Origin of the sequence: Pantoea sp. EKM20T (assembly GCF_011800485.1) — a bacterium.
Classification (GTDB): domain Bacteria; phylum Pseudomonadota; class Gammaproteobacteria; order Enterobacterales; family Enterobacteriaceae; genus Pantoea; species Pantoea agglomerans.
Genome location: NZ_JAALFW010000003.1, coordinates 1 through 56355, shown reverse-complemented (window position 1 = coordinate 56355; position 56355 = coordinate 1). Strand labels below are relative to the sequence as shown.

62 protein-coding genes and 2 pseudogenes (1 of these 64 only partly in view) are annotated in these 56355 nt (G+C 52.2%); 17 read left to right on the top strand and 47 right to left on the bottom strand.

The features are described from left to right. Positions 1 to 301 carry the 3' portion of a ribose-phosphate diphosphokinase gene (prs, locus tag HFD94_RS06210; RefSeq protein ID WP_010245874.1) on the top strand. Its footprint begins 647 nt before the window's first position, so 301 of the gene's 948 nt are visible here — the last part of the coding sequence; the start codon falls outside the window, past its left edge; it ends in the stop codon at positions 299 to 301. 214 nt (positions 302 to 515) lie between these two features. Next, a complete protein-coding gene (locus HFD94_RS06205) occupies positions 516 to 1667 on the top strand; it encodes a GGDEF domain-containing protein (protein WP_122888950.1) in 1152 nt (383 codons plus the stop codon). Here HFD94_RS06205 and ychH read toward each other — a convergent pair. Further along, on the bottom strand, positions 1664 to 1939 hold the full coding sequence (ychH, locus tag HFD94_RS06200; RefSeq protein WP_010245880.1) for a stress-induced protein YchH: 276 nt from the start codon (positions 1937 to 1939) through the stop codon (positions 1664 to 1666). The two genes, HFD94_RS06205 and ychH, sit on opposite strands and share 4 nt — an antisense overlap. Positions 1940 to 2194: 255 nt before the next feature. Between ychH and pth the strand changes: the two genes are divergently transcribed. Both pth and ychF read left to right on the top strand, forming a co-directional pair. Next, positions 2195 to 2782, top strand: a complete 588-nt coding sequence (gene pth, locus HFD94_RS06195; protein WP_010245882.1) for an aminoacyl-tRNA hydrolase — start codon at positions 2195 to 2197, stop codon at positions 2780 to 2782. A gap of 108 nt (positions 2783 to 2890) precedes the next feature. Next, the gene (gene ychF, locus HFD94_RS06190; RefSeq protein WP_010245885.1) at positions 2891 to 3982 is read left to right on the top strand and encodes a redox-regulated ATPase YchF; all 1092 of its coding nucleotides are present in this window, start codon (positions 2891 to 2893) and stop codon (positions 3980 to 3982) included. A gap of 195 nt (positions 3983 to 4177) precedes the next feature. Here ychF and HFD94_RS06185 read toward each other — a convergent pair whose 3' ends face one another. The 3 genes from HFD94_RS06185 to HFD94_RS06175 all read right to left on the bottom strand — a co-directional run bounded on the left by HFD94_RS06185 (position 4178) and on the right by HFD94_RS06175 (position 6963). Next, positions 4178 to 4819, bottom strand: a complete 642-nt coding sequence (locus tag HFD94_RS06185) for a response regulator transcription factor (RefSeq protein ID WP_010245888.1) — start codon at positions 4817 to 4819, stop codon at positions 4178 to 4180. Continuing rightward, the gene (locus HFD94_RS06180; protein ID WP_167432922.1) at positions 4816 to 6291 is read right to left on the bottom strand and encodes a PAS domain S-box protein; all 1476 of its coding nucleotides are present in this window, start codon (positions 6289 to 6291) and stop codon (positions 4816 to 4818) included. Before HFD94_RS06180 ends, HFD94_RS06185 begins: the two co-directional genes overlap by 4 nt. A 126-nt stretch (positions 6292 to 6417) precedes the next feature. Further along, the gene (locus HFD94_RS06175; protein WP_010245893.1) at positions 6418 to 6963 is read right to left on the bottom strand and encodes an RNA polymerase sigma factor; all 546 of its coding nucleotides are present in this window, start codon (positions 6961 to 6963) and stop codon (positions 6418 to 6420) included. A 275-nt stretch (positions 6964 to 7238) separates the two neighbouring features. On the opposite strand from HFD94_RS06175, the gene sctW reads away from it, so the two are divergent. The 11 genes from sctW to sctU are packed head-to-tail and all read left to right on the top strand — an operon-like array spanning position 7239 to position 17584. After that, complete coding sequence (gene sctW, locus HFD94_RS06170) at positions 7239 to 8381, top strand: type III secretion system gatekeeper subunit SctW (RefSeq protein ID WP_010245896.1); 1143 nt, start codon at positions 7239 to 7241, stop codon at positions 8379 to 8381. A gap of 10 nt (positions 8382 to 8391) precedes the next feature. After that, complete coding sequence (gene sctV / locus HFD94_RS06165) at positions 8392 to 10515, top strand: type III secretion system export apparatus subunit SctV (RefSeq protein WP_033771569.1); 2124 nt, start codon at positions 8392 to 8394, stop codon at positions 10513 to 10515. Positions 10516 to 10517: 2 nt separating this feature from the next. Beyond that, the gene (locus tag HFD94_RS06160; protein ID WP_122888952.1) at positions 10518 to 11384 is read left to right on the top strand and encodes an FHA domain-containing protein; all 867 of its coding nucleotides are present in this window, start codon (positions 10518 to 10520) and stop codon (positions 11382 to 11384) included. Beyond that, positions 11384 to 12742 carry a type III secretion system ATPase SctN gene (gene sctN, locus HFD94_RS06155; RefSeq protein WP_122888953.1) on the top strand — a complete coding sequence of 453 codons (1359 nt, stop codon included), beginning with the start codon at positions 11384 to 11386 and terminating at the stop codon, positions 12740 to 12742. The genes HFD94_RS06160 and sctN overlap by 1 nt, the downstream gene beginning before the upstream one ends. Continuing rightward, complete coding sequence (locus tag HFD94_RS06150; RefSeq protein WP_029519026.1) at positions 12720 to 13184, top strand: hypothetical protein; 465 nt, start codon at positions 12720 to 12722, stop codon at positions 13182 to 13184. The genes sctN and HFD94_RS06150 overlap by 23 nt, the downstream gene beginning before the upstream one ends. Further along, positions 13181 to 13720, top strand: coding sequence for a type III secretion system HrpP C-terminal domain-containing protein (locus tag HFD94_RS06145; RefSeq protein ID WP_122888954.1), 540 nt, complete (start codon positions 13181 to 13183; stop codon positions 13718 to 13720). The genes HFD94_RS06150 and HFD94_RS06145 overlap by 4 nt, the downstream gene beginning before the upstream one ends. Continuing rightward, positions 13717 to 14760: a FliM/FliN family flagellar motor switch protein gene (locus HFD94_RS06140; RefSeq protein ID WP_167432921.1), complete on the top strand. Its 1044-nt coding sequence runs from the start codon at positions 13717 to 13719 to the stop codon at positions 14758 to 14760. Before HFD94_RS06145 ends, HFD94_RS06140 begins: the two co-directional genes overlap by 4 nt. 5 nt (positions 14761 to 14765) lie before the next feature. Beyond that, entirely contained in the window at positions 14766 to 15419 is a 654-nt protein-coding gene (sctR, locus tag HFD94_RS06135; protein ID WP_010245912.1) for a type III secretion system export apparatus subunit SctR, read from the top strand. Positions 15420 to 15426: 7 nt separating this feature from the next. After that, the gene (gene sctS, locus HFD94_RS06130) at positions 15427 to 15687 is read left to right on the top strand and encodes a type III secretion system export apparatus subunit SctS (protein ID WP_010245915.1); all 261 of its coding nucleotides are present in this window, start codon (positions 15427 to 15429) and stop codon (positions 15685 to 15687) included. Then, positions 15687 to 16502 (top strand): type III secretion system export apparatus subunit SctT, encoded by an 816-nt coding sequence (sctT, locus tag HFD94_RS06125; protein ID WP_010245919.1) that lies wholly within the window; start codon positions 15687 to 15689, stop codon positions 16500 to 16502. The genes sctS and sctT overlap by 1 nt, the downstream gene beginning before the upstream one ends. Then, a complete protein-coding gene (sctU, locus tag HFD94_RS06120; protein ID WP_033771566.1) occupies positions 16499 to 17584 on the top strand; it encodes a type III secretion system export apparatus subunit SctU in 1086 nt (361 codons plus the stop codon). Before sctT ends, sctU begins: the two co-directional genes overlap by 4 nt. 310 nt (positions 17585 to 17894) lie before the next feature. Here the strand turns inward: sctU and hrpT are convergent, their stop codons facing one another. The 10 genes from hrpT to HFD94_RS06070 form a co-directional block, all read right to left on the bottom strand. Next, positions 17895 to 18080: an HrpT family type III secretion system protein gene (gene hrpT, locus HFD94_RS06115; protein WP_010669971.1), complete on the bottom strand. Its 186-nt coding sequence runs from the start codon at positions 18078 to 18080 to the stop codon at positions 17895 to 17897. Positions 18081 to 18097: 17 nt separating this feature from the next. Next, positions 18098 to 20146: a type III secretion system outer membrane ring subunit SctC gene (sctC, locus tag HFD94_RS06110; protein ID WP_167432920.1), complete on the bottom strand. Its 2049-nt coding sequence runs from the start codon at positions 20144 to 20146 to the stop codon at positions 18098 to 18100. A gap of 24 nt (positions 20147 to 20170) precedes the next feature. Further along, positions 20171 to 20398, bottom strand: a complete 228-nt coding sequence (locus HFD94_RS06105) for a hypothetical protein (protein WP_010245930.1) — start codon at positions 20396 to 20398, stop codon at positions 20171 to 20173. 75 nt (positions 20399 to 20473) lie between these two features. Beyond that, the gene (gene sctL, locus HFD94_RS06100) at positions 20474 to 21070 is read right to left on the bottom strand and encodes a type III secretion system stator protein SctL (protein WP_124889901.1); all 597 of its coding nucleotides are present in this window, start codon (positions 21068 to 21070) and stop codon (positions 20474 to 20476) included. Further along, positions 21057 to 21638: a serine kinase gene (locus tag HFD94_RS06095; RefSeq protein ID WP_243234777.1), complete on the bottom strand. Its 582-nt coding sequence runs from the start codon at positions 21636 to 21638 to the stop codon at positions 21057 to 21059. The genes sctL and HFD94_RS06095 overlap by 14 nt, the downstream gene beginning before the upstream one ends. A gap of 6 nt (positions 21639 to 21644) precedes the next feature. After that, on the bottom strand, positions 21645 to 22409 hold the full coding sequence (gene sctJ / locus HFD94_RS06090; RefSeq protein ID WP_167422961.1) for a type III secretion system inner membrane ring lipoprotein SctJ: 765 nt from the start codon (positions 22407 to 22409) through the stop codon (positions 21645 to 21647). 5 nt (positions 22410 to 22414) lie between these two features. Next, positions 22415 to 22783 carry an EscI/YscI/HrpB family type III secretion system inner rod protein gene (locus tag HFD94_RS06085; protein ID WP_010669966.1) on the bottom strand — a complete coding sequence of 123 codons (369 nt, stop codon included), beginning with the start codon at positions 22781 to 22783 and terminating at the stop codon, positions 22415 to 22417. A 63-nt stretch (positions 22784 to 22846) separates the two neighbouring features. Beyond that, positions 22847 to 23086, bottom strand: coding sequence for a hypothetical protein (locus HFD94_RS06080; protein WP_010245940.1), 240 nt, complete (start codon positions 23084 to 23086; stop codon positions 22847 to 22849). A gap of 141 nt (positions 23087 to 23227) precedes the next feature. After that, positions 23228 to 24220, bottom strand: a complete 993-nt coding sequence (locus tag HFD94_RS06075; protein WP_167432918.1) for a sigma 54-interacting transcriptional regulator — start codon at positions 24218 to 24220, stop codon at positions 23228 to 23230. A gap of 196 nt (positions 24221 to 24416) precedes the next feature. After that, the gene (locus HFD94_RS06070; RefSeq protein ID WP_148037976.1) at positions 24417 to 24683 is read right to left on the bottom strand and encodes a hypothetical protein; all 267 of its coding nucleotides are present in this window, start codon (positions 24681 to 24683) and stop codon (positions 24417 to 24419) included. On the opposite strand from HFD94_RS06070, the gene HFD94_RS06065 reads away from it, so the two are divergent. Together HFD94_RS06065 and HFD94_RS06060 are read left to right on the top strand one after the other, a co-directional pair. Continuing rightward, on the top strand, positions 24682 to 25353 hold the full coding sequence (locus HFD94_RS06065; protein ID WP_167432917.1) for a hypothetical protein: 672 nt from the start codon (positions 24682 to 24684) through the stop codon (positions 25351 to 25353). The two genes, HFD94_RS06070 and HFD94_RS06065, sit on opposite strands and share 2 nt — an antisense overlap. 14 nt (positions 25354 to 25367) lie before the next feature. After that, positions 25368 to 26432, top strand: a complete 1065-nt coding sequence (locus tag HFD94_RS06060) for a hypothetical protein (protein ID WP_167432916.1) — start codon at positions 25368 to 25370, stop codon at positions 26430 to 26432. A 55-nt stretch (positions 26433 to 26487) separates the two neighbouring features. Here the strand turns inward: HFD94_RS06060 and HFD94_RS06055 are convergent, their stop codons facing one another. From HFD94_RS06055 to HFD94_RS05900, 33 genes and pseudogenes are all read right to left on the bottom strand, one after another. Next, a complete protein-coding gene (locus HFD94_RS06055; RefSeq protein WP_167432915.1) occupies positions 26488 to 27528 on the bottom strand; it encodes a transglycosylase SLT domain-containing protein in 1041 nt (346 codons plus the stop codon). 178 nt (positions 27529 to 27706) lie between these two features. Continuing rightward, positions 27707 to 29440 carry a hypothetical protein gene (locus HFD94_RS06050; RefSeq protein WP_167429791.1) on the bottom strand — a complete coding sequence of 578 codons (1734 nt, stop codon included), beginning with the start codon at positions 29438 to 29440 and terminating at the stop codon, positions 27707 to 27709. 374 nt (positions 29441 to 29814) lie between these two features. After that, positions 29815 to 30723 carry a LysR family transcriptional regulator gene (locus HFD94_RS06045; protein ID WP_010669961.1) on the bottom strand — a complete coding sequence of 303 codons (909 nt, stop codon included), beginning with the start codon at positions 30721 to 30723 and terminating at the stop codon, positions 29815 to 29817. A 400-nt stretch (positions 30724 to 31123) separates the two neighbouring features. Further along, positions 31124 to 31945, bottom strand: a complete 822-nt coding sequence (locus tag HFD94_RS06040; protein ID WP_010669960.1) for a M55 family metallopeptidase — start codon at positions 31943 to 31945, stop codon at positions 31124 to 31126. Next, a complete protein-coding gene (locus tag HFD94_RS06035) occupies positions 31942 to 32985 on the bottom strand; it encodes a P1 family peptidase (protein WP_167432914.1) in 1044 nt (347 codons plus the stop codon). Before HFD94_RS06035 ends, HFD94_RS06040 begins: the two co-directional genes overlap by 4 nt. Positions 32986 to 32987: 2 nt before the next feature. Then, positions 32988 to 33872 (bottom strand): ABC transporter permease subunit, encoded by an 885-nt coding sequence (locus HFD94_RS06030; RefSeq protein ID WP_167432913.1) that lies wholly within the window; start codon positions 33870 to 33872, stop codon positions 32988 to 32990. Further along, positions 33869 to 34801 (bottom strand): ABC transporter permease, encoded by a 933-nt coding sequence (locus HFD94_RS06025; RefSeq protein WP_022625789.1) that lies wholly within the window; start codon positions 34799 to 34801, stop codon positions 33869 to 33871. The genes HFD94_RS06030 and HFD94_RS06025 overlap by 4 nt, the downstream gene beginning before the upstream one ends. 82 nt (positions 34802 to 34883) lie before the next feature. Next, positions 34884 to 36425 carry a glutathione ABC transporter substrate-binding protein gene (locus tag HFD94_RS06020; protein ID WP_167432912.1) on the bottom strand — a complete coding sequence of 514 codons (1542 nt, stop codon included), beginning with the start codon at positions 36423 to 36425 and terminating at the stop codon, positions 34884 to 34886. 22 nt (positions 36426 to 36447) lie between these two features. After that, entirely contained in the window at positions 36448 to 38313 is a 1866-nt protein-coding gene (locus tag HFD94_RS06015) for an ABC transporter ATP-binding protein (protein ID WP_167432911.1), read from the bottom strand. Positions 38314 to 38328: 15 nt separating this feature from the next. Further along, positions 38329 to 39294: an N-acetyl-D-Glu racemase DgcA gene (gene dgcA, locus HFD94_RS06010; protein ID WP_167432910.1), complete on the bottom strand. Its 966-nt coding sequence runs from the start codon at positions 39292 to 39294 to the stop codon at positions 38329 to 38331. A gap of 1 nt (position 39295) precedes the next feature. Then, positions 39296 to 40303, bottom strand: coding sequence for an N-acetyltransferase DgcN (gene dgcN / locus HFD94_RS06005; RefSeq protein WP_167432909.1), 1008 nt, complete (start codon positions 40301 to 40303; stop codon positions 39296 to 39298). Between the two features lie 358 nt (positions 40304 to 40661). Continuing rightward, positions 40662 to 41747 (bottom strand): ADP-ribosylarginine hydrolase Tri1, encoded by a 1086-nt coding sequence (tri1, locus tag HFD94_RS06000; protein ID WP_167432908.1) that lies wholly within the window; start codon positions 41745 to 41747, stop codon positions 40662 to 40664. A gap of 76 nt (positions 41748 to 41823) precedes the next feature. After that, on the bottom strand, positions 41824 to 42066 hold the full coding sequence (locus tag HFD94_RS05995; RefSeq protein WP_241773189.1) for a hypothetical protein: 243 nt from the start codon (positions 42064 to 42066) through the stop codon (positions 41824 to 41826). A gap of 232 nt (positions 42067 to 42298) precedes the next feature. Then, positions 42299 to 42685 (bottom strand): hypothetical protein, encoded by a 387-nt coding sequence (locus HFD94_RS05990; protein WP_010669950.1) that lies wholly within the window; start codon positions 42683 to 42685, stop codon positions 42299 to 42301. A 117-nt stretch (positions 42686 to 42802) separates the two neighbouring features. After that, positions 42803 to 43048: a hypothetical protein gene (locus HFD94_RS05985; RefSeq protein ID WP_167432907.1), complete on the bottom strand. Its 246-nt coding sequence runs from the start codon at positions 43046 to 43048 to the stop codon at positions 42803 to 42805. An 84-nt stretch (positions 43049 to 43132) separates the two neighbouring features. Beyond that, positions 43133 to 43579: a hypothetical protein gene (locus tag HFD94_RS05980; protein WP_167432906.1), complete on the bottom strand. Its 447-nt coding sequence runs from the start codon at positions 43577 to 43579 to the stop codon at positions 43133 to 43135. Positions 43580 to 43735: 156 nt separating this feature from the next. Next, entirely contained in the window at positions 43736 to 44449 is a 714-nt protein-coding gene (locus tag HFD94_RS05975; protein WP_243234774.1) for a hypothetical protein, read from the bottom strand. A 274-nt stretch (positions 44450 to 44723) separates the two neighbouring features. Further along, complete coding sequence (locus tag HFD94_RS05970; RefSeq protein WP_167432905.1) at positions 44724 to 45257, bottom strand: hypothetical protein; 534 nt, start codon at positions 45255 to 45257, stop codon at positions 44724 to 44726. A gap of 754 nt (positions 45258 to 46011) precedes the next feature. Further along, positions 46012 to 47103 carry an ADP-ribosylarginine hydrolase Tri1 gene (gene tri1 / locus HFD94_RS05965; RefSeq protein ID WP_167432904.1) on the bottom strand — a complete coding sequence of 364 codons (1092 nt, stop codon included), beginning with the start codon at positions 47101 to 47103 and terminating at the stop codon, positions 46012 to 46014. A 167-nt stretch (positions 47104 to 47270) separates the two neighbouring features. Continuing rightward, positions 47271 to 47477 (bottom strand): hypothetical protein, encoded by a 207-nt coding sequence (locus tag HFD94_RS05960; protein WP_122459626.1) that lies wholly within the window; start codon positions 47475 to 47477, stop codon positions 47271 to 47273. A 206-nt stretch (positions 47478 to 47683) separates the two neighbouring features. Next, positions 47684 to 47899: a hypothetical protein gene (locus HFD94_RS05955; protein ID WP_060680025.1), complete on the bottom strand. Its 216-nt coding sequence runs from the start codon at positions 47897 to 47899 to the stop codon at positions 47684 to 47686. A 224-nt stretch (positions 47900 to 48123) separates the two neighbouring features. Further along, the gene (locus tag HFD94_RS05950) at positions 48124 to 48561 is read right to left on the bottom strand and encodes a hypothetical protein (protein ID WP_233600669.1); all 438 of its coding nucleotides are present in this window, start codon (positions 48559 to 48561) and stop codon (positions 48124 to 48126) included. Positions 48562 to 49124: 563 nt separating this feature from the next. Then, complete coding sequence (locus HFD94_RS22985; RefSeq protein WP_233600670.1) at positions 49125 to 49340, bottom strand: hypothetical protein; 216 nt, start codon at positions 49338 to 49340, stop codon at positions 49125 to 49127. A gap of 221 nt (positions 49341 to 49561) precedes the next feature. Next, positions 49562 to 49771, bottom strand: coding sequence for a hypothetical protein (locus tag HFD94_RS05940; RefSeq protein WP_010669941.1), 210 nt, complete (start codon positions 49769 to 49771; stop codon positions 49562 to 49564). A 136-nt stretch (positions 49772 to 49907) separates the two neighbouring features. Beyond that, positions 49908 to 50123, bottom strand: a complete 216-nt coding sequence (locus HFD94_RS05935; protein ID WP_167432903.1) for a hypothetical protein — start codon at positions 50121 to 50123, stop codon at positions 49908 to 49910. Positions 50124 to 50445: 322 nt separating this feature from the next. Beyond that, positions 50446 to 50730, bottom strand: coding sequence for a hypothetical protein (locus HFD94_RS05930; RefSeq protein ID WP_167432902.1), 285 nt, complete (start codon positions 50728 to 50730; stop codon positions 50446 to 50448). Positions 50731 to 50934: 204 nt separating this feature from the next. Next, entirely contained in the window at positions 50935 to 51306 is a 372-nt protein-coding gene (locus HFD94_RS05925) for a hypothetical protein (RefSeq protein WP_167432901.1), read from the bottom strand. A 276-nt stretch (positions 51307 to 51582) separates the two neighbouring features. Beyond that, entirely contained in the window at positions 51583 to 51846 is a 264-nt protein-coding gene (locus tag HFD94_RS05920) for a hypothetical protein (protein WP_064691219.1), read from the bottom strand. Between the two features lie 115 nt (positions 51847 to 51961). Then, a pseudogene (locus HFD94_RS22980) lies at positions 51962 to 52338 on the bottom strand (hypothetical protein); the annotation flags it as partial. Between the two features lie 157 nt (positions 52339 to 52495). Continuing rightward, the gene (locus tag HFD94_RS05915) at positions 52496 to 53077 is read right to left on the bottom strand and encodes a hypothetical protein (RefSeq protein WP_167432900.1); all 582 of its coding nucleotides are present in this window, start codon (positions 53075 to 53077) and stop codon (positions 52496 to 52498) included. Beyond that, positions 53077 to 54039 (bottom strand): hypothetical protein, encoded by a 963-nt coding sequence (locus HFD94_RS05910; protein WP_167432899.1) that lies wholly within the window; start codon positions 54037 to 54039, stop codon positions 53077 to 53079. Before HFD94_RS05910 ends, HFD94_RS05915 begins: the two co-directional genes overlap by 1 nt. 455 nt (positions 54040 to 54494) lie before the next feature. Beyond that, entirely contained in the window at positions 54495 to 54968 is a 474-nt protein-coding gene (locus HFD94_RS05905; RefSeq protein ID WP_163798316.1) for a hypothetical protein, read from the bottom strand. Next, positions 54965 to 56089, bottom strand: a pseudogene (locus tag HFD94_RS05900) (RHS repeat domain-containing protein); the annotation flags it as partial. The gene HFD94_RS05905 and the pseudogene HFD94_RS05900, both read right to left, overlap by 4 nt. Positions 56090 to 56355 lie beyond the last annotated feature (266 nt).

Genomic DNA, 56355 nt, shown 5'->3' with positions numbered 1-56355 from the left:
CGTGCTGGTCGACGACATGATCGACACCGGCGGCACGCTGTGCAAAGCGGCTGAAGCGCTGAAAGAGCGTGGTGCTAAACGCGTCTTTGCTTACGCGACCCACCCGATCTTCTCCGGCAATGCGGTTGAAAACCTGCGTAAATCTGTGCTCGACCAGGTAATCGTCTGCGATACCATCCCACTCTCTCAGGAAATTAAGTCACTGCCGAATGTGCGCACGCTGACCTTATCTGGCATGCTGGCCGAAGCCATTCGCCGCATCAGTAACGAAGAGTCAATCTCGGCAATGTTCGAGCATTAATCTTTGCGGAACCGGGCCCTGTGCCCGGTTTTTTTATGCCTGCCGGGCGCCCGATTAACGCGCTTCTTTTTCTGATATTTTCGCGATAAATTTCCCCAAAATCGCCTATTTTCAACGCCACCCACTCTTTTGATAAAACGCCGCGTTCCCCGCTTCTGCCCTGTGCCGTTAAGTGGTAATTTGCAGCGCACTTTTCATAAGAACCCTGACCGCCATGAGCCTCGATATCTATACGTTATTTGTTTGCGAGCTTTATGTGCTGGGGTTTCTTAGCATCATCATGTTTTTTGCCTGGATCGGATCGCAGTATGATCGCGTTCTCGGCTTCACCTGCCTGTCGCTGGTTTTTACCCTGATTGCCGTATTCTTAAGTAGCCTGCGCAGCAGTGGCCTGCATTTCCTGCCCGTTGCAGTGGGTAACGTTTTAGTGATGCTGGCTTACGGCGGATTGTTAAATGCGTTCCGGCGCTTCTGCGGTAAGCCCATCGGCACTCACTGGCTGCTGGGCGCCCTGCTCTGGGCACTCCTCTGCTGTTTCCCGGCGTTCTATTACAGCTTACCCAAACGGGTGCTGGTGCTCTGCATCGCCTGCATTGCCTATACCGCCGCACTGATCCAGCTGGTCTGGCTGGCGCGTGCCACGCTAAAGGTGACCTTCTGGCCTGCACAGCTGCTGCTGTGGATCCATTTGCTGTTTCACCTCGCTCGCCTGTTTCTGGATAGCGCGATTCCCAGCACGCTGCCTGGCGCCATTGGCGGATCAAACTTCTCAATTTACGTCATCCTGGAATCGATTCTGTTTGTCATCGGTCTGACATTTACTATCCTGGCCATGGTGAATGAACAGATGCAGTCAGTCTTAAAGCATGCCTCAATGCACGATCCTCTGACCAGCGTCTGGAATCGTCGGGCTTTATTTAATGAAGCAGAGAAGATTGTGGCGCGATGCCGCCGTCAGAACCGACCTTTTAGCGCGATACTGTTCGATCTGGATCATTTTAAGAGCATTAACGATCGATATGGCCATCAACAGGGCGACCAGATATTGATTCACTTTTGCGACATTGTCAGAGGATTGATACCGGCTGAGGGGCGTTTTGCGCGACTGGGCGGAGAGGAGTTTGCGGCGATAATTCCCGTGGCGGCAAAAGATGCAGAAGTCTGGTGTGAGACGATTCGGCAGGCTGTCTGTGCGTCACAACCCAATTCAATCACCTACTCAGTGAGCATTGGATTTGCTTCTGTCACGCATCAGCAGCAGGGTTTTGACGATTTACTCGCACTGGCGGATAAAGCGCTCTATCACGCCAAGGCCAGCGGCCGGAACCGCATCGCGCAGCATCCGGTCACTGCTGGCATCAGTTAATGGTGAGAATTGTGTGACCGGCGACAACGTTTGTCATAGTGACGATGCCAGTAATAACGATCTTCAACCTTTTCACGACCACTCAGACCCGCCCCGACCAGCCACATCATTGCACCAACAAAGATGCCGAGGATTGCGCCCTGCGCCAGCGCATCTGGCAGATCAAGCGAGGGAAGCTGGTTCATAATTGAGAAACCCACGCCCAGCACCATTGTGACTAATCCCAGTACCATCAAGCTGTTACCCGCTACACGGCAGTGTTGATGTTTCATGCTGCACCTCCATCCATATGAGTCAATAACCGCACACAATGTTAAGTGCCATAAGCTTAGGCAATGGGTGAAGATAACGTTGCGGAGTGGATCACACATCAGCCATAAATAATTAACTGGCCCTGATTGCAGCCTGTTGATTTCGATGGAAAATGATTAATCACCGTCATGAACCATTTCGCTGCTTGTACTTTGTCATCTCGCCCGTGGCGAAGTAAACTAACGCCCTTTCGCGATAACAGCAGGATAATCATTGTGAGCAGCATTAAACTGATTGTGGGCCTTGCCAATCCAGGCGCTGAATATGCCGCCACGCGCCACAATGCGGGTGCCTGGTATCTGGATTTACTGGCTGAGCGCCACAATCAGTCACTGAAAGAGGAAGGCAAATTCTATGGCTATACCGCGCGCCTGGCGATAGCCGGAGAGGATGTGCGCCTGCTGGTGCCGACCACCTTTATGAACCTGAGCGGGAAAGCCGTGGCGGCGATGGCGACCTTTTATCGCATCGCGCCAGAAGAGATCCTGGTGGCGCATGATGAACTCGATCTGCCACCCGGCGTGGCGAAGTTCAAGCAGGGCGGCGGGCATGGCGGCCATAACGGGCTGAAAGATATCATCAGTAAACTGGGCAACAACAACAATTTCCATCGGCTGCGCATCGGTATCGGGCATCCCGGCGATCGCAACAAGGTGACCGGATTTGTGCTGGGCAAGCCGCCCGCCAGTGAGCAGAAGCTGATTGATGATGCCATTGATGAGGCGGCGCGCTGCACCGAACTGTGGCTGAAAGAGGATCGTATCAAGGCGATGAACCGGCTGCACGCCTTCAAGCCTGCTTAAACGCCCGAATCGTCGTGATTCCGTGTATAATGCGCGAAATTTTTCAATTCGTCTCCGACAGTCCGCCTTCTAACGCACTGTCCATCCAGTTATAAAGGGTATCAAACCATGGGATTCAAATGCGGTATCGTGGGCCTGCCGAACGTCGGTAAATCCACTCTGTTTAACGCGCTGACTAAAGCGGGCATCGAAGCGGCTAACTTCCCCTTCTGCACCATTGAGCCAAACACGGGCGTGGTGCCGATGCCTGACCTGCGTCTCGACCAGCTTTCTGAGATTGTTAAGCCGCAGCGCGTGGTGCCGACTACCATGGAATTCGTCGATATCGCCGGTCTGGTAAAAGGCGCGTCAAAAGGTGAAGGCCTGGGCAACCAGTTCCTGACCAACATCCGTGAAACCGAAGCGATCGGCCACGTGGTGCGCTGCTTTGAAAACGACAACATCATCCACGTGGCGGGTAAAGTGAACCCGGCTGAAGATATTGATGTGATCAACACCGAGCTGGCGCTGTCCGATCTTGAAACCTGTGAACGTGCGATTCAGCGCGTGCAGAAGAAAGCCAAAGGCGGCGACAAAGATGCTAAGGCTGAGCTGGCTGCGCTGGAGAAGTGTCTGCCGCATCTTTCTGAAGCGGGCATGCTGCGTTCACTGAATCTGGATGAGGACGACAAAGCGGCAATCCGCTATCTGAGCTTCCTGACTCTGAAACCCACCATGTACATAGCTAACGTCAATGAAGATGGTTTCGAGAACAACCCGTACCTGGATCAGGTGCGCGCTATCGCCGAAGCGGAAGGTTCAGTCGTGGTGCCAGTGTGCGCCGCCGTTGAGTCGGACATTGCTGAGCTGGAAGATGAAGACCGTGACGAGTTCATGGCAGAGCTGGGACTGGAAGAGCCAGGCCTGAACCGCGTTATCCGCGCTGGTTACTCCCTGCTGAACCTGCAGACCTACTTCACCGCTGGCGTAAAAGAAGTGCGTGCATGGACTATCCCGGTTGGCGCGACGGCTCCGCAGGCTGCTGGTAAAATCCATACCGACTTCGAGAAAGGCTTTATCCGCGCCCAGACCATCGCGTTTGAAGATTTCATCGCTTATAAAGGCGAGCAAGGTGCTAAAGAAGCCGGCAAGATGCGTTCAGAAGGTAAAGAGTACATCGTGAAAGATGGCGATGTGATGAACTTCCTGTTCAACGTCTGATTAAATATTGTTGTCTCATGGGGTTCCATCAAAACCATGAAGTCTGACAGACTCCCTAAAATCCACGCCATGGCGTGGATTTTTTATTATGCGGTCGGGGTAAAATTCAGGCGGACACGTCCTTCCCATTAGCCGTGCTGCAAAATACTTTCAGATCGACCCCGCCCGAGGCTTATCAGGCGGAGCCTTAAGACGTTATTGCACCAGGTTATGCTGCAGGGAATATTTCACGATATGGGCATTATTGGTAAATTTCATTCGCTTCATCATGCGTGATTTATAGGTGCTGACGGTTTTATTACTGATGGAGAGCGCATCGGCTATCGCATTAATCGACTCCCCGTGGGCCAGCATGATCATGATTTGCCGTTCGCGCATCGTCAGGCTCTCATGAGGCGCACGATTATTGCTCTGGTAGTCGGAGAAGATAATCTCCTGTGCCAGATCGTGATCGATATAGCGTGATCCCTGCGCCACGGTACGAATCGCTTTGAGTAAAACATCCGGCGACTTGTCTTTGGTGATATAGCCCAGCGCACCATTATTTAACACCCGCCGGGTAATTTGCGGTTCGTTGTACATACTCAATACCAGAATGCGCAGCCGGGGATAGAGAGGCATCAGGCGGGTAATCAGATCTTCTCCGCTCATGCCAGGCATCGAAATATCGAGCAGCAGCAGATCGACTTCGTGCTGACGCAGGCGCTCCAGCACCTGGCCGCTATCCGATGCTTCGCATACCACGTCGATATTGTCATCAAGAGCAAAAATTTGCTTCAGGCCCTCGCGCATAATGGCATGATCGTCGGCAATCATCAGACGTATGCATTTACTCATCGGTTAATACTCCCGGTTTTCGGACAGGATGCGACTGATTTAGCGCTTACAGAGAGGGGGAATTTCAGTTTAACCCGGGTCCCTTTACCAGGTGTACTATCGATGGTCGCTTCTCCATTTAGCATGCGTCCTCGCTCCCTGATGCCGTGCAGCCCACACGTCCCTTTCTTCACTCGATTCAGATGAAAACCTTTACCGTTATCGACAACTTCGATGAGCAGCGCATCCGGCATGAGTTTGACGAAGATATAAACATTGCTGGCTCTGGCATGGCGGACGACATTGGTGAGAGACTCCTGTACCACGCGAAACGCCGCCGTCAGCGTTGCTTCATCCAGCACCACGGTATGTTCATCAGGTGCCAGTAAAATGCAGCGGATTCCATTGTTTTTTATAAACTGATCGCACAACCATTCCAGCGCCGGAATTAAACCAAGATTGAGAACGTTAGGCCGCAGGCGGGTCGAGACATCCCGTACCACCTGAATCGTGCTGTCCAGATGCACCATCAGCTGCTGAATTTTTGCCTGCTGCGCATCGACAGGCTGATCTTTACGCATCGCCAGCAGCGACAACCCTGTACGCAGAGCGGTTAAATGCTGGCCCAGCTCGTCATGAATATCACGCGCCAGCTGTTTTTTTTCCGCTTCCCGCGCCCGCTCGAGATTATGAGTTAACTGCCGCAACTCCTCTTCGGTCTTGCGGATTGCGGTGATATCGCGCCCAACCGCCAGCACGCTAACCAGCTCGCCCTGTAAATCATATTCCGGCACGCAGCGCACATGCAGGGTACGTTTATCACCCTGATGCTTTACCACCAGCTCATCTTCGGCCACTTTCTCATCAACCATCGTGCGTGAGACCAGCTTAAACAGGCTCAGTCCAATCCCCCCGCGCTGCACGCTTTCAGTCAGCGGCACCCGACTGATATCGTTTTCGCTAAGATTAAACCAGCTGCGGACCGCCAGGTTGGCATAGAGGCAGCGGGTCTGCAAATCAAACCGTAAAATGAGGTCGGGAGAATTTTCCACTACCTGATGCAGCTGTTTTTCCCGAAGTTGCTGCTGCTCTTTTTGCCGGCGAATTTCATGCATATCGCGCACAATGCATAAGATATGCAGCTCACCATCCTGGTGATATCCGCTACAACTCACTTCTACGGGAAAAACGTTATGCCGGCCGGTATGATGTGAAGTGAATTGTATCCCTTCAGGGCGGGTACTGAGTTTCCACCACAGGGCAAAAACATCATTGTCGCGCAGCTCTTTATCAATGATGTCAAAGCTGAGCTGCGAAAATGCCTCGCGGGAATATCCCGTCAACTGGCAGGCCTTTTCATTGACATATTTGATATGCAGCTGGCTGTCTATCAAATATATCGCATCATGAATTTTGTTTAAGGCAATATTTGATAAACCGGTGATAGTAGTTTTGTCATTGTCATTCTGGTCAGATACACCCTGTAAAAGCATTATTCCCTCCACGGATTTATCAAGCCGCAGAGAATAACGTTCCGACGGCATGATAGTCATAACCCGCTAAATATTAACGAGCTGATAAGCTTAGCAGTTAAATTGCCATTTTTCGCAGGCCCATATTCAGGCGTAAATTCTCCCCTTTAATGTTTCCCGCGCGCGTGAGAGCCGAGAGCGCACGGTGCCTACCGGGATTTCTAACTGCTGAGCGATATCCTGATAGCTGCCCTCCTCCTCCACAAGGATAGACAGCATCACCCTGACGTCTTTCGGTAAAATTTCGAGGGATGCCAGCGTATGACTCAGTAATTGCCTGTTTTCCGTCAGATCGCTGGGATCATTATCCAGCAGCAGATCGGCGATAACTTCATCATTAAGATTATCAAACAGATAGTGGATCTGTTTTGATTTGTAGTAGTTGCGAATCAAATTAACTGCGATGCCAAATACCCACGTTTCCGGACGGGATGCGCCGCGAAACTTATGGCGATTACACAACACTTCCAGACAGGTCATTTGCAGGATGTCATCAGCATCTTCATGGCTGGCAATACGTTTTCGAATGAAATTTAACAGCTTCTTATTATGCGTAACGAAGATTTCATCCCAGTTTACGTTAATTGCTAAGGGTGACTCTGCGACAGCGGATACGAGCGTTGAATTAATCATTTTCTTATCTCTCTCATTAGTAGCAATTGATTTCGTTACATAGCAAGAGATATGCCATCTGCTGCTCAACAAATAAGCTGCTGTTTATGAAAACAATTAATTATCCATACAGAATTATCTGAGACAGTTTTTACCCTTTCTTATCGATGAATAATGCAAAAAATTGCACTGATTTCCGGATGAAATTATTTCCACTTTTTTTTACCGCTTTTTTCGGAACCGGTAAGCGTTATTTGACACAGAAAGAGAGTAATAACCATTGAGGATGGCTGGCGATGCTCAAAATACAACATGCGATACCGGCGCTGGCGCACTCGCTAAAAGCTCTGCATAAAAACACGCCACAGACAGCAGGTAAAAACGACGTGCCGGATAATGTCCGCGCGCGTGAAACCTCACTGAATGACGCGATGGAAGAAATGGGCGCCGCGTTCAGTGAAAAGATGGAACGCAGGCAAAAGGCGCAGGACCGCCGTAATGCGTCGCGGAACCAGCAGCGTGGCAAACATGCGCTCAGCAAAGTCGGAGAGCTGAATGCACTATTTTCCCTACTCGACGGCGGCGATGAACAACAAACGCTGGAGCAGATGGCGTGGCTACGTGCCGCCCTGCGCCAGAATCCGCCGCCGGATAGCGACACACTTCTGGAAAAGACCGGCGGCGATCCGGCGCGCACCGCCCTGCTACTGCGTGTGATCGGCGAACAGGCACAGGATAAAGGCGACGGGGAACTGGCCGGGCTGGCCGGGGCCCAGCTGGATAAGCTACAGCAGACCCACGGCCAGACCATTCGTGCAGGCAACAACACGGCGTCAGCCATCGCCGGGTATACCCGCGATCCGCAGCGTAAACAGTCGTTGCGCAACCTCTATTACGACGGCATCGTCCACCAGCAGTCCGCAACCAGGATGCTGGATATGCTGCTGGAGCTGATCGGCTCGCGTAATCTGATCCCGACGCTGCGTACTCTGCAGCGCGCGCTGGCGGATGATATCGCCGCACTTGCCCCCTCAATCAGCGTTATTACCCTCGGACGTATCCACCGCGGACTGCGCGATGCTGCCGGGATAAGCCAGACGCTGAGCGACAGCACTGCCTTTTTGCAGCGAATGCGCAGCAAACTGCCCAGTGTTGCTATGAACAGCCTGACTCTGGCGCGCCGGATGTTGCAAATCAGCCATAACGGCGCTTATCAGAGTGATTTTACCGGGCTGGCAGACGAGATTGTCGGCCAGAACAGGCAACATCTGCCGCTCTTTTTTAGCTCGCTTTTTCCGCTCCTGCACGGCGTGCCAGCCTCGCTGTGGCCCGCTCAGGAAAATCGTGACAACGCGTTAAAACTGCTGCGCGGCATGATTACGGACGTCACTAAAACTGAACAGCAACAGCAACGCCGCAACCGGAACGCTGCGTCGTGAGGCAACAAAGATGAATACCCTGTTTCAGATATTGAATCGAATCGCGATCAGCGCCATGCAACGCTCCGAAGTGGTGGGTGCGGCTTTTGCCATGGCGCTGGTGTTTATGCTTATTATTCCCTTACCGCTGCCATTAATTGATGCGCTGATAGCGGTGAATATCTGCCTGTCATCTCTGCTGGTCGTGCTGGCCATGTATCTGCCTAAGCCGCTGGCGTTCTCAACCTTTCCCGCCGTGCTGCTGCTCACCACCATGTTCCGCCTGGCACTCTCTATCTCCACCACCCGCCAGATCTTAATTCAGCAGGATGCGGGCCATGTGGTGGCGGCTTTCGGTAACTTTGTGGTGGGCGGCAACCTTGCGGTAGGGATGGTGATGTTCCTGATCCTGACTGTGGTGAACTTCCTGGTCATTACCAAAGGTTCCGAAAGGGTAGCCGAAGTGGCTGCGCGTTTTACCCTTGATGCAATGCCAGGTAAGCAGATGTCCATCGACAGCGATCTGCGCGCCGGACTGATTGATGGGGTACAGGCCAGAAACCGGCGTAATGAACTGGCAAAAGAGAGTCAGTTATTCGGGGCGATGGATGGCGCGATGAAGTTTGTTAAAGGTGACGCTATCGCCGGGCTGGTGATTGTCGTGATTAACCTGATTGGCGGCATCAGTATTGGCGTGCTGCAGCTGGGCATGCCTGCTGGCGAAGCGATGCATATCTACTCGATTCTGACCATCGGTGACGGACTGATTGCACAGATCCCTGCGCTGCTGATCTCGCTGACCGCCGGGATGCTGATTACCCGCGTCTCGTCCGACAATGAGCAGACGGCTGACAATAATATCGGCCGCGAGATTGCCGAGCAGTTAACCAGCCAGCCGAAAGCCTGGCTGCTCTCCTCAATGGGGATGGTGGGCTTTGCCCTGCTGCCAGGTATGCCAACGGCAATTTTTCTGCTGCTGGCCGCGCTGACGATGATTAGCGGCGGTTTTCAGATCTGGCGTGTCAGAAAGACCCTGAGCCTTGCGCAGCCGCAAATGGAAAATGAGGTCATTCCCCCTGAGCTGAACGGCAAGGAGGATTTACGTCAGTTCAACCCAACACGACCTTATCTGATCAATTTCTCGTCCTCATGGCGCGGCCATCCGGAGATGCTGGAGCTGGTGCAGGATATTCGCCGCCTGCGTAACCGTATCGTTTACCACTTCGGCTTTACCCTGCCAGCGTTCGATATCGAGTTTCTCGACCAGCAGACGGAAGATGAGTTTCGCTTCTCGGTTTATGAAATCCCGAAAGTAAAAGGGACATTTAACGTGTCGCATCGGGCGGTGAAACGCCGCTGGCTGGACGAGATCGCGTCAACCGACAGGGAAAGCGTGGCAGAGGGCGACGAGCAGCGTCAGGAAGGCGATCTTATCTGGCTGGCGGCGGATCATCCGCTGCTGCAAAACGAAGAGGTCGAGCGCTGGACGGCGCGCGAAATCCTGGTAAAGCGCATGGAGAACGCTATTCACGCCAGCAGCCCGCATTTTATTGGTCTGCAGGAAACCCGCGCGCTGGTGAGCTGGCTGGAATCAGAGCAGCCGGAGTTGTCGCAGGAGTTACAGCGCGTGATGCCCCTCTCACGTTTCTCCAGCGTCCTGCAAAAACTGGTTTCAGAACGTATTCCGCTGCGATCGGTTCGGGCAATTGCCGAAGCGCTGATCGAGCATGGGCAGCATGAGCGCGACATCTGGCTGCTGACCGACCAGGTGCGCATTTCGTTAAAAAATCATCTCTGTTACCAGTATGCCCGTCCGGACGGCCTGCATGTCTGGCTGCTGACACCGGAACTGGAAGAACAGTTGCGTGACTCGCTTCGTCAGACGCAAAACGATCTGTTCTTTGCGCTAACCCATGAGCAGATCAGCGCCATTCTCCCGCTCATCGCCAACGCATTCCCGGTTGACACCCCGGAAAGCGCGGTGCTGCTGGTCGCCCAGGATTTGCGCAGCCCGATGCGCGGGCTTATTCAGGAAGAGTTCCACTATGTGCCGGTGCTCTCGTTTGCAGAGCTGCAACCCAATCTCGCAGTAAATGTGCTGGGCCGTATAGAGCTCGATCCGGCCGCTTACTCACTTACCACGTGGGAGAGTTAACCATGTTCGAACTGCGCGTGCTGTCTGGCCTGCATTTAGGCGCCGCGTTACCCCTCTTCGGTGATAAATGGCTGATTGGCCACGCCGATGAGGCCGATCTGATGCTTAGCGATGCTCGCGTTGCTGCCCGCCAGTGCGAGCTGCGCCGGGAAGAGACCCGGTGGCTGGCACAACCGCACGGCGGGGAAGCCTATGCCATTAATAGTGAAGAACCTTTTCAGGTCGCTGACGTCTGGCTCTGCGTCGCGCCTATCGACACGCCGTGGGCCGCCTGTATGCCGCCTGCCACCCCTTCTATGCCAGAAGAAACTGCTGAAGCACCGAATAAGGCCATATCCCCGGTCGCTGCACGTAAAGGGATATTCACCCGCAGCATCCGCACGCTGGTCTGGAGCCTGATGTTGCTGCTCACCCTGACAGTAATGAGCTGGGTTTTGCAGCCCACCGTAGCCCAGACTCAGGTCACCTCCTCCCGGCCACTGAGTACTCCCGCAGAATTGCAGGCTCCGTTACAGAAAATGTTGCGCGAACGCGATCTGGCAAGCCTCGTGAAAGTGGACATGCATAATCAGCGAGTGCGTCTTACAGGCCGCCTCAGTAAGCCACAGATGCAAATCTATAAACGAATGCTGGAGCGCTTTAACGCAACGTACACCAGCGATATCCCGCTGGATAACCAGGTCAGGCTGCTGAAGGTCAGACTGCCGTTTCGCATTGTGCAAATCACCACCGGTAGCCGCGCCAATATTGTCACTGATGATGGGCAGCGTCTGTTTATCGGCGATGAAGTAGACAACCTGCGGCTGGTGGCGATTACCAGTACCCAGATCGAGTTTAACGGGCGCGATAACATTAAGGTGAGCTGGTAATGACGATGACACTGGAGCAGTGGTATCAGCAGCAGCGGCGGCGGCTGACCTGCTTTTCGCCGGTCGAAAGCTTTGGTCGCATTACCGGGATCAGCGGGATATTGCTTGAAAGTAGCCTGCCTCAGGCGCGGATTGGCGATCTCTGCCAGATCGCCCGGGATGACGGGCAAAGCGTGCTGGCAGAGGTGGTCGGCTTTAACCCGCAGCACACGCTGCTCTCCGCCCTTGGCCAGCTCGACGGCATAGCCCGGGGCGCGCGCGTGGTTCCGCTGCGCCTGCCACACAGTATTGTGGTGTCCGACGCCCTGCTCGGCAGCGTACTTGACGGCTTTGGCCGTCCACTGGATGCAGGCCAGCCTGGCGCGTTCGCCCTGCCCGGTACGGTGGATGATGCGGTAGGCGTACTGGGCGATGCCCCGGCACCCACCGATCGTCCGCGCATCGATACGCCGCTGCCGACCGGCATTCGCGCCATTGATGGCCCGCTGACCCTGGGCGTGGGACAGCGGGTGGGGATCTTCGCCGGCGCGGGCTGCGGGAAAACCACCCTGCTGGCGGAGATTGCCCGTAATACGCCCTGCGATGTCATTGTCTTTGGTTTGATTGGCGAGCGTGGGCGCGAATTGCGCGAGTTTCTTGACCACGAACTGGATGAGGCGCTGCGCAGCCGTACGGTGCTCGTCTGCGCCACCTCCGATCGCAGCAGTATGGAACGCGCCAGGGCCGCTTTTACTGCCACTGCCATCGCCGAAGCCTGGCGCGATAAGGGTAAGAACGTGCTGTTAATCCTCGACTCCCTGACCCGCTTTGCCCGTGCCCAGCGTGAAATCGGCCTCGCGCTGGGCGAGCCACCGGGTCGCGGCGGGCTGCCGCCTTCGGTTTATACCTTATTGCCCACCCTGCTGGAGCGCGCAGGACAGACCTCACGGGGGGCCATCACCGCCCTCTATTCCGTGCTGATTGAAGCCGATTCAATGAACGATCCGGTCGCGGACGAAGTGAGATCCCTGATTGATGGCCACATTGTGCTGACCCGTCGTCTGGCGGAGCGCGGTCACTACCCGGCAATTGATGTACTGGCAAGCCTGAGCCGAACCATGAGCAACGTTGCGACTCGCGAGCATAGCCGCGACGCCACGCAGCTGCGCCGCATGATGTCCGCCTGGCAGCAGGTAGAAATGTTAATCCGCCTGGGAGAATACCAGCCGGGACATGATGCCATGACCGATGCGGCAGTATCGGCTCAGGAGGCGATAAATGGCTATCTGCAACAGGCGATGCACGCGCCCTGCGGATATGACGACACACTGCATTACTTAGCGGAGGTAAGCCAGCATGCGCCGTCATCCGCTACCTGATCACGACATCACGACTGATGAGGGCAGCGCTGAATTGCAGCAGGCCTTCTCTCTGCTGCTGCCAATTCGCCGCCAGCGCTTACGCCGCTGCGAACGGTTGCAACGGCAAGCGGAGCAGGCGCTGTGCGAAACGCAACGTCAGTCAGCCGAGGCGGAACACCAGCTTGAAGCCGCACAACAGCATTATCAGCAACTGCGCGATAGCTTTGCCGGACACCACCAGTCGGGACTGCAAAAACAGGAGCGTCTGGTCGGAGGATTGGCCCGGGAGCGCCAGGCCAGCGACGCGGTGAGTGGGCAGCGTAATCAGTTGCAACAGTGCCGCGCACAGCAGGTCATGCAACAACAACAGGTGCAGCACACACAGCAGCAAACACAGGCGCGTCTGCGCGATGTGGAAAAACTGGAATATCTGATGGCGCACAGCGAGGCATTACGATGACAGCCTTACCCCACCCCCCGCAAAATAATCCAGCGCCGCCTGCACGGCCGGAGGTGCAGCGCCGTTCGCCGCAGACCGGACCTTCAGACGTCGCGACATCCGAGCGTAAATCCCGCACCGAGCCGTTTCGCGAAGAGGGTTCGCTGTTCGACGCGCTGTTGCTCATCCCCAGCGAACTGCCGCAACCGCTTATCATACCCTGGGAAGGCTCCCCCTCTTTTGGGTCACAGTTATCCCATGAGCATGTGGCTCCCGCTTCTCCGGCCAGGGCCTGGCAACAACTGGAGCCCCCCCTGTGCGCCATGGCAGAAAAGGAGCCTGCTGGCCCGATATCGATGACGCTACTGCTGCCCCTTTTAGGCGAAGTGGATGCCCGCCTGAGTCCTTTTGCCGCGGGCTGGGATATCAGCCTGCGTTTTGCGCCACCTGCCATGACGATGATGGCCGCCCATCAGGAACGCTGCCGTGAGTCCCTGCGCCGCCGGATGGCCTGCGCTGTGCGCCTGCGTTTTGAGCAGCGCGGAGGCCGGGAATGAAACCCTTATCCCTGCGCACTCTGCCGCGCGAAGAAGCCAGCCTGCGCCAGCGTATCGGCCACGGCCTTGGCTATCCTTTTACCCTTGCGGGCGAAGCGGGTGAGCTTCAGCTGCGGCTCGCCCCCCCCGGCGAGCGGCCACCGACGCAGAGCTTCTCATGCAAGGCGGGAGGGTTATCTCTGGCGGAGAGCGAAGCGCTGCTGAGTCTGTTTTCCACTTGCCCGCTGCTGCCAGAACCCGGGGCGTGCGCTGACTGGTACTGGCCGCTCTTTAACCAGCATCTCAGCCCGGCATTGCGCGCGCTATTTGGCGACCTGACGCCGCAGGACGCGCTCTGCGCACCGGTTGAGGGGATGTGGCTTGCGATTAGCGTCACGATCGGTGAGGCGCAGGCGCAAAGTCAGTTATATCTTGCGCCCGCCGCATTGGCGGCGTTGTTAAACCAGCCTGGCTGGGCTCCGCTCCCTGCACCGCTTTGCAGCGCCCTGCCGTTATCGCTGCCGATAGAACTGGGTGCGGTGTCGTTTGCTCCCTCGCAGTTACGCACACTTCGCCCCGGTGATGTGATTTTCCCTGCTACCTCGTATTTTTTCCCGACCGGTCGCGGCGAGCTTCGCCTTGCGCAATTGCACCTTAAGGGCGAATTGCTGTTCGGGGAGGGGCATCCTGCCCGTTTTCTTATTACCCGTCTGGAGAATAGTTACATGAATGTGACCCCCGAAGATAATCTGCCTGCCGATACACCTCAAGCGGATGAAGGCCTGACTGAAACAACGGCGCCTGTGGCATCACCTTTTGATGCGCTGCCGCTGGCCCTGACCGTGCGCTGCGGCCATCTCAGACTTACCCTGGGTGAGTTAAATCGTCTGGATGTCGGCTCGACGGTCACGGTCGAAAACGTCGTGCCCGGTGAAGCACTGCTATGTCACGGCGAGTTTCCGCTGGCGAAAGGCGAACTGGTCGATGTCGAAGGACGTCTGGGGTTGCAGATTACTCACATGCTGCCGGGCGTGGCGAGCGTCGGGGATGTGAACAGGTGATTCCGATGGAGATGGGGCCACTCAACCCGATTATGCTGGCGCTGTTTCTCGGCGCACTGGCACTGCTGCCGATGATGCTCATTATCTGTACCAGCTTTTTGAAAATTACGATGGTGCTGCAATTGACGCGCAACGCGATGGGCGTGCAGCAGGTGCCGCCAACGATGGCGCTCAACGGCATTGCGCTGGCGGCAACGCTATTTATTATGGCGCCGGTATTTAGCGATATGACCGACAGGCTGAAAGCGATCCCTGTCGATTTCAGCAGTATGGAGCGGCTCGAATATACCGCCGCTAATGGTATCGAACCGCTGAAAACGTTTATGCATAAAAATACCGATCCGGACATCGTCATCCATCTGCAGGAAAATGCCCAGCGTATGTGGCCAAAGAAAATGGCAGATTCGGTCACCCCCGACAATATGCTGCTCATTATCCCGGCCTTCGTGCTATCGGAGCTGCAGAACGGTTTCAAAATCGGCTTTCTGATCTTTATTCCTTTTATTGTCGTTGACCTGATCGTCTCGAATATCCTGCTGGCGCTCGGGATGCAGATGGTGTCGCCGATGACCGTTTCGCTGCCACTGAAGATCCTGCTGTTTGTGCTCATCAGCGGCTGGACGCGGCTGCTCGACGGCCTGTTCTACAGCTATTTATGAGGTCATCATGGATATTCTGACGCTGTTTCGCCAGGGGTTACTGCTGGTGGTTATCCTCTCCGCGCCGCCGCTGCTGGTGGCAGTGATCTCCGGGGTAATTATTTCACTGGTGCAGGCCGCGATGCAGTTGCAGGATCAGACCCTGCCGTTCTGCATCAAACTTATCGCGGTCGGCCTGACGCTGGCGCTTACCGGGCGCTGGGTCGGTGTTGAACTGATGGAGCTGGCGCAGGCGGCGTTTGCGATGATGTCAACGGTCAGTTCCTGATGCTGACAGGTTACCCACTCACCGATACGTTTCATGCCATCCTCGCGCTGGGACTTGGCATGGCGCGCATCTTTCCCTGCCTGTTACTGACACCAATATTCTCTTTTAGCGTCATAAAAGGGCTGCTGCGAACCGCCATTGCTGTGGCGCTGGCGCTGTTTATCGCCCCAGGCATCAAAGAACAAATTGATGTGCTTGAGCCGACAATGATGGCGCTGGCAGGGCTGGTACTCAAAGAGTTGATGATAGGCACCCTGCTCGGATTGTTGCTGGCGTTGCCTTTCTGGCTGTATGAGTCTGTCGGTGCGTTATTCGATAACCAGCGGGGTGCCTTAATGGGTGGGCAAATTAACCCCCAGCTGGGGCCGGATGTGACGCCTCTGGGTAAGTTAATGCAGCAGGTGCTGATATTGCTGCTGGTCACAGGGCTGGGATTATCAACCATCACCCAGGTGATCTGGGACAGCTATCATCTTTGGTCCGCCACCCAGTGGATACCTTTCCCCGCAGAGGCAGGTTTTCACGTCTGGCTTACGCTTTTGGGGAAAATCTTCAGCGATATGGTGCTTTATGCCGGGCCGCCGGTGGCGCTGATGCTGCTGCTCGATTTTGCCATCGGTGTGATGAGTCTCTATAGCCCACAGCTACAGGCGACTGCCCTGACAATTCCGTTGAAATGCCTGCTCGGCATGTTGTTTTTTATCCTCTATCTGCCACTGCTGGACCATCTGGGTAATGCGCGGTTGTATGAACTGCGCGATCTTATCCCTGTCCTGTCGCAGATATTTGCCCCTTCAGCCGGGAGCGCACCATGAGCGAAAAAACCGAAGACGCTACACCGCAAAAACTCAGAGAGTCGCGCAAAAAAGGCCAGGTCAGCCAGAGCCAGGATATCCCTAAGCTGCTTATCTCAATCGGTATCCTTGAGACCCTGTTTGCTATGGTGGATACCGGGATGCAGCGGTTGCAGGCGATGATGCTGCTGCCGTTAACGCGTCTGCGCGACCCATTCGATCACGCGATGGAGGAAGTAATAAGTGATAGCGTCACCGTAATGCTGGTGCTGGTGGGCATCGCGTGCGCCATTGCCATGCTGCTGCGGGTGGTGGGCGGCTGGGTGCAGTTCGGCCCACTCTTCTCCACCGAAGCGCTGGCACCGAAACCGGATGCGCTTAACCCGTTTAATCACCTGAAGAATATGTTTTCCGCCCGCCAGTTTACCCAGCTTTTGACCAGCATCTTTAAAGCGGTGGTGATAGGCCTGGTGGTATGGCAGGCGATCATGCCGGACCTCGGTGGCCTTGCTCAGCTGGCGCTTGGCGATCTCAACGGTTTCTGGCAGGGGGTGATGGCGCTGTTTATGAAGGTGTCACGTCGGGTGCTGATGGTGATGCTAATAATCAGCCTGTTCGATTTTGGTATTCAGCGCTATTTCTTCCTCAAACAGCAGCGTATGAGTCATGAAGATATCAAAAACGAATTTAAGCAGAGCGAAGGCGATCCGCATATGAAAGGCCACCGCCGTCAGCTGGCTCAGGAGATCCTGAATGAAGAGCCGGTGCCTGCCCGTGAGATTAACGTGGAAGACGCGGATGTGTTGCTGGTTAATCCCACCCATTTTGCCGTCGGTCTCTATTATCGCCCGGATGAAACGCCGCTGCCGCGTCTGCTATTTAAGGCTTGCGATGAAGAGGCGCGGGCATTAATTGAAGAGGCGCAGCGTAAAAAGAGACCGGTTATCCGCTTTATCTGGCTGACCCGCACTCTGTGGCGCACCACGCGGGAAGGCGCTTATGTTCCACGCGAAACGTTAAATGCCGTCGCGCACGTCTATCGTCTGCTGCGGGAGCTGGAGGATCACTATCTGGATGAGGTGATTGAGATTCGGGAAGAATAGTGCGGAGGGTAACGCCGGACTATCTTATCAGGCAGTCACATCTGCATCTCACGGGCCTGCTGAATAAAAGCCAGTATTAAAGCGCTAAAAGTCGCCGGGGTGAAACCGGCAAGCGGTTGCTGATAACAGAGCCGCCTGCGGTCTGCTGCAGGAAAACTGACCTAATGGAATAGCATTACCAGCACTGGCATGCGGGCAAAGAGTGCGCCGCACACAGGCTTCCCGGAAACGGAAGGTGAATAGCTATGGTCGATTCTCGCTAAAATAGGGCCCCAGCGATCAGCCGGGGCCTGGGACTGCCGAAACGTGATTAGTTATCTACCGTTATCCGCGTGTAGTCGTTCGGGCCATTACGCAGTTGTGGTTGCCACCAGATGGTCAGGTTATGCAGGTCTGAAGAGGGGCGACAGCCCACGTCATTACATCCGCCCTGCGGCCGCGCGCAGGCACTCAGCACCAGCGCGGCGGCGGTAAGCACAATTATTCTCACTAACATGCTTTTTCCTTATCAGCTCAGTAGAGGTTTTTGGCCGGTGCACCGCCTGCTGAAGAGAGCAGCGAAGCGCGAGAAGGACGTGACGGAGCATTGCTATCAAATGCGACGAATACCTCCGCCGATTCACCCGGACGCAGTTCTCCACGCGGCCAGACCGCTACCGCCAGCGTGCGGTCGCTGCGGCACAGACTCTCATCAAAACGTTGCGTCTGCTGGGTGTTGTTGGTGATCACCCCAACGGTTATCTGTACGCTGCTATTGCCGTACCACTGATGGCGACGGAAATCGCTCCCGAAAGCGCCCGAAATGCGGCACAGGGAGGAAAGCGTCTGGCCCGTGCCACCGCTGGTCATCCCCGCTGGCACGCGGTTCAGCGCCAGGTCGCGCATCGCGCCTTCCACCATCCCTTTGACGTCGGTGTACTTATGACGATTAGTCACCTCATCCATCGCGCTATTAAGCTGTTCGCGCGACTCGGCAGCGATATACCGGGTCGGATCGACCTGGTCACCAATTAAATGCGGCGTAATAATAAACAGCCGCTCACGCTGGGAGGTCTCATAGCGCGTTGAGGTAAAGAGCTTGCCGATCAGCGGAATACTGCCGAGGATCGGGATGCGTCGCTCACGGTCGCCCGTCTCTTTGGAATGGAACCCGCCCAGAACCAGCGAGCGTCGCGCCTCCACCAGCGCCTGGGTGCTGACCGCTGCGTTATGGGTTCCCTGCGCATCGCCCTCATCATCTTTATTGAGCTTGCCATCTTCCACATCAACAATGAGCTGGATAGCCGATTTTTGTGAAGTGGTGATTGCGCGTGGCGTCACCCGCAGGCTGGTGCCTGCGGTGACAGACTGAATATCCGCCACCCTCTCGCCAATGGCGCGTATAAAGGCAGTATCGCTGAAATCAATCACCGCGGGCTGATTCTCCAGCGTGAGGATAGTGGGGTTAGCGATAATGGATGCCGTCCCTTCCCCCTCCATCGCTTCGATACTGGCAAAAAAACGCTGGAAATCGGTCACAAACAGTGTACTGGCACCGGAGAGCATATTGGCGCCGCTGGCGACACTGCCAAACTGACCGGCCAGGTTGCTGGAGAAGCGTTTCAGCGCGCTGCGGTCGATATCGACAATCACTGCATCAATTTCGATCAGCTTTTGCGGAACATCAATGGCGTTAATTAATGCCTGATAAGCGTCCCGGGTTTTCGGATCGTCACGCACCAGCAGCAGGTTGTTACGCACATCCGCTGATACTTTACCCGCCAGACTGCTGACAGGCGCCTTTTTACGTCCGGAGGCCGGCATATTGCGATTAATCAGCTCGTTTAAAACACTTTGCGACTGTTCACGTGATACCTGTTCATCCTCTCCCTGGCCTGATGACACTTTTCCGGAAGAGGCGTTGCTGGACTGACCCAGCAGTTCATTCAGAATGGTGGCCACCCCCGGCACCAGCAGCTCCTGATCGCGATAGCGAATGGTGCGATCCGCCACGGCCGCATAACGCAGCGGGAATGCCATCATATCTTTATTGGCCCCGGCTTCAGGTTTGCTTTCCGATTTACGGGCAAATTCCGTTATCTGGCGCACATACTCCGGCGGACCGGTCACCAATACCACGCCTTCATCCGGCAGTTCGCCCCAGCCGAAGCGGGGTTCCAGCAGGCCGACACCGCGCAGCGCCTCTTTCAGATCCGGCGCTGCTTCCGGGGAAATCTCAATACGCTGGGAAGTTTGCGCTGCCTGCGGGCTGACGTAGAGCGTGTTGTTGTAGACAAACCACTGAAAGCGATACTCAAGCGCCAGGCGATTAAGGAACGCTTCCGGGCTGTCTGCGCGCAGTTTACCGGTGACATTGCTGTCGCCCAGCGTGCCAAGATTGACCTCAACACCAAAGCTGCTGGCAAAATCGTCAAGAATAATATTAAGCGGGGTATTATCTGCCGAATAGGCATACGCACCATTCTTCCACTCATCCGGCACACGAGCGTTTGTGATGCCCATACTCAGTAGCAGCAGGGTAATGGCCGCCAGCAGGCGGCCCGGAAAAGAAAACGTAAACACGCCTGACTCCTTGATGACAGGGGCTTAGTTAACAGCGTCGATGATCGCTTTACGGATGCCAAACCTGAACTGGGTGTATTGCGAACTTGCCCAGCTGGCGTTGGACATATCCTGCAGGCGATTCTGGAAAGCATACATATCCGCAATGCTGAACGATTCGCCCGAAACATCGCGGGCAAACTGATAGGCTTCATGATGTTTGCGGTTTGAGTTGGAAGATAACTGACGCTGTAACAGATCGCTGGAACTCATGATATTGACTCCTCTTGTTGGACACCCCTGTTAAGTGGCGCGACAAGCGAAGCAGTTCCACTGTTTTTGCTTTTTTTATGCATTCTCTTCTGCCAGCGCTGGCGCGAGCTGCTGGCACAGCGTCCGCCAGTTAACCATCAGCTCGCCTGCGTCGGTAATAAGCCGCAAGCGATCTGGCTCAAGCGCCGGGTCGGCGCACAGCGTCCAGCGAAGCTGCGGCTGCGCGACCAGCCAGCCGTTAATCTCCTGCTCCTGCCCGCTGGCGCAATACAGCGTCGCCTGCTGCTGACGCGGATAGTGACGCAACAACTGTCTGAGCAACGCGTGAAAACGACGCTCATCATCCACCTCATCGAGCAGGTGTTGCAGTGCCTCGTTCAGAACCTTGCCAGCGAGTAACACCAGCTGCGTCTCTTCGGCTGCGCGCTGTTCCTGCCAGTCCGCAAAGAGCGTCTGCGCCTGCTGCCAGAACCGGGCTTCCCATTCGCGCTGGCTGGCCGCCCTTTCGGCTTGTGCCTCGGCGCGTGCCTGCTCGCGGATCGTTTGCGCCTGTTTATGAGCCAGCTCGATAATGGAAGCCGCTTCAAGCCTGAGCGCAATTTCCTCGCGGCGCAGCACATTACCCGGTGGGGCGCTGCCGCCCTGCAGATGCAGGCTTTTAAGTTTCCACATCGCGCGTCTCTCCCGAATGTTGTTGCACCTGCCAGAGCGCCGTTTCCCATAAAGGACGCAAACGATGGCCAGGCAGTGAAAGTGCCGGGTTTACCGGCGCGTCGCTTACAGGGAAGAGTAGCCGCAGGCGCGGCCAGATAGCCGGAAATAACGCCTGCAGCAGACAGAGGCTGTCGGCGCTGCCGCCAGTAGTGAAAAGCCCGGCGGGCAGCCAGCACTCAATGCGCATTCCTTTCGCCAGACGCCGCAACCAGATCTTTAGCTCTGCGGGTAGCGGCATGGCTCCGGCGCAAATTTCCGCGACTAAAATCAACAGTTGCGCGCGCTGTTCGCAGCTTAAGTCGCTGATGGCCAGCACCATCGGCTCCGGCGCGACCAGTTCGCCTGATACACCCAGTGTGTGGTGCCAGCACGAGGCATGCTGGCGGAGATAGTGCCTCTGCAAAGGCGCAGACAACCGGGCCAGTGGCTGGGTACACCAGCTTTCATCAGCCTGTAACCAAAAGTCAGCGTGCCACCAGCGCAACCAGCGCAGGGCAATTTCCTCATCAGGCGCAGCGTTGAGCATAATCAATCACTTCGCCTGTGCAGCCAGGCGCTTACGACTCAGAGCCTGACGGATGAATGCATTTGCCACCAGTAACAGCAGCAGCACTCCCAGGCATGTTGTAACTATCTTGACCATCCCGTAACGTTCCGGGCTAAGCTGAAACGGCCCCAGTTGCACCATTTCAATTTTATCCTGCCAGGCTTTCGCCGGGACAAAGACAATCGCCAGATCGCGGTCATCGCGCCCGCCCAGCCCCGGAATGCTGGTTGCCACCAGCCGGCGAATGCGCGGTTCGATACTGTCCGGATCGAGGTTTTCATGATATTTGATAAATACCGAGGCGGAAGCGGGCTGTACCGGCTCGCCAGGGGCGATACGCTCGGGCAATACGACATGCACACGCGCCACCACGACGCCATCAATTTGTGACAGTGTCGCTTCTACCTCCTGTGACAGCGCATAGATATAGCGGGCGCGCTCCTCCAGCGGACTGGAGATAACACCACTTTTCTGAAAAACCGCGCCAAGGCTGGTTCGCGCCTGATGAGGTAGTCCGGCGGCATTGAGGATATTCACCGCCCGCTCAATGTCACTGCGCGCGACGCTAACGCTAACCCCCTCTTTAGAAACCTGTTTATCCGCCTCAATCTTAAAGCGGCTCAGTTCTGCCACCACATCGTTGGCATCGTTTTCTGACAGTCCGCTGTGCAACTGAGTCTGATCACCGCAGCCGGTAAGCAGCAGCGCCAGGCACAGAGCACAGAAGCATTTAATGACAGCGCCATTCATAAGATTCACTGCAGGTTGCTGAGTTTATCGACTGACTGAACGGTTTTGGCGATCACTTTGGCGTTCATCAGACTCTCGATATAGTAATCAGAGAGCTGCGCATTAGCGCGGGAGAAATCTTCCGCACTGGATGACCGCGAAGCGACTCTGAGATCGTTAAAGGCTTCTTTTTGCGCACGCTGGTTGCCGCTCAGCGATTGCAGAATATTGCCGACCACGCCAGGCTCTGAAGAGCTCATCTGGCTGCTGTCAGGCGCAGGGCCATTAAGCTTTGCATTAAACCATTGAATATCTTCCGCCGACGGTGCTTCCTGGTACATTTCGACTGACGGAACCGGTTCTGAAGTGAGCAAGGAAGATTGAGAGACTTTCATCAGTAAAACTCCTGTGGCATTAGAGAGCAGGGAGACAAAAAAACACCTCCCTGCCGGAGTCGATTAGTACTGAATTTTGACCTGGGCTGCGGCTGACGCGGCCTGCGCATTACTTTCGGCGATGCCGTTAATGCGCTGGAACTCTACATCGCGATCCATTTTATCGGCCTGGTTTTCCTGCATCTTGTCCATCGCCTGTTGCGAACGGACCATATATTTCGCACCGTTGTAAGCACCGGCAACCTGAGTGTAAGCAGAAGCTGCGTTGGTGATCCCGTTGGAAAGTAAGCTAGCACCTGACATAGTCATTCCTCGCGTTGATGATAGGTTGTAGTTGGGTGTTGCATTCATTAAGTAATCAATGAAGCGATCCGGTTCCATCGCAAAGAAAATATTTATGCAGATTAAGCCTGCTGGCCCACGGCAAGAGAGGTGGGCGACATGTCAGGCGGTAAGTTTTAACAGCTTCAGGCGGTGATAAAGGGTGCGCCTGGGAATTCCTAACTCAAGAATGACATCATCGATACGATTGTCGTGCCGGTTCAGGCAGTCGTGGATCAGGCTGCGCTCAATGCGCCGCATTCTGTCTTTTAATAACACGCGCCCTTCCTGCTTTATCTCACAGCACAGCGGCGGTAAGCCCAGCACAAAGCGTTCTGCCGCCGCTTTCAGCTCGCGGATATTTCCCGGCCAGCTATGCAGCAGCAGGGTCTCATCAAGCGCGAGCGATCCTGCCGGCAGAGGCTGATTCAGACGCAGCGCCGCCTCCTGCGTAAACTGGCGAAACATGGGCAAAATCAGTTCCGGTCGTGATCGCACGGTTGGCGTGGCAATTTTAATTGTGTCGAGGCGAAAGAAGAGATCCCGACGAAAACGGCCCTGAGCCACCAGCTGCGCCAGTGGAATTTGCGAGGCGACGACCACCCGCAGATCCAGCCCGATACTTTTGGTGCTGCCCAGTCGCTCTACCGCGCGATTTTCCAGTACACGCAGCAGCTTAGCCTGCATCGTGAGCGGCATACTGTCTATTTCATCCAGAAACAGCACGCCGTGATTAGCACTCTCAATATACCCGGCACGGGAACTGCTTGCGCCGGTGAACGCCCCGGCCATGACCCCAAACAGCTCGCTTTCGGCAAGTGTCTCCGGGATGGCCGCACAGTTGACCGGCACCATCGGGCCACGACAGCCGGAAAGTTGATACAGCCGCTGGGCCAGTGCATCTTTCCCTGTACCCGTTTCTCCCTCGATTAAGACATCTATGTTTAACGGTGCAATCGTATTTAAAATCTCATACAGATGAGTATGGATATCGGTTACGGGCTCCGGGTAACCCGCCGCCGCATCCGGGCGGGAATCAACCTGGCGTAAGACGTTATCCTCACTCTCCTCATCGACAGTCCCGTGGCCTGACTGTGTCCTGTAAAGACGAACCATACATTCTCCATTAGCTTCGCATAAGCGCGCCTTACATGAGGCGCGCTGCTCGTTCAGCACTTGTGGATGTTCTGGAAGCAGAGCCTGATGCAAAGAATTACAAATTTACCGCGGCCTCACTCTCACCCAATCAGGTCATCCCCGCTATCAGTCCAGGATTATTATCTTGTAGGGATAGACGCTCACCCGGTAAGGATTACCCTACAGGACTCACAGAAAAACCTTCAAAAACAGAATGATAATTTCTTAATGGCGGTGCCGCTGGATTTTTATAAATCTGAACCCGCATCACAAAGGGAACATTTTTAGTGGAACCATCCCGGGACAACCGCCACTCACAGTGCGAGGTAGCATCAGCCTGAACGGTAAAATTGTGCAATCGGCAGTAATCAGGATTGCAAAATGTTACCGCTGTTGCTGCCCAATCAATCGCTGACTTATTAACTCTGAGGAATAAATTCATGAAGATTCCAGGATTTGGTGGTGGGGCTACAAACGCGAACAAAATCGATATGCCTCCGGCAAATATGCCAGGCAAGACGGGGGGGAGTCCGTCAGGTAAACCTGACTTACCTGATCAGCCCGGAAAATCGTCGTTACCTTTTCTCAATAATGCGAAAACAGGCCCGCTCAATTTTGCCAGTAATGCCTTTGACGGCCTGAGCACACTGGCTTCGCTGACCGGTTCAGGCGGAAGTCAGAAAAACGGCCAGGCAAACGGTGCAAACTCGCCTGACGCCCCGTCGGGCGGCGGCTTACTGCAGCAGATTATGATGCTGACAGGCCTGCAACAGCTGTTGGGCGGCGGTAATAAGGCGCAGCAGCCGGAGCAACCGGGCACGCCTGCACCTTCACAGGGCACGAATCACAGCGTCAATCCGCTTGAGCAGCTGATGCAGATGCTTCAGCAACTGCTCCAGCAGATGATGGGGATAGATAAAGGTAAAGGGGCAGACAGCGGAGAATCTGGCGGTAATGCACCACAGGCACCGGCTCAGGGAGCAACTGACAATGGGGGGCAACAGGGCGGAATGATGCAAAACCTGCTGTCCCTGTTAGGGCTTTCTTCATTGTTGCAGGGGCTTTTGGGCGGCGGTGAGGGGCAATCTTCCCAGAAAAATCCGCAAAGCTAACTCAGGGGGCTTGTATGGTTATGCCAATACCTGGCGGGGGGGGAATAACCCCCGCTTTTTCACCCGGCAGGCCACTGCCGGGTAACCTGCCATTATCCACTCCCCTGCCCGGCTCCGCGTTCCCGGTCCCGGTCCCGGGCAGCGATCTCCCCATCAGCTACTCCGGTGGGAGCGGAACGCCGCTGGCGGGCCTGTCCGATCCGATCCGGGAGCTTGATCAGCTTTTAACGCAGGCTGGATTGGAGGCGCTTGTCGATCCGGCAGCCGCTGAAGAAGGGATGGTGCCCACGGCGTTATTTGCCAGCGAAACATCCGGTGAAGATATTCCACAGGCACCGGGCGATGGCGTGCGAACCAGTGAGAAGGACATCCGCGTCAGGCCGACGGAGGAGAATCTGAAGGGTCGTCCACCGGGTGATAACCGCAGCGCCGAACAGATCATTGATGAAAACCCGGTGCTGAAAAACCTTGGCAACCAGAAAGATATCAAGCAGGCAGAGCTAAAAGAGCGCTTCGGCGACTGGACGGATGCCAATAAAGATCCGAAGAGTCGTGCTGATGCGGCGTATAACATGGCCTGCGTGTTAAACAGCATAAAAGGCCTGAATGCGCGTGATGGCAGCGAGCGGAAGGAGATCTCAGCTAACGACAAAATAGAGGGCATCACCAAAGATGGTGACGCGCGCCACGGTACCGAGGCGGGTGTACTGAAGGATATCGCCGAACAGGGTCTGAAGATGCTGCCGGAGAATAAACAGTTGCCGGAGACGAATGATTCGCACGTTCGTATGGATGGTACCAATAAAGACAACTTCCAGTGGGGCATGGGTGAGTTCGGCAAAATATTGTCGAACATACCGATTCTCAAATCTGTTGCCGCGCCTTTCTTTAACAATATTGGCGAAGCCCGCAATGTGGGCGAAGTCTTTACCGGTGGCCTGAAAGGACTGGCCGAGGGTGGAATGAGCGCGGCGCGTGGGCCGATTGGCTGGGGCATCACGGCAGCGACCGATACCGTACAGATTGCGGTGGAAAATAGCGGGGGGAAAGGCAAGAACGAACCGCCGCCGTTTGCCTGATTTTGAGGCTGCTCATGTTTGTCCCTGTACCCGGTACAGGGACTTTTTTTGCGCGTTATGCAGGTAACGTGCCTTTGCCGCTGGAGATAATGTCGGCAAAGTTGAGCACTTTTCCAACATAGGTCGGATCGCCGGTTCCGGTTTTCGAGATATCCGTCAGATCGTTGACATTCACATTCCCCGGGCCTGAGTTATAAGCTCGCAACCCGGCACCGGGATCGCCCCCAAAAGCCTCCCGCTGCTCTTTCAGATAGAGCGCGCCAGCCATGATGCTGTCTTCAGGGCTGGACGCGCTGGCATCTGGCCCCAGCAGATGCGGGTATCTGCTTTGCAGATCGGCGAAGGTGTTGGAATTAACCTGCATCAGGCCGCTGTCGGAAAGGCCATTACCGCCGTTCACGGTGGTCGCCTCTGTTTTTCCGCGTGACTCCTGCCAGATTTGCGCTGCCAGCACTTCAGGCGCCTGGTTAGTCTCTTTGGCGGCACGCATTATCGCCTGCTCATGATCCAGTAACGGGGCAGGTAAATGTAACCCCGACTCGCCTTTTATCAGCGGGACGCCGCCGGATGCTGGCGTCTGTCGGGCAGGCGTATTTAGTGCAGCATCAGAAGCCGTACCTGGCTGTGGCATTGTACTGGCCGTTAGCGGTTGCTGTGCAGAAGCGGATTCAGTCGGGTTAACAGGCTGCTGCATCGCGGCATTAAACGGTGCGGTGAGCGAAGCCCCCTCTTCTGCTGAGGTGCCCGGCATATCGGCACCGCCGCCACGCCCGGCTCCTGCGCTGTTATTTTGCTGCTGACCAGCGAAGAGCTGTTGCAGCATTAATAGCAGTTGCAGCAATGCCTCTATTTGCGGCCCCAGTTGCTGCATCAGCCCCTGCATCTGCATCGGATCCCGGTTGCTCACACTGTCGGGCGTGGCGGTGAGACTACTGAAATCCGTGCCGCTCATGGCATCATTGCCAAAGTTAATCGCCTGGCCACTGGCGCCAGAATCTGGCGGAGTAAACGAGGCTAAATTTTTTTCATCGAGCGCGCTAAAATCAGGCAGTTGCGGCTGTATCGGCCCGAAAGCCGAACCTGACGAGATATTCATTCTTCTCTCCTCTCAACAAAGCGTCATCGTTAGCGCCAGCCAGACTGGCGCCTTTCTCCCGCTATGACCGGGGTACGATTGAGTGGAAAGCGCGAGGCGGGAGTTCCGGGCAGCGCGTGAGACAGCGCAAATTCGGCGTAAAAAAAAGCCGCATCGCTGCGGCTTTTAAGGTGTGGTATCAGGAGGCTTTTTTCGTTTCTTCAGGTTCTGGCGATCCTGCAGGCCCTGCAGCTTCTGATGACGCAGATGACCCGGATGTCACTGATGATGCTGATGATGTCGGTAAGGAGTCCGGCAGCGGTATCATCTCGGCAATGCGCTCGCTCATCTTCTCTGCTTCAGCTTCAAGGACGGCGATGATGGCCTCATAGTCAGCCTGGGTTAACTTCTCAGGCTGTGGGCTTTTGATATTTGCCAGGTCCGGGAACGAGTGCCACCATGCAGAGGTATCACCCGCAGCGCGCATTTCTGATGAACGCTCAGGCGGGGTATTACGTAATGGCCCGGAGTTATGCGAATGTACGCTGTCGCTGTCCGATTCGCCTTCTTCTGACGGCCCTTTCGCCCGGGTACCGGTGCTGGGTGCTGGCGTACCGGCAGGCGTTCTCGCCTCGGTACCGACACTCGGTGCTGGCGTGCCTTCCGGGGTTCTCGCCTCGGTACCGACACTCGGTGCTGGCGTGCCTTCCGGGGTTCTCGCCTCAGTACCTACACTCGGTGCTGGCGTGCCGGCCGGGGTTCTCGCCTCGGTACCCACGCTGGGTGCTGGCGCGCCTTCAGGTGTTCTCGCCCCTGAACTCACCGGGGCTTCCTCTTCTGTCGCGTCGGCGGGCTTCGGGTGCAGCTTGTTTGCCACTGCTCGCTCAGCCTCCTGATAAAGAAGACCGAACACCCCCTGTTGCAGGTAAGAATAGGCGTTTGGCACCAGGGCCGCCGCATTGCCAATGCTTTCGCGGGAAACGCGGAAGCCGGATTTGTTCGCCAGATCCAAAGCGGTCTCTGCCGCACTTGTCTTGCCGGAGGTGAAAAGCTTCTCTGCACCACCTTTGGTCACACGTGCCGCCCCCGCTCCGATGCCCAAACCGAGCGCTTCCATCGTCTCAGAGGCTACCGCACTTAATGCACTCAGCGTTGTAACGCCTTCAACCCAACGTTTTGGTGCTTTGGCGTGTTCCCACACCGCATCGAAGTGGCTCCCCTCGCCACTATTCGTGTGCCCGCTGGACAGCGACATATAACGATCCTTCCAGTCGTTACGGCCAAATAAAAACTCCGCGCCGTGCAGGTTGTCGTAGTAGTTTTCCACAACTCCACTCAATGCACCGGCAGCGGAAGTCAGGCCAAAACCTGCTATCTGGTTGATGGCATAACCCGGCTTGAGCGCACCCTGTATAATCCCCATCGGTTCTGGCCGCGGCTTATTTTCGGGTAATAGCTGGGTTGCACTGGAAATTCCACCCGTCACCGGGTTGCGGACGTTAAAGCCCGTCCCGCCCAGCGCCGTCATTTTTAATTTATGCCCAAATGTCTCGCGTTTTTCTGCCTCATCTTTCATAAGAGGCTCCAGTGCATCCATATCTGCCTGCATCCATCTCGAATCCTGGATGCTGCTACCGATAACCCGAGTGAGCACCGCTTTAAAAGCCACTGCAGTCATCCCCCCCGCTACGCCAGCGACAAAGTTGTGCATGGGCGTGCCCGGCTCCAGCTTCATTGCGCTAGCTATCCCCTTGCCGACCAGATCGCCAGGTACACCGGAAAGGGCATAGGTCATTCCAATCGCCCCCTTTGCCTTGGCCATGATCATCGTGTCGCAGCTGTGAGCCAGTTTGATGACATCTTTTACCTGATCGTCCGTCTGGTGCAATTCATCGTGCAGGGTGACAGCGATTCCTGCCAGGTAATCACGCACGTTCTCTCCGCCTTTACACGCGTTATGCAGAGTAGCTGTAATACGGCTAATCTCAGCAGAACGAGCCCTCGCAGCAGGGGTTGTAGCAGTGACTTCAGTTGTTGATGGCCCACCGCGCGTGGGCATTTCAATCGTTTCGTGATGTGCAGGGGAAGGTGTGCGTCTAATTCCATCCATAATTCTCACTCCGCCAGGTTGTGCCGGTTATCACTAACCGGTCAGTTGATAACTTGCGAAATGAGCAACTCACCCCGCAGCGTCAGGGTTGAGTGATGCGCGAGCGAGCCTGGTTTCAAATCAGGAAGAAATTCTAAAAATTTTGTGATGCATCTCACAAAATAGCCGGATGGGTAGCGGTGAAGCGCGGCGCTTATTCAGCCCCGAATAAACTGCGCTTCGCACTGCCGGGCGATCTCCCACAGTCTGTTACGGATGACCTGCTTAAGTTGCAGAGTGGACTGCGACTGTGGCTGGTCACGGCGGCTGATCAGCATCACTTCAAACGGCAGGGGCTGTGCTATGGGTAGCAGCTTTAGCTGTTCGGCATAGCGACAGGCGGTGAAGAGATCCACGACGCCCGTGCCGCCGCCTGCCAGCACCATATCCGCAATGACCGAATAGGTTTTAATCGACAACGACACGGCGGGATTCAGTTTTTTATCGCGCAGCGCTCGGTGAAGTACGCGTCCAAGCGGATCCTGAGCCTGCATCATCAGTAAATTATTGTTGCATAACCACGCAAGCGTAACGGGTTCATTACGGGGATGATTGAGCGGTAACAACGCGACCATCGAAGACTGAAACAGAGGTTCAGCCAGAAGATCCGCATCGACCTGCTGACCAAAAACCAGCGCGAAATCGAGCTGATTATCCAGAATCATCTGGCATAAAGTACTAAAGTGCTCGGTGACCAGTTCGACACTGACCGAGGCCATCTGTTGCCGCCAGGTGACCAATGCGGGCGCCAGCACCATCTGACCAAAAGCGTGAGCCGCTCCGACGCGAACTAACTGCCCTTCGCCCCGCCGAAGTTGTTCGGTGAGCTGGGTGATAGATTGCAGGCGCTGGCAGAGATCGTCTATTTCAGGCAGGAGACGTCGCCCTTCTGCCGTCACACTCATTCCCTGTATACGTCGCTCAAATAGCGCAAATCCCAATTGCTGTTCAGCATGATTCAGCACACGGCTGATATTGGGCTGCGAGACATTAAGCAAGCGCGCCGCAGCGCTGATGCTGCCGGTCTGTACGATGGCCTGAAAGACCTCTATATGGCGGAGCCGCATGACTATTTACCCTGGATGGAATACCGAAAACGAAGGCCTCTCCGACAGGCTGCACGATCAGGTCCGGGCGGAGGGTGAGAGAGCAATCATTCTTCTGTTGCAAAAACTGTACCGCAAAACCGGTGCAGGCTCAGCTGCCTGTTTCGCCCCCGTCCGTACCCGGCAGGCCTGACTGAAGCCTCTGCAGAGAGCGGGTCTCGCGCTGACGTGGTGCAGTTAAAGGGGCGCTGGTCAGCAGCACGGGTTGCGTGGATTTAAGCCAGCAACGATTCTGACTCGTCAGAGGGAAGATGCGCATGCACAGCCCGCACTACAGGCGTGTGCCTGGCAGGGCGGTTTCAGCAGAACCGGAACGGCGGGCTTAACGGGCTGATGTTGCATGCAGCCCGGGATAATTTCGCTATGACTGTGTGCTCGCCAGATAGGAGAATGCACTGAGTAAGCTGATTAACGTCTCCATATTCTCCGCCTGATACGCCACGGTAACGGCATCCAGGCGCGTGACGCCGGGGATCAGGCTGAACAGATCGGCCAGCACCGGTTTAGTGGCCTGAAGGCGCATAGCGTAAGGTGCCGTCAGGCGGCTCGTGCTCACCTGAGGGGGATGTTGCAGTGCGGCGCTTGCTGCGGCAGCGATCGCACGCTGTGCCGCTTGTGGGCTGATTGATTCCGCGCAGGTATGAGAAATGGCGCGTTTTACACAGACGTAATTGACTGCTGAGTAGTGTTCCGCAATCCAGCTCTGTAACTGATCGTCGCCGGTGACCAGCAGTAATGGCGTGCCGTGCTCAGCAGCGGCGGCCGCATAAATATCGGTTTCGCCCATCACCAGACCATTGATATGGATACGCCAGAATGCCCGGCCGTTGATGGTATGCGCCAGTACGCCCGGTTCACCTGCTGCGCTGTGAAATCCCACCAGAAACAGCCCATCGAACGTCTGCTGCTCTATCCCTTCCACCATCGACAGGACTCGGGGTTTTCCCTGCACCAGCCGGGCGCGGGGATCGATATTTTCCGCACGCAAATTGGTCATCTGCGCATGGCTGTCTGCCACCACCACTTCCGTTGCCCCGCCGGCAAAAGCCCCCTCAATCGCAGCATTCACTTCCTGCTCCATCAGACCACGGGCCAGCTGATGTTCCGGGTGGCCGGGTGTACATTGCTCCGGGCGCATGACCCCCGCGATGCCTTCAATGTCGGCCGAGATAAAAATTTTCATTTAGTTAATCTATCCAGAATCTGCGTCAGTGAGGGGCGATGATGACCGCGAAAGCCGGTAACAGCCTCAGCGCTCAGCAAAGCATCCAGTACAGCCTGTTCAGTTGCATCTGCCGCTGCAGCAAGCAGCGGCTCCAGCGTGTCGTCCTGTGGCGGTTGCGGCAGAGGTTGCGTTGAAAACGCCACCGCAATATCGCCCGAGCCGTGTCCCCAGTAACTGCCCAGCCGTCCCAGACCGGCACCGGCTCGCTTCGCGATGCGCTTTAACTGACGTGCGTCCAGCGGTGCATCCGTCGCCATGATGATGATGACAGAACCGGCATCCAGCTGCGGCGACTCACCGGCCAGCAGCGGCGCAATCATCTCGCCAGCCCGAACGCCATCAAGCGTTAATGCCTCCAGTGCGCCGAAATTGGCCAGCACCAGCACGCCAAGCGTGGCGTTGAGCGAGGGAATAACCCGCGAGGCGGTTCCGATGCCCCCTTTCAGGCTGAAACAGCTCATACCGCGCCCCGCGCCGACGCTGCCGCGCGCGAAGTCCGCTGAGGCCGTCTGCAATGCCTCCTGCGCCATCGCTTCAGTGATGGCCAGCGCCTGGATATCATTCAGCCAGCCATCGTTGCACTCCAGCACCAGCGGATTGACCGTGGGCAGTGTTCGTCCCAGTTCCGGGTTACGACTGATGGCATCCCGCACCAGCGTGGTAAACAGCGTGCCGACCGCCAGCGTGTTACTGAGCAGAATCGGCGTCTGAAGCACGCCAAGCTCCTCTATCTGAACCAGTCCGACGGGTTTCGCAAAGCCGTTCAGGACCTCCACCCCACACGGCAGCGGCGTGAGAAACAGATTGCCGCCCGGCGGTACGATAGCGGTTACGCCAGTCTGCTTTTCGCCTTCATTCAGCGTGCAATGTCCGACACGCACGCCCGCCACATCGCTGATTCGATTGGTGGGTCCGCAGGCGCTTCGCGGCTGCCCAAGCTCACGTCTGTCACGCCAGCGTTTCAGCAGCAGTTCACGCTGCAATTGTTGGAAATCCATAGTCAGCCCTTGAGTTTGGGATCGAGCGTGTCGCGCAGCGCATCCCCAAGCAGATTGAAAGCCAGCACGGTAATAAAGATCGCCAGCCCCGGAAATACGCTCATGTGCCACGATCCGGCCATCATCATGCTTCGGCTCATCGCCAGAATATTGCCCCATTCAGGCACGTCAGGCTCCGGACCCAGTCCAATAAAACTCAGGCCCGCGGCTGTCAGAATACTGGTGCCAATGCGCATAGTGAAATAGACAATCACGCTGGAAAGCGTGCCGGGCAGAATATGCCGCAGGATAATGACGCTGTCTGGTGCACCGGCACAGCGCACGGCTTCAACATAGGCAGCCTGTTTCAGAGAGAGCGTCGAAGCCCGCACGATGCGGGCAAATACCGGCACGCTGAATACCGCGACTGCGATAATGACATTGTTCAGACCCGTCCCCAGCAGCGCCACCACCGCAATGGCCAGCAACATGCCGGGAAACGCGAATAATACGTCGGCACCGCGCATGATCAGCATATCGACCCAACCGCCGTAATAGCCCGCCAGTAAGCCCAGCATGACCCCGACCAGTATGCCGATCGTCACCGACAGCACGCCGATATAGAGCGAGATACGCGCGCCATAGATAATACGGCTGAGCAGGTCGCGCCCCAGTTCGTCGGTCCCCATCCAGTGTGCCGCCGTTGGCGGTGACGATAACGCCATCCAGTCCGGAGCCATGGGATCCCAGGGCGCCAGCCAGGGCGCAAAAATCGCCACCACAATCAACAGCAGCACAAACCCGCCTGAGACCAGCGCCAGAGGATTCCGCACAAGAGCGTGCAGGAAATCGCGCCACGGCGAACGAATAATCTGAGGCGGATTTTCAGTCAGCGATTGAATACTCATTTTGGCTCCTGTCGCAGACGAATGGCCGGATTAACCACCGCGTAAAGCAGATCGACCAGCAGATTAATCACAATAAATTCAAACACGAACAGCATCACCAGCGCCTGAATCACCGGCTGATCCTGCGCTTTGATCGACTCAATCAATAACCAGCCTAACCCTGGCCAGTTGAAAACACTCTCCACCACGATGGATCCGCCCAGCAGAAAGCCGAACTGCAAGCCCAGCATGGTAATCACCGGGATGAGCGCATTGCGCATCACATGTTTCCACGTCACCAGGCGGTTACGCAGCCCTTTGGCTTTGGCGGTACGCACGTAATCTTCCTGCGCCACCTCAAGAAAGGCTGAACGGGTAAAGCGCGCCATTACCGCCGCAACCGACGAACCCAGCGTGATGGCGGGCAGGACTATATCGCTGGCTCTGTTAAAGCCGCTGACCGAGAACAGCCCAAAAGGCATCGCGACGAACTGGATGAGCAACAGCCCCAGCCAGAAGGCTGGCATCGAAATGCCGCCGACCGCCACGCTCATCAGCGTCCAGTCCTGCCATCTTCCACGCTTCAGTGCCGCCATCACGCCGAATAACAAACCGAGAATGACGGACCAGGTAAAACCCGCTAAGGCGAGCCACAGCGTCGGCATAAAGCCCTCTTTGATCACCTCCAGCACCGGTTGCTGGGTGCGATACGTGGTGCCCAGGTCGCCCTGCAACAGGTTGCCGATCCAGTGAAAATACTGCTGCGGCAGCGGATCGTTAAGCCCGAGATGCTGACGCGCCGCTTCGATCGCCTCAACCGGCGCATCCGGTCCGGCATAAATACGCGCCGGGTCGCCCGGCATGAGCTTGATAAAACCGAAAACCAGCAAGGAGACCACCAGCAAAACCGGGATCATCTCCAGCAATCGGCGAATGATGTATGCAAACATGCCATTCCCTGAAATGAGGTGCGACTGGCCTCCTCACGTCCCTCACCCGTTCCGGACAGGGGACGAGGAAGAAGAGACCGTCTTATTTAAAGGACGCCTGAGTGAACAGTAAATTGCCATCAGGCAGCATCGAAACGCCGCTCAGCGTGTTGCGTTTGCCGACCAGATTGTCTGGCGTGCCAAGGAACGCCACTGGTGCTTCTTTCCACAACACCTTTTGCGCTTGTGCATAGGCGATGCCACGCTTTGCCGGATCGGCCGTCGCCAGCCCGGCAGCAATCGCTTTGTCTGCATCAGCGTTACTGAAGTAGGAGACGTTATACGAGGTCGGAACCCAGGACTCGGTGGCAAACAGCGGACGCAGCGCCCAGTCGGCATCCCCTGTAGAGGTCGACCAGCCGCCATAATAGAGGTCAAACTCCGCCTTTTTCGGGTCCTGAACGCCCCACAACTTAGCGTTGCGCGTGCCGGAATCCATCGGTGTTACCGTGACACGAATGCCTGCCGTGGCCAGTTGCGCTTTCAGCACCTGAGCGGCACGGACGCTGGCCGTGGCGTTGGTCACCCAGAGCTTAAGATCCAGTCCCTCCGGATAACCCGCCGCTTTCAGCAAGGCTTTGGCCTTATCCGGCGCATAGCCGTAATCAGGATCGCCCTGTTTCTGATAGAACTGTACGCCTTCCGGGATCGCGGATGTGGCAGGTTTGCCCAGACCGGCAAAGGCCACTTTCAGCCACAGATTACGGTCAATCGCATAGTTGATTGCCTGACGCACCCGAACATCGGCCAGCGGCTTGTGCTGCGTGTTGATCGCCATGTAATAAAGATAAATGCTCGGATCGCGCTGAATGGAGAGATGGCTGTCCTGCTGAACGGCCGCGATGAGGTCTGAAGGCAATGGCCAGATGGCATCCACCTGGCCCGATTTCAACGCTGCCACCCGTGTCGCATCTTCGGGACTCGGCGAGAAGATGACATGGTCGACTTTAGGCCATCCCTGCTGCCAGTAACCTGCATATCTGGCCAGCGTAACGGCTTTGCCCGGTTTCCAGTCGACAAAGGTAAACGGACCGGTTCCCACCGGATGCAGTCGCAACTGCGCTTCGTCCGGATATTGCTTAAGAATTGACGGGCTCCACATCACCGCGGAAGGATGCGCCAGGGTGTTGATAAAGGCCCCGAACGACTGATTCAGATCGATTTTTACCTGGTCGGGTGCCAGCACCGTGACCTTATCAATCATTTTGTAGAGGCTGTTACGCTTCAGCCCTTTTTTCTGATCTGCCAGACGATAAAGGTTCGCTTTGACGGCGTCTGCATCAAAAGGGGTACCGTCCTGGAAGGTAACGCCTTTGCGCAGCGTCAGCGTAAATTCGGTGGCACTGTCATTAGAGGTATAACCGGTCGCCAGCCAGGGTTGCAGCTTCATCCGGGAATCAAACTGGAACAGGCGCTCAAAGATGCCGCTCTGAACCGAGTAGCTGACATTATCCGAGGTGTCGTGCGGATCCAGCCCCGTGATATCGGCATACATTGAAATGCGCAGATCCTGTGCCTGCGCAGTCATGACCAGCGTCGTCGTCAATGCGAGGGCGAACGAAGTACGGCGAAACAGCGTTTTCATAAATTCTCCTGGTCGTTAAGGATTATTGCAATGCAATGCCGTCAGCTACCCAGTGCTGGGGGGCAACCTGCCGATATCTGGTTTTAGTGACCGTTTCGCCCACCTTACGCAACGGCGAGGGGATTTCGCTGTCATCGAAAATGCGGGGCTGACGGTTTTCGGGATCCGCTACCGGCACGGACGCCAGCAGTCGTTGGGTATAGGGGTGTTGCGGCTGATTAAATACCGACTGGCGCGGTCCAAGCTCCACAATCTGGCCGAGGTACATCACCGCGACGCGATTAGCAATACGCTCGACGACCGCCATATCGTGAGAGATGAAAATCCATGCCACACCCGTTTGCTGCTGCAGATCCATCATCAGATTAACCACCTGCGCCTGAATCGAGACATCAAGGGCCGATACCGCTTCATCAGCAATAATCACTTTCGGTTTCAGCGCCATGGCGCGGGCAATAGCAATACGCTGACGCTGACCGCCAGAAAATTCGTGCGGATAACGACGCGCGTGCTCTGGCAGGAGACCGACGCTCTTCAGCAGCGCATCGATCTGTGGGGAAGCCTGTTCAAGCGAAGAGACCATGCCATGTAACAGCAACGGCTCGGCAATGGTGAAACCCACTGTCAGGCGGGGATTCAGTGACGCATAGGGATCCTGAAACACCATCTGAATTTCACGGCGGAGCGGCTGGAATTCTGCCTCTTTGAGGTCAGAGATTTCCTTTCCTTCAAAGTGAATGCTTTCAGCTTCACTGTTGATGAGGCGCATCAGCGCCCGTCCGGTTGTCGATTTGCCGCAGCCGCTTTCACCCACGATGGCCAGGGTCTCACCTGGCCACAGACTGAAATCAATCTGCTCAACCGCATGCACATGATGCGTCAGGCTCGATAAGATGCCGCTGCGAATCGGGTAATAGACTTTTAATCCGCGCACATCCAGCAGCGGCGCAACGTCGTAGCGCGCGGTATGCTGTTCGCCTTGCACAGTCTCGCGGGCACCGGGCAGAGGAAAGCGTTGCGGCCATGTGTGTTCCCGCATATCACCGAGTTTTGGTACTGCCGCCAGTAACGCTTTGGTATACGCATGCTGCGGGGCGGCAAAAATCTCAGACACGGTTCCCTGCTCTACCACTTCGCCACGCAGCATGACCACCACGCGATCGGCGATTTCCGCTACCACGCCCATATCATGAGTGATAAACAGCACCGCCATTTGTTTCTCGCGTTGCAGCTCACGCAGAATATGGAGAATGCGCGCCTGTACGGTGACATCCAGCGCAGTGGTAGGCTCGTCGGCAATCAGGAGTTGTGGGTCACAGGCAAGGGCCTGCGCAATCATCACACGCTGCCGCATGCCGCCTGACAGCGAGTGCGGATAGCTTTTCATGACGCGATCCACATCGGCGATACGCACCTGTCGCAGCAATTCACGCACCCGCGCATGGGCCTGCTTTCTGTCGCACTGCTGATGATCGCGTAATGCCTCGGTAAGTTGATCATCAATGCGCAGCACCGGATTCAGCGAGGTCATGGGCTCCTGAAAGATCATCGCCATTTCACGGCCACGCAACGTGCGGCGCTGAGCGTCATCCAGCGTTTCTAACGCATGCACTTTTCCGCTGCGGTCTCGGAACTGCATGCTGCCGCCATCGACACGTCCGTTGTTTGCCAGCAAGCCCATCACAGCCAGCGACGTGACAGATTTACCTGAGCCACTTTCACCCACGACGGCGACGATTTCACCTGGATGAATGGCAAAACTGATGCCTTTGAGTGCCTGATTCTCACCGCTGCGTCCATGAAACGAGACGCTGAGATCCTGAATCGCCAGCACGGGAGAGGCAGAGGCAGCATGGGTTGCAGGGGAAGTACGTTGTGTGTCCGTCATCGTCGCCTCACAGAGTTATAGCCAGATACGGCCTTGGGAGTAGCTCAGGAAAGGAGAACTGTCGGCGGCTAGCCAGATGGGGCCATCCAGATCGACGAACTCAGCGTTAACCGCGACGGGCAATGCGGCCTCCATGGCCAGTGACGAGCCCAGCATGCAACCGACCATAATGCGCATATTGAGCGTCCGGGCTTCATCCACCATCGCCAGCGCTTCAGTCAGGCCACCGCATTTATCCAGCTTGATATTGATCATCTCGTAGCGATCGCGTAGTCCGGCAATATCCGCCCGCGTATGGCAGCTCTCATCGGCACAGACCGGTATGGGATGTTTGAAACGTAACAGGTCATGGTCCTGTCCGGCGGGAAGGGGTTGCTCCACCATCGCGATGTTGAAGGCCTTCAGTGCCACCAGCAGGCTTTCCAGTTCCAGACCCGACCAGGCTTCATTGGCATCGATAATGAGCGTGGCATGCGGTGCCGCCGCGCGAATCGCCGCCACTTTTTCCAGAATCGCATTACGGTCGAGCTTAATTTTGAGCAGGAGGGCACCACGTGACACAGCATCCGCCGCCGCCTGAGCCATACATTCCTGCGTATCGAGGCTGAGGGTTTCTGCCGTAACGACCGACTCTGGCTGTGAGCAGGTGCTCTTTTGCCACAGCGTTTGATTAGCCCGTGCGGCATCAAGTCGCCATAGCGCACAGTCCAGCACGTTGCGCGCTGAACCGGCGGGTAAACGGTGTTGCAGATCATGACGGCTGAGGCCCGACTCAATGTCAGTGCGTACCGCTTCGAGCATGGCCTGAACGCTATCCGGTGTCTCATCGTAGCGGGCCGTTGGTGTGCATTCGCCCTGCCCGATGAATCCCTCCTGCTCCAGCGTGACACGGATGACCGTCACGGCGGTACGGGTACCGCGTGCGATAGCAAAGGGTCGCGCCAGCGGCAGCTCCACCACATCAATCTGCAACTTTCTCATTTCAGCCACGCTCCTTAAGCAGTGCGGCGATCTCATCAATACCAAAACGCACCGGATCTGTGGCAGGTAAGCCAAACTCAGCGCTGATTTCGGCGCAATAAGCGAGCGCCTCTTCTTCGCTGTAATTGGAGGTATTGATAGCAAAGCCAGCCAGCTGAACCGACTCACTGGTCACCTGTGCGGCGCGCAGATTGGCTTCAACGCACGCCTGCAGGCTGACCATGGGCTGGTGTGGCAAATGACGCATGTGGGGTCGTCCCATTTCATGGCACATAACCAGCCAGTGTGGTTGCGCACCGTGCATCAGCCCCATACTCACGCCCGCATAAGAGGGATGGAACAGTGAGCCCTGGCCTTCAACGATGTCCCAGTGGTCCTCGTCATTCGCCGGTGAAAGCGCTTCTGCTGCACCGGCAATAAAATCAGCGATGACCGCATCCACAGCAATGCCCTCCCCTGCGACCAGAATGCCGGTCTGCCCCGTGGCACGAAAATCAGCTCTCAGGCCGCGCGCACGCATCGCCGCTTCCAGCGCCAGTGAGGTGTACATCTTGCCCACTGAGCAGTCTGTACCCACGGTCAGTATCCGCTTACCTGAACGCTTCTTACCGCTGCCAACATTGAGCGCTGGACGCATATGACGCAGGTCAAAAAGCTCAACGCCAGAAGCCTGTGCAAGCGTCACCAGTTCCGGTTCATCCACCAGTCGGTGGTGCAGCCCACTGGCCACATTCATGCCTGCTTTAATGGCACTTTTGATCGTTTCAAGCCAGTGCGCTGGCAGATAGCCCCCGGCATTGGCAGTGCCAAGCACCAGCGTTTTTGCGCCGCGCGCTTTGGCGCCGGGAATATCCAGTTCATCCAGACCCAGACTGACCGTGCAGCCCGGCAGTTTAATTTCGCCAACGCACTGCTCCGGCCGCCAGATATGAATACCGCGCGCCGTTTTTGCCGCAAGGGGATCGGTAACATCGCCAAGAAAGAGTAAATAGGGTTGTGGGATTAGCATGTTGTCTCTCGTTTCAGCCAAAAGATCAGGTTCTGAAACCACTATTTCATGCGCTCTGAAAGGTGACGAATGCTTGTTTAGCAGGAGGGTATAACGGCAGGTTATAGCCAGAGGTAATAGTGATGATGGATGGGTTTTTCAGGGGGATTGGACAGGGTATGGATTAAAAGAAGGAATGGGTCATAGGAAAAAGATCGTGTTCGGGCTGGAGGGAGGGATATGGGCAAGGGGAGAAAAAGGCTTACGGAGTAACTAACACCGGGCCGCTGATGAGAACATTTATGACGAATGCCAGCGACCCTGCCGGGTTATATCAGGGCAACAAAAAATCCGCTACCTGAAATACAGGATGTCGAAATTAATCCGTTTCTTCCGGTGCGAGGTGAAACAGCTCTTCTGCCATCGAAAGGATTCTGTCTTTATCGACTATTTTATCAACCCACTCTGCAGGAATGCCTGACAGTCCATACAATGCACCCGCTAACTGGCCTGCGGTGGCTGCCACGCTATCAGCATCATCAGCAAGATTTGCCGCCAGCAAAATGGCATCTTTGAAATTGTCTGTATGCCAGACGGCCCATAATGCGGCCTCAAGGGTGTCGATGACATAGCCTGAGGAGCGGATTTGATCACGATGCTTTTCTTTATATTCTCCGGCATTGATAATCAGAACTCTTACCAGGAAGGGAATTTTGTGCGGAGAAAAAGCTTCATTTTTTCCGAAGCCATTCAAAAGATAATGTAAAATAACATTTATATATTGGCAGCAGTCGATTGACTCTGGTGCACAATGCGTTGACATACTTTGAATACTGGCATCACGCCAGCCATCAATAAAAGATTTCCTTCTAAAAATAGCAACGGGCGCATGCCGAATTAACGCAGCATTGCCTGCCGTTTCAGGAGAGTTGTTGCCCAACCAATCAGCCCCATGCTTGATGACTTGCTCAAGAGCATAGCGGGTAGTATTACCAATATCAAAGCAAACTCCATTGGAACTATTATGACCCGTTTTATACCAACTGATTAATTTTTCCCTGAAAAAATCCATATCACAACAATTCTTTTCAATGTACGTTTCTGCCAGACACAGTGCCATTGAGGTGTCATCGGTCCACTCTCCGGCGTTAAGATTGAAAGGACCACCGCCAACCATATCGTAAATGTGAGAACTGTCACGAGCCTGGAATTCCAGAGTGGTCCCCACTGCATCACCAACGGCAAGTCCCATGAGTAAACCTTTGGCTTTATCTAAGGCCTCAACGTCAGAAATACGTTGTTTCAGCGTATACATCCACTCAGGTTTCACTGGCTTTTCATCAGGCATTGGCTGATGTTCGTAAGCCATCCGGTTGATGAGTTGAGGCGATAGCTCAGGCAACAAATGTGCATACTTCCTTGCATATGTTTTAAGTTCAGATTCTAACAATCTTAGGTCTATCATACAAATTCCTTTTCAATTACGTGGGAGGCAAAGCGCTACAACATTTCTTAGTCTTTTCTCTCTTGCTTAGCAAACGCTAAGGACCAAAATAGTGCATTAGCGTATCCATATCATTCCAGTCATCATGTGTAAGTGGCTGTTTCTCCATGCTGTCAAATTTGTGCCTGATGCCCTTCATTGGAATTGCGTACTCATTTTTTGTTGCTAAATCCATTAACAGGTCTATATCAGACTGATTTTTTAGGGTTCTTTTTAAAAGATTGAGCAACATCATTTCAGCTTCTTTTCTCTCTGGAACACACATTTTTAATTCCTCCAACAGATTATCATTATGTAACGGTTAAACCTTTCCATGCTGATGTACGTGTAAATCTAAGTTTTATTAACCTGTTAAAGCAGGAGATTGTTTGCTTTTACTCCAGGGCCACTTCACTGTGCCGATATCAGCCGCATCCTGTCAGGCGTCCAGACTTTGCTTCAGCCCTGACGAGTTTATGATCCAATCAGAGTCCTGGTTGGTGTGCCAAAAAAACCTGATTATTTAAGAAAACTCAGGGATACTTAATACCTAATCTCTCCTTTTCCCATTGAATTTCATTTTCACTTTTTTTTCGTAGCCTGACGATCATAACGCCCAGAACCTCAGTCTGCTTATCATTTAGATAGAGTTCAAAACCATAGTTCCTGTCATAACCAGCTAAAATATACACATAGTTTCCCTGATAGAGACTAAGATTTTCTTTTAGCGAGACACTCCCTATAACCTCGCCACCCATATTTTTTACGCAACTGAGATGGATATCAATTTCCTCCTTTGCTCTGCCCGTCACATTGCTTCTTGAAAACAAAAGATTTATACTTTGAAAATCTATATACTGACGTAACAAATCTGGCGCCAGAGCATCCAAAAGCATTTCGTCTGGACTATTTTCAGTCATAGCAACTCACTCTTTATTCCGCTTAAAAGCTTTGAGCGTTAAATATCAGGTACAACTAGCCTAGCAAAAAATGATCACAATCATCATGTTAAGTAGCGGAATTCCTTAGAATGATGATCAGCTAAGAATCTTTTTAATATCTAATTGTAAGCCAGAGGCTAATTTAATAACCTCGATGCAATATATATCCGGCTCACTCAATATTTGATCAAGATAAAAATTCAGCCTGATGAGCATCTCACCTGAGCTTATACTATAGTCAAGAGCATAAGAGATATTCTTAGCTAACCCAGGAGATAGGTTTACATCCTGAATGATCAGGCAGACTAAACTTCTGGCTTTAAAAAACATATCAGCCTTCATATTAACTTCATCCTGAACTTAACAGTGCTCACAATCGCATCTTATATCCTGCATCGCAATTGATAAAAACCATTTTTATTAAATTTACTTTCCGGAACCTGAACGATAGTGACAATTTATTGTCGCCGTTCTGTTATAAACGTCATAAGCTACATCGATGCTGCCCCAAACCCCGTTTAAAGGTAATGAAGTTCTCGTTTGTTCCTTAAACCAACGTTTTAATATTTTAGTTATGCCTCCTGTAAGGCTTTTCTGCTCACCCATCAACAATTTTTCTGGTGCAAAACTCCAGCGCGATATTACAGCATCTGAGTTCCCGGACTCAAAAAAACTGACAACCAAATAAATATCGCCACTATTATTGTTTTTAAGCGAAAAAACACTTCTGTATGAAACTGTACCCTCAATATTATCTGGCCATGACTCCCAGAAAAACCCAAGAATTGACATTAACTCATGCTTAGTTGTTTTTGGGGTTAAAATCAACGAATCATTAAATACCAGCTCTCCCATTGCGTATTTTAAGCTCATATTTAAAAACTCGTCTTTGTTATTACAGATTGAGATACGATTATAACTCTGCACTTATCTCTTCAACGACAGGCCATTAAATTTATCATGCAAAGCATACGGTTGCATCATGATGATTATCACCGTAGTGCGTCATTAAAACTCGAGTCTCTTTATTTATCTGGGAACGTCACTCCACTTCCCTGTTTCGGAAAGCACAACCTTACCATTAACAATAACGGAAAGATTATTGATCACGTTATTGATAATATAAATTGCATCATGATTTCGAAATGTATAAGTGAGGATCGGACAAGAGGTTTTACCGCAGTCGCTTTTCATAGCTTTACCTTTAAGCCTGGCAACCGCGCCATCTGACTTTCGAACCCCTTCGTAGCTGACATCATTGCAGTCTGAATCAGTCGCACAAAGCGAGGTTATTTTAATCCTGAATTGGCTTGTCTCGAAAAAGCGTTCCTTTTTACTGCTCATTTTTTGTTTAGCATTCACGCCAGGTGACGGCACCTTGTCAAAACGCTGCGCCCAGTCAGCAATATCTTCCTGTATTGTGTCCCTTCCCGGTGCATTAGAGACATAATGCACTTCATTGCTTTCCGGAGAGAACCACGCAGCATAAATTTTACCATCAGGCTGTATGACAAACGCTGAAGCCTGTTCAAGATAAAGATCTTTTAGCCAGCCCTCAGCGAATAATCCTCCCTCTTTGGTTTTATGAGGCTCACCAAACACATCAAAGTTCTGACTAAATTCGTTGTAGTCTTTTCCCAGCACAGATTTTAAACTGGAAACAACTGTCTGGTTATTAAAGATAGCTGAAATTTTGGCTAAGCTATCATACTGAGATAACGGTTGTGAATTTGCAGAAGCCATAGCGGCACCTATTATGGTACCAGAGACGATAAACAAAAAATCACTCTTCTAAATAACCTCATCATTACCTGCCTGAATAAATTTAATAGCCAGAATTGTCTGTACATCAATTCCTTTTAAAGGAATTAAATGAAAATCAGTTTCATCGCATCTGAACTGACTCTGAGAGGCTGCTCTTATTTTAACTTCTTCAATCGGGAGTCCTCGGGCGTTACTGGTCAGGCTGTAGCAAAACAGTGGCATTAAAACCGGTGTCCGCCCTGAAAATCACATTTTAAAGCAAATCAAAATCACGCTTACTTATTTCGCTATTAGCAAAATCTTCGCAAGACATCCTGATATTTGCAGATACCCTTTCGCACGTGCTAAACAGATCTTCTGCGTTCAGTAGATAGTCAGTCACAATGAAAAATCTTTCAACGTCGACTTTGTAATTTCCCTCACTGAAAATAACCTTGAGTACATGCGTATCATTCCCACACCGATATAATGTGAAATCCCAGGGTTTCAGGGCCAATTTCAACTTACTCATCAGTCGTCGTCCTGTAACGTTGACCTTTTCAGTTTCATATCGTTGAAATGAGGCATAATCCCTTCTTATATCCTGAGACAATTCATCAAGTGCTTCAAAATCACCTGACTGTATCAGTCCTGATATATCCAGTTTAAAATACCTGCTCACATCAAAGTGAGAGTTTCTGTAGGCATTAGGAAACAAAACACTGATTATATAACCCTCTTTTGTTTCGAGAATCGCATAGTCTCCTTTCCTCACGTGAATCACAACTCCATCGCCCATACCCTGCATTAGCCTCTCTGGAAAGGTTATTTACATTTTCACGCCACAAACATTTTCATTGTGAGATGAAAATTTCCGCGGTCCCATAGAAAGAACCTTGATTGTCAGAGGTTTTCCCTTAGCGCCTGTCAACACAACTTTTTCCCTTCTATCCAAAGTCCTTCCTGGGAACAAGCACGGCCACGTTTAATGAAAGCGCAACCAATAATTTCATCATCTATTACAAAGCAATGGCCAGACATCACACTTTTTTTAACGGAAAGACAATGATTTTAGTATTATCTTTAAGGGCTGCTAAACGTTTAATCAGTGCATCCAGGCCCAGGGATCGCTAATATCAATCTCAGTTGACCGCTTTCTGCTTCGATATTTAGATAATAATAAACTTAGTAATTCATCATAAGAAACACCGATTTCGAGGCTATCAGACAGGAAAATCTCACTCAAACACTGAGTCCAAACATCTCTTGATGCTGGCATCGCAGATAGCAGATACCTTAAATTACCCACATTGCTACATCTCCCGGGTCTGTCACGACTCCACTTGTCAGCACACCGGCCAGAAATATGAACTGGGGGGGCATTCTGAAGGCACTTCATTTGAAAGAGTTAACCTGCTCTGCAGGAACTGTCGTGTGACAGGCAGAGGGTGATCAACTCTTAATGTGCTGAATATCCTCTATGGCCAATAACGTCAGGCCGTTGTGCAAGGCAGAACTCACCTGACACATCCCAGGCGACCGTGTTGTGTTGCGCGATGACTTCAATCTTTTTCGTCGGGTGCCATTTCAAAAAGCTGTTTCGCCAATGAAAGAATCTTCTCTTTATGCGCTATTTTCTCAACCCATCCCTCAGGAATGCCTGACAGACCATATAACGCACCCGCAAGCTGACCAGCGGCAGCCGCTATGCTATCTGCATCATTACCCTGATTCGCCGCCAGCAAAACAGCATCGTTGAAATTATCTGTATGCCAGACGGCCCATAATGCTGCTTCCAGGGTGTCGATGACATAGGCAGAAGATCGTATTTGACGCCGGTATTTTTCTTTATATTCACCTGCGTTGATCAGAAGAACACGTAATGATGATCCCATGAGATGCGGCGCCAGGCTTTCACTTTTACTGTAACCATTTAAAAGGTAATGAAGTATTAAGATGAAAAAACGGCAACAGCTGACAGACTCAGCCGCGCGATGCGTTGCGTTACTCTGTTGTTTTGCATCACGCAAGGCGTCAACAAATGCTTTTCTCCTGAAAATAGCGGTGGGTGCCAGTCGGACCAGAGCGGCATTCCCTGCGGTATCAGGTGAAGTATTCCCCATCCAGGTGGGTCCGTGTCGTTCAAATTGCTCAAGCGCAACGCGGGTTGTGTTACCTATGTTGAAGCAGACACCGTTTGAGCTATTCGTCCCGTTTCTGTACCAGCTGAGTAGCTTTTGACGGAACAGCGTCGTGTCACACTTATGGCTCTCAATGTAAGTTTCAGCCAGACAAAGTGCCATTGAGGTGTCATCAGTCCATTCCCCGGGTTTCAGGTTGAAAGGTCCCATGCCAACCATATCGTCTACATAGGCCTTATCGCGCGGAACAAACGCCAGTGTTGTACCAATCGCGTCTCCTGCCGCCAGTCCCATGAGAGCACCCTGCGCTTTGTCCAGGGCCTGCAGATCAGTGATCTTTTGAGGCTGTGAGTACATCCATTTGGGCTTTTGTTTGTCTTCTGCCGTTTCTGGCATCGGTACAGGGTTGTAAGACATCCTGTTCATCAACTGACGCGAAACGGGTGGAATTAAATGGGCGTAACGTTGTGCATAATGAAAAATTTCGTCTTCGCCAGCTCTGAGATCCATCATAAAATCACTCTCCGTTTATAGAACTAACTTTAATTGCAGCAGAGTTGAGCGGTTTCCAGTCGCTGAGCAAGTGTTGGTGTGGAATCCGGCCATCATCATGCAGCCGCTTTTCGCTCCAATACGTCTATGAAACAAAGGTCGCTGAAACGCCTGATCTTTAGCGTTTTTTAGCAAAAATTAAAATAAATCTCTCTTAGTAAATCTCCATCTTTTTCATCCAGAGTGATATCTTTTACCTTGTTCAGGTTTGCTAGAATCCCTTTTACAGGAACATCATCTCTTAGAATGCATTCGAAGAAATCACTTCTATTGCTTTCCGGCACATATTTATTGATTAAATAAAACAGGTGCTCTCTTAAATCTTGCTGAGTCATCGTATTTACTTCCGAATGGTTGATAAATTTCACAATGATGAATACGGCCTGCCTGTTTCTTTATCTGGCCTTATCAATATCAATTTCTATGGCGTTAAAAATTTCCAGCCCTGGATTTCTGAAAGAGTTTATGACGGACTCAATAAGAGCAGAAGCACAGGAAAAGTTTCTGGAAAAACTCACACAATCAGGCCCGGATAGTCCGCCTAAAATTTAGCAATATTAATTCCAGCTCTGACCTGAGTTAATAAAATGACTTCATTAGCATCACCCGGGCTGCGTTGAGCTTTGAGTGCTTCGTCCTTGCTTATTTCAGACTCAATCTCTTTACCGACTAAACCGCCATCATCATATCGGATATAAAAAATTCCATCTCTTACTACGATATCAATACCATAGTCACTAAATAGAGTCTCGCTCATACCGTTCTCTTAAAATATTTCAGTTTGAAGGATTGCGCATTGCCGCACTAAGCTCAGGCTTTAGAAACAAACCGCGCTGTCTTAGAGGTATCGTTCTGGTAGAGACGGAGGCATTACACGATGTAGCCGTTTGAGGCTGTAAGCTCCTGGAACGTAAGGTGCTAAGCGGCATGGTTCTACCGTTACTATCCTACATAATCGGAATGTGTTAAACGTCACCTGATTCACTCTTTAGCAGTGATGATCACTTTACTCAAACAATCCGGATTTTTGACAGTAAAAGAAAACGTGATTACCTGACCATCCACCTCTGGAGCAGATGTATAGCTGGTTACTTCATTTTCAGATTGGCCGCGAGGATAGTCACTCAACTTAACACCCGGATACTGTTTTCTGACATCATCAAGAGTTGTGCATTTACCATCGGGAGAAAAGCTCAGAAAAGGAGCCATGCCGCCTGATGATTTACTGACACGTAACTCAATATCAGTAATTTTTCCTTCATCTTCCAGTTTTACCGAATTTGCCTGATAAACGTTGATGTAGTCATTTTGTGTTTGTAATTTTAATTCCAACGGAAACTGATCAAGATGTCCCACAGACAGACTTTTAAGTGAAGCACTCAACTGAGTGATAAAGCTCCAGATCTCTTTATTTTGCATCTTTGCATCTGCGAACCCGCTAAACAGAAAAAATGTCAGTATGAACAGTACCCTATTTCTTTGATGTATCATTTTTATCATACCGATCCTTATCTTCCTCATCATAATAGTACCCGGTGTCAGATTCTCCGGCAGGAACGAGTGGCTGATACGCTCTTCACGCTCTCACCGTCCAAAAAGGGTAACCAGGCAGGCGGGGGCTCGTGATCCTCATAGGCTTGTGTTAGTGCTAAACGCAGGTTTTCACTTCTATGTGGCTCACTGGCAATCACTCACCCAGCAGCAACACAGACGAGTATACATCAGTAGATAACAAGTCTGCCGGATGGCCATTGCCCTTCCCATCCACAGGGAATATGTCCATTCTCATAAATTATCGTCAGCCGCTCAAAAAATCGCTCGTTAGGTAAATATGATTTATAGGCATCTTCAGCAAGAAAACTGACTAAATCCCACTTCACATTATTGACCAGGATATCATCATCTAATGAATTGGGATTCTTTATGAAGGGTATGATTTCAATATCAATAATCTCTTTTGCTTCTCTGACGAGACCATTCCATTAGTGATATTTCAAGCTTTGTCTTTTTGCCAGATATCCGGTTATCGCATTACCCGCCTGAAGCGTTACATTTTCCCAATCGATGCTCGTTATATGGCTGATAAAATCTGATTCAGCAGTTATGTTTTTTATGTCATTCAAATAACCGCCTCTACCTATGTTAACAAACCACGGGATATTCTGAAGACGATCTACAGCTGTTCTGGAGATTTCCATCTGTATTTTTCTTCCGGACAATACTAGCGTCTTCAACCCGTCAGGCGAGAGCTATGCAATGTAAAAATTTACGTTAATCGTTGTCTTATCAACGTTCGCAGACTGCCATGATCCTGAGTGCCACTCTTTACTTCATTTTTTACGCTTTAAATCGAGAGTCGATTCAGCTGGTCTTATTTTACCCTGGCAGATTCAAGTGGCTTTGCGCAAAAAATACTCAATCACAAGTTACATTTTCTTGCTCTGGACTGGGACGTTAACATCACTTCATAAGCATCCAGCCCGCTTTGGCGAGCGTTGATAGCCTCCTGTTCACTTATTTCATATCTTATATCTTTAATGCTAATGCCGCCTTCATCAAAGTTGATGTAATACTTACCATTCTCTTCAGTGATGAACATGCCATAGCCACTAAATATCATTTTTTCCATCACCAACACCTTAGCGACACGTTGTATTCTTATCAAACTGGCCTGAGCATCCTGTTACAATGACAAAAATATAGTATCTTAAGCAAACCTTTCTCATACATTAGAATAAAATTTACGATAAAAACCTGTCAACCCTTCAGATTTTTCGGGGGTCTTTTTTAATCCTGTCTCCTAATGACATAATAACTTCATAGGCATACTGTTGGCTTTTTTTGATTTTTAGAGCTTCATCCATGCTAATTTCAGCTTCAAGATATTCAGGAACAAGCCTGCCCGAGTCAAACAAAGCAATAAGAATCCCATCCCTGTCTACAAGGGTTATCCCATAATCGCAAAAGATTTGATATTGCATATTCAATACCGATTAATAATTAAAGGGGTCTGAGGAACATGTCAGAAACCTGACTGCACTTCTCCGGGCCTGAGCAAAACGCCTGATTGAAGTGCTCTTCGCACCCAGACTTATTTTCAACACCGTAGTTCACATAACGAATAGGTCAGGATGTAAAGTTGCCACATGAGTCTCCATAAGCTTTCCTATGGATGCACGGCTCTATTGTTGCATGCCCTGCCTGACAATATAGAAAACGCAACAGGCTGGAAACACTTTTAACCGCGTTATGGAATGACAGATAGGAAAACATGAAACCGATAATCTCCAGACAAACGATTTGCTATTTTTCCACGTGATCAAGAATCTTAGCGATATTACTCTTTATTGAATCCAGCGGAATATTACGTTTAACCCTCTCATTGTAATCATCATGCCAGAGATGATAATCAGAGAAAGAACCATTTCCGCCATACATTAACCTCCATGTATCACAGGCATCCTTACAATAACTTGCTGATTCAACCCCCTGAGAGTCGATAGAAACCCTGAGCTTTTCTATTATTGATAAAACGCCTCTAATCCAGTTACGCTCTCCATCATTGATTAGAATGTTTTTTAAATTCATAAATTCATAAATTCAATTAATAATTTTTGAGCCATTTCTTTACAATACACTACCCACCTCACAGGCCATGCTTCTGATACCTCAACCCACTCACACGACCGAATTCACAGGCCATTTAATCATTAGTATAAAACTCGCATTGCAGGCAGTGAGGGCCGGTATAATTCGCTGCGGCCATTATGATTTATATTAACTTTTACAGCATCAGTAAGCCCGTGATAACCGCACCAGTTGATTAGTTTGCTGATGGAAAGAGAAATGCCAGTCACTCCAGCCATCAATTTTGCCAGTAAAAACGCAGACTATTAAGACTTCTTTTTTTGAATCCACCGTCATGTAGTAGAATGCTCCACCATCGGGCGGTGAAAAAGATGATAAAATTTTGCCTTGCGCATTTATTATAGTGAGTCTTTCAGGCAAACTTTCCTTCTGATCAAGAACAAATATTAAATCTCTGCTTTCATCAACCAACACCTGATCGATTCCTGATAATGTCAATGTAAATTCTTCATCCATAAATCCCCACTGAATAGTGGATTGATCAGCTAACAATGTTAACCCACTGATGTTATTCATTTAAACACCTTTCTTATTGACTGACGACTTATTAGCGAAAAACACATTAATTTTGCCATCAATAAATCAACTTTAACTCTCACTTTTATTCTATGCAAAAAGCACTTATTCAGTATTTAGCCAGGCCATAAATTGACAGCATGGAGCATGGTTAGGTGAGAAAAATTCTGGCATTAATTGCAGCTCTCATTCTCCAAAAATAACCAAAAACCATCAGTAATCATTAAAGCAGAAGATGACCTGTGATGTGAGTGATGAGCCATGATCCGACATGCGTTATTTTTCACTGGACAACTTACCCTTAAAAACATAAATAAGATCAGTCCATTCCTTATAGCTGAGATCACTAATGTAATAATCCCCAAGCCATTTAACGTGGCTACGGGAAATCAAATCATCAATAGCAGATATTCTGTTCTTATCATTCTTTTCCAGTGTACTAATCATTAAAACCATCGAGCTAATCTCACTGGCCTCTTTGTTAAAACCAGACCTGCTCAGAATATCGCACACTGTTCGGCTTATTTCTTCGAAAGTCATAATGGTTCCGTTTTTCAACGCAGACAAAGTGGATGACGTGATATTTTCATGCTGCGATTAGCATAATAAGCAATCTACTCTTTGTGTAATGACCTGTTCTGGATTCACCATGCCTGATGCGACGCTCTAGTGGATCGTAGCGGAAGCTCACCTTCGTGCATGGCTTATTGCGGCCCCACGGTTCGCTGAGGAAGTTCGTCAAACGGTGCTCACCATTGTAACGGTAGTATTAGTGGGGCTGACCATGCTACTTCCCGGTGGTACGCCCATGGAAATTATATTGCAAGCGGATATTGTTTCGTGCGGTTATGGCGGAACCAGCCTTGCAATCCAGCGTGTTGCCTGCATTGTCCCATCGCAATTGCTCACAACTCGGCTGCGCGTCATCATAAGGCAAACAAACAACCGGCATTATCGTAGTTCCATAATGTCTGTTGAAAGGATATCGTCGCGCTCTTCGAGTTTGAGGTTGTTAGCGTAATCGTAATACCGCTAATGAAACCTGCATATCGCAGAGCTATCCTCATCATCAATACTTACAAGGGGGTAACTTGCATCTGGCTTTTGGTTTCAGTTTGAGAGAAAGTGGATGAAGACCAGAGTCGCGGAATGGGTATTCCGCGATAACAGTACTACAGATCAGTATGGGTTATTTCATACGACGCTGCCGGGCGACGCTGGCGAGGCGTTGTGTCCGGCAGTAAATGGCAAACAGGATGAAAGCCTGCCCATTAAGTATCCAGCGCGCACCCACCAAAGCCGCGAGTGCCAGAATCAGCCACAGGCCCGAGTGGCTACCCATAACTACGCTGTAGCTCAAGAGTAAAACGGTCGATATAAGCAACATCGCACAGACGTAAGCCAGCCCCGCCACACCGGCTGTATGGCCTCGCGCAAGCAGGTAACTGGCCGTGAGTATCGCGCCAATAACGACGATTGAGGGAACAAAAAAACTCAACGCATGTACCTGTGGACTGAGCGGAGGTAGAGCGTGCAGAAACGTCAGCAAATCAAATGCAAATGCAATCAGCAACAGCATCAGCACTATCGCAACCGGGAAGCCGTTTTGCCGGGGAAGCGCCTCAGAAGGCTGTTTAAAATAACGTTCAAGCTCTGTAGTGGAACGGGCAAGTATCGAATTATCCTGCCGTGCGATTACCTGATCTATTTCGCGACCCTGTTGCAGGAGTTCAGTGATATTACGTCCAATAAGCCATGATAAAAATTGCATTAAATTACCGCCAGTGACTGGATTGTTCCCACAATATAGCGCCCGGAACGTGGCACATTACCTGGAGCAGCAATGATACCACTGACAGCACTGCCTGCCACAGCCGCTGCGCTCGTGACGACCTGCGCGAGTTGCTTAACAAGTTCTTTTTGCACCGACTCTACAGGGAAACGCTTTGGATAAAGTCCTGCACGGATGGCGGCTTTAAGCTCTTTATTACTTATACCAGGGTTTTGTGCCTTAATGATTAATTCAGTAAGGCGAGCCCGGTCCTGCCTTGGATAGTTCCGGAGCCACTCCGTTGCTTTTAAAGAAGAGACTGATTTCATCGCTCGCCATGTTGCAAGGGCTTCTTTTAACGCACCGCCCACACTGGCTAGTGAAATAAGGTCAAGGGACGTTGAAGTGGCAACGTACCAATCCTGAGAGTCCAGCCACGCTACGTTTTCACCACCGTTTTCGACGAGATCATAAACCCGATAAATACCATTGACACATTGCACGCCTGTTGCGGCAGCGCCAGCATAACCAATAGCAACAAGCACGCCGCTACTGCCAGCGGTTATAGGCGTTGCAGAAGCGCCGATAACCGCTACGCCAGCAGTAATAATCATTGCACCACAGGAAAGCACGGTCGAGGCAATCTCCGTTCCCATTGAGGTTACGCTTACTGCTTCACTAAGTGACTTGCCCGTATTAGACGCTGTGGCTTGCTTAGGCGTTTTGGTCACAATCAGATGTGTAACGATACCACTTTGACCATTAGGATGACGCTGACCAGGCCGAACAAGATAACGCTGTGCGCCATCTGCATAGATGATGCCAGCCTGATAAAACTCCCGAGTACAATCCATTGCTGCACCCATCGCTTTGAAATCAAAATCAGGTGCCCCATAACCGGTCATCCTCGCGATGTCATAACCCGGTAAGTTATTTTCGGGATTCATTCCTGGCAGGTTCATTTTATCTCCTTATAGGCTCATAATGATAAAATAGAGTTGTTTAGATCTTAAATTCGAAGAGAAAAACTCCTCATTATTGCACCAAGATTATATATCAGTAATTATGCAATCCACGAACAAGCTTATCATTTTCTGATTGAATTAAAAATGCCAGTTGTTCTATTTATCAACACTGCAATAATGACATCAAACAGCAGCCATAAACTCCATAAGAAAAATACCATAACAGATTATTTACCATCTGAAATAACATTCATCAGGAAATCCTTATCATAATGAAAATATCGCCAGTGAGTCTATTTATCATTCCTGCCAGCATTACGGAAACACAAAACAAAGTGCTATCGGACATCCATATTCATTATCAATGACTAACTTGTAAATGATGGAATCTTGTTAATATTTTATTACACTAACATTATCAAATAACATATCAATAGGACTGACAATTTAAATTAATTCCACTCAATATATATCCCACAATTAAATGATTTCTCTTCCGACTGTACAGTTATCTCCCCCCATTCAAAACTCCAAACATGACCATAAGGAGGTTCCTTTAATTCACCCTTATAATTATTAGGATATCTATTTAGCATCCATTCAAACATTCTTTTTTCTTCCTCCTTTAAAGCCTTTACATTGGCTCTTTTTTCCCAATCAGATAGACTTTTATAAAAATCACCTGTTTTACTGGTGAGGAAAACTAGCGCTTTAAAAGAAAAAACAGCCGGATTGAATTCCACAGTAAATGGTTCATCGTGCCAACTGACGTCCTTTGAAAAAAAACGATATTTTCCAATTGGTTTCAGATCATCAACTGAATTAAAAAACAAGGACTTAGTAAAAGCCTCGTAAGATGAAAGATCTATTTCACTCCCATCAATATGTAAAGCTCCATTTGACTCATCTAAATTCATTATTTTCATATGTCAATTACTTTTCCAGGTTTCAGTTTAAGCCGAGCTTCTTCCGGTATATAGAACTGCAGCCCTCCCCCTTCTCCATGTTTAGGATTGGCTTCAGCACGCCCTCTGGCTACAAATATATCTTCTGTAACGTAATAAGCTCTCACCTTTGAACGCATTGGATATGCTGGGTTCAACTCAACTTGCAAAGCTTCATGGTAGCCAAGTGGATCACCTTTATGTTGTCTGACTGTAGGATGACTTACAGTATAAGCAGGTAACTGATCTCCATTAGGATAAAGGGCATAAAGAATCGTCCCTTTTTTTATCACTGTATTCTCATAAACATCGATGCCTGGATAAGTTTTATTCCCTGGTCCCTGCCACTTCGTTGCTTCTTTCGCAGAGTTTTTACACTTCATCAACCCCCACGGATCCACCCACCCCAGCGCATTCGGTGCATACTGGTAGAGGTTTCTCCCGCCCGCCAGCCCTATCGGATCCTGCTGGGTAAAACGTCCGCCGTCCGGGTCATAATAACGAAACAGATTGTAGTGCAGTCCGGTTGATTCGGCCCCTGCGGTGCCTCACCCCCCTGGGGCCATCGCTGAAGCGATGTTCAAATTTGCTTATGCAAATTTGTCCCGGTCCAGGTACTGGCCCTGCATACGCAGATTCTGCTCCACCACAGGAACACGCTGGCTCGACTCGCGCAGCAGCTTGCCCCACGGGCTGTTGATACCTTCCCAGGCTTTTTGCCCTTCACCGTCAGTCAGTAGTTCCGGCATTCCGTTGGCCGCATTATGGAACCAGTAAATCTCCGGGCTTTCAACACCATCAATACGGGCCAGCGGCTCATAGCTCTGGGCGTCGCTGTAAACGTAGGTCAGCGGGATCCCGTCGTGGATTTCCTGCAGCAGGCGGTAGCCTTCCCATACAAAGCGCGTCGTGACGGCGTTGCCAGACGGCCTGCCCTGTAACAACTGCTGGCTGGTTTTACTGATGCGGCGTCCCAGCGGATCGTAGTGTAAACTCACTTTAGGGCGCTGCTTGTTACAGTCACGCGGTTCGCTGATGACATCCGTCAGGGGATGCTCAACATAGTAGTGATAACGCCAGCAGGCAAGCCCGTCACTCTTCTGAATGGAATACTTAGGCTCAGGCTTATCGGAAATTTTATAATTCTAAGTTTTATGTAACCCTAAACTTAGAAATCCTGAAGCATTTACTTTAACCGACACTAATTTGGAAACTTGCGAATACGGAACTATAATCCCAAAGGCCATTTAATTAAACCTTATATTTAATTTAATTAACTTGAATTGCAAAAATTGTAAAATAAATTTAATTATAACAAGTTGACATATGAAAGCAGAGCGATGAATGTCGCATTAAAAAGGCCAAAGTA

Bases quoted from the DNA above. Each gene is read 5' to 3' on its own strand.
- HFD94_RS06205 (WP_122888950.1), top strand. From the start codon at position 516: ATGAGCCTCGATATCTATACGTTATTTGTTTGCGAGCTTTATGTGCTG.
- ychH (WP_010245880.1), bottom strand. From the start codon at position 1,939: ATGAAACATCAACACTGCCGTGTAGCGGGTAACAGCTTGATGGTACTG.
- ychF (WP_010245885.1), top strand. From the start codon at position 2,891: ATGGGATTCAAATGCGGTATCGTGGGCCTGCCGAACGTCGGTAAATCC.
- HFD94_RS06185 (WP_010245888.1), bottom strand. From the start codon at position 4,819: ATGAGTAAATGCATACGTCTGATGATTGCCGACGATCATGCCATTATG.
- HFD94_RS06180 (WP_167432922.1), bottom strand. From the start codon at position 6,291: ATGCTTTTACAGGGTGTATCTGACCAGAATGACAATGACAAAACTACT.
- HFD94_RS06175 (WP_010245893.1), bottom strand. From the start codon at position 6,963: ATGATTAATTCAACGCTCGTATCCGCTGTCGCAGAGTCACCCTTAGCA.
- sctW (WP_010245896.1), top strand. From the start codon at position 7,239: ATGCTCAAAATACAACATGCGATACCGGCGCTGGCGCACTCGCTAAAA.
- sctV (WP_033771569.1), top strand. From the start codon at position 8,392: ATGAATACCCTGTTTCAGATATTGAATCGAATCGCGATCAGCGCCATG.
- HFD94_RS06160 (WP_122888952.1), top strand. From the start codon at position 10,518: ATGTTCGAACTGCGCGTGCTGTCTGGCCTGCATTTAGGCGCCGCGTTA.
- sctN (WP_122888953.1), top strand. From the start codon at position 11,384: ATGACGATGACACTGGAGCAGTGGTATCAGCAGCAGCGGCGGCGGCTG.
- HFD94_RS06150 (WP_029519026.1), top strand. From the start codon at position 12,720: ATGCGCCGTCATCCGCTACCTGATCACGACATCACGACTGATGAGGGC.
- HFD94_RS06145 (WP_122888954.1), top strand. From the start codon at position 13,181: ATGACAGCCTTACCCCACCCCCCGCAAAATAATCCAGCGCCGCCTGCA.
- HFD94_RS06140 (WP_167432921.1), top strand. From the start codon at position 13,717: ATGAAACCCTTATCCCTGCGCACTCTGCCGCGCGAAGAAGCCAGCCTG.
- sctR (WP_010245912.1), top strand. From the start codon at position 14,766: ATGGAGATGGGGCCACTCAACCCGATTATGCTGGCGCTGTTTCTCGGC.
- sctS (WP_010245915.1), top strand. From the start codon at position 15,427: ATGGATATTCTGACGCTGTTTCGCCAGGGGTTACTGCTGGTGGTTATC.
- sctT (WP_010245919.1), top strand. From the start codon at position 15,687: ATGCTGACAGGTTACCCACTCACCGATACGTTTCATGCCATCCTCGCG.
- sctU (WP_033771566.1), top strand. From the start codon at position 16,499: ATGAGCGAAAAAACCGAAGACGCTACACCGCAAAAACTCAGAGAGTCG.
- hrpT (WP_010669971.1), bottom strand. From the start codon at position 18,080: ATGTTAGTGAGAATAATTGTGCTTACCGCCGCCGCGCTGGTGCTGAGT.
- HFD94_RS06105 (WP_010245930.1), bottom strand. From the start codon at position 20,398: ATGAGTTCCAGCGATCTGTTACAGCGTCAGTTATCTTCCAACTCAAAC.
- sctL (WP_124889901.1), bottom strand. From the start codon at position 21,070: ATGTGGAAACTTAAAAGCCTGCATCTGCAGGGCGGCAGCGCCCCACCG.
- HFD94_RS06095 (WP_243234777.1), bottom strand. From the start codon at position 21,638: ATGCTCAACGCTGCGCCTGATGAGGAAATTGCCCTGCGCTGGTTGCGC.
- sctJ (WP_167422961.1), bottom strand. From the start codon at position 22,409: ATGAATGGCGCTGTCATTAAATGCTTCTGTGCTCTGTGCCTGGCGCTG.
- HFD94_RS06085 (WP_010669966.1), bottom strand. From the start codon at position 22,783: ATGAAAGTCTCTCAATCTTCCTTGCTCACTTCAGAACCGGTTCCGTCA.
- HFD94_RS06080 (WP_010245940.1), bottom strand. From the start codon at position 23,086: ATGTCAGGTGCTAGCTTACTTTCCAACGGGATCACCAACGCAGCTTCT.
- HFD94_RS06075 (WP_167432918.1), bottom strand. From the start codon at position 24,220: ATGGTTCGTCTTTACAGGACACAGTCAGGCCACGGGACTGTCGATGAG.
- HFD94_RS06065 (WP_167432917.1), top strand. From the start codon at position 24,682: ATGAAGATTCCAGGATTTGGTGGTGGGGCTACAAACGCGAACAAAATC.
- HFD94_RS06070 (WP_148037976.1), bottom strand. From the start codon at position 24,683: ATGAATTTATTCCTCAGAGTTAATAAGTCAGCGATTGATTGGGCAGCA.
- HFD94_RS06060 (WP_167432916.1), top strand. From the start codon at position 25,368: ATGGTTATGCCAATACCTGGCGGGGGGGGAATAACCCCCGCTTTTTCA.
- HFD94_RS06055 (WP_167432915.1), bottom strand. From the start codon at position 27,528: ATGAATATCTCGTCAGGTTCGGCTTTCGGGCCGATACAGCCGCAACTG.
- HFD94_RS06045 (WP_010669961.1), bottom strand. From the start codon at position 30,723: ATGCGGCTCCGCCATATAGAGGTCTTTCAGGCCATCGTACAGACCGGC.
- HFD94_RS06040 (WP_010669960.1), bottom strand. From the start codon at position 31,945: ATGAAAATTTTTATCTCGGCCGACATTGAAGGCATCGCGGGGGTCATG.
- HFD94_RS06035 (WP_167432914.1), bottom strand. From the start codon at position 32,985: ATGGATTTCCAACAATTGCAGCGTGAACTGCTGCTGAAACGCTGGCGT.
- HFD94_RS06030 (WP_167432913.1), bottom strand. From the start codon at position 33,872: ATGAGTATTCAATCGCTGACTGAAAATCCGCCTCAGATTATTCGTTCG.
- HFD94_RS06025 (WP_022625789.1), bottom strand. From the start codon at position 34,801: ATGTTTGCATACATCATTCGCCGATTGCTGGAGATGATCCCGGTTTTG.
- HFD94_RS06020 (WP_167432912.1), bottom strand. From the start codon at position 36,425: ATGAAAACGCTGTTTCGCCGTACTTCGTTCGCCCTCGCATTGACGACG.
- HFD94_RS06015 (WP_167432911.1), bottom strand. From the start codon at position 38,313: ATGACGGACACACAACGTACTTCCCCTGCAACCCATGCTGCCTCTGCC.
- dgcA (WP_167432910.1), bottom strand. From the start codon at position 39,294: ATGAGAAAGTTGCAGATTGATGTGGTGGAGCTGCCGCTGGCGCGACCC.
- dgcN (WP_167432909.1), bottom strand. From the start codon at position 40,303: ATGCTAATCCCACAACCCTATTTACTCTTTCTTGGCGATGTTACCGAT.
- tri1 (WP_167432908.1), bottom strand. From the start codon at position 41,747: ATGATAGACCTAAGATTGTTAGAATCTGAACTTAAAACATATGCAAGG.
- HFD94_RS05990 (WP_010669950.1), bottom strand. From the start codon at position 42,685: ATGACTGAAAATAGTCCAGACGAAATGCTTTTGGATGCTCTGGCGCCA.
- HFD94_RS05985 (WP_167432907.1), bottom strand. From the start codon at position 43,048: ATGAAGGCTGATATGTTTTTTAAAGCCAGAAGTTTAGTCTGCCTGATC.
- HFD94_RS05980 (WP_167432906.1), bottom strand. From the start codon at position 43,579: ATGAGCTTAAAATACGCAATGGGAGAGCTGGTATTTAATGATTCGTTG.
- HFD94_RS05975 (WP_243234774.1), bottom strand. From the start codon at position 44,449: ATGGCTTCTGCAAATTCACAACCGTTATCTCAGTATGATAGCTTAGCC.
- HFD94_RS05970 (WP_167432905.1), bottom strand. From the start codon at position 45,257: ATGCAGGGTATGGGCGATGGAGTTGTGATTCACGTGAGGAAAGGAGAC.
- tri1 (WP_167432904.1), bottom strand. From the start codon at position 47,103: ATGATGGATCTCAGAGCTGGCGAAGACGAAATTTTTCATTATGCACAA.
- HFD94_RS05960 (WP_122459626.1), bottom strand. From the start codon at position 47,477: ATGACTCAGCAAGATTTAAGAGAGCACCTGTTTTATTTAATCAATAAA.
- HFD94_RS05955 (WP_060680025.1), bottom strand. From the start codon at position 47,899: ATGAGCGAGACTCTATTTAGTGACTATGGTATTGATATCGTAGTAAGA.
- HFD94_RS05950 (WP_233600669.1), bottom strand. From the start codon at position 48,561: ATGCAAAATAAAGAGATCTGGAGCTTTATCACTCAGTTGAGTGCTTCA.
- HFD94_RS22985 (WP_233600670.1), bottom strand. From the start codon at position 49,340: ATGGAAATCTCCAGAACAGCTGTAGATCGTCTTCAGAATATCCCGTGG.
- HFD94_RS05940 (WP_010669941.1), bottom strand. From the start codon at position 49,771: ATGGAAAAAATGATATTTAGTGGCTATGGCATGTTCATCACTGAAGAG.
- HFD94_RS05935 (WP_167432903.1), bottom strand. From the start codon at position 50,123: ATGCAATATCAAATCTTTTGCGATTATGGGATAACCCTTGTAGACAGG.
- HFD94_RS05930 (WP_167432902.1), bottom strand. From the start codon at position 50,730: ATGAATTTAAAAAACATTCTAATCAATGATGGAGAGCGTAACTGGATT.
- HFD94_RS05925 (WP_167432901.1), bottom strand. From the start codon at position 51,306: ATGAATAACATCAGTGGGTTAACATTGTTAGCTGATCAATCCACTATT.
- HFD94_RS05920 (WP_064691219.1), bottom strand. From the start codon at position 51,846: ATGACTTTCGAAGAAATAAGCCGAACAGTGTGCGATATTCTGAGCAGG.
- HFD94_RS05915 (WP_167432900.1), bottom strand. From the start codon at position 53,077: ATGCAATTTTTATCATGGCTTATTGGACGTAATATCACTGAACTCCTG.
- HFD94_RS05910 (WP_167432899.1), bottom strand. From the start codon at position 54,039: ATGAACCTGCCAGGAATGAATCCCGAAAATAACTTACCGGGTTATGAC.
- HFD94_RS05905 (WP_163798316.1), bottom strand. From the start codon at position 54,968: ATGAAAATAATGAATTTAGATGAGTCAAATGGAGCTTTACATATTGAT.